Below are 57,671 nucleotides of genomic sequence, written 5' to 3'. Positions count from 1 at the left end.
AGTATTTTATTTATTATATTTGAATCAATGCTTGGCATAGAATATGCTAATCTATTCTTTATTATAGGAGTCTTTGTTTTAATCACAATTATATAGTCGCAAAGTTTTTCTAAATTTATTTTAAAAAGTAAGGCAGCATTGATTATTATTTTTCTAGATTGGTTTTGAATTAGAATTTTTTTTATTTTGTTGAGTATGATTGGATGTGATATGCTTTCAAGCTTTTTTAATTCTTTATTGTCATTAAATACAAGATTTCTTATTAAGAGTTTGTCTATTTCATTTTTAGTATTTAATATCTTTTGACCAAATATTTTAACTATTTCTTCTTTTTTTTCATGTAAAACCAAATGTCCAATTTTGTCTGCATTTATTTCGTAAAATCCATATTTATTGCTAATTATTTTAGAAGCAGTATCTTTGCCAGATGCAATTTTTCCTGTTATTCCAATAATTAATGAATTTCTCCCCATGATTTGCCCGTTTCAATATTTGCTCTTAAAGGTAGATTTAATGTGTAAGCGGTTTCCATCATAATTTTTAATATTTTTTCCACTTCATTTTTCTCTTTAATAGGAGATTCAATGAGCATTTCATCGTGTACCTGCAGTAATATTTTTGATTCCATTTTTTTACTTTTAAATTCATTAAATACTCTGACCATTGCAATTTTCATAATATCAGCGGCACTCCCTTGAATTATGCTATTTATTGCTATTCTTTCGGCTGCAGATCTTTCTAGATAATTATTACTATTAATTTCTTTTATATATCTTCTTCGTTTTAAGATGGTTTCGCTATATCCAGTATTTCTTACGAAGTTTATTTGATTTGTTATAAATTCTTTGATCTTTGGATAAGAGTCAAAGTATGAGTTTATAAATCCCTTTGCTTCTTCTTTTGTAATTCCCAGTTCTTTTGCAAGTCTAAAATCTGACATTCTATAAATTATTCCGAAATTAATAGATTTTGCTATTCTTCTCAAGTCTGGAGTAATTTCTTTTTCCTCTATTTTGAAAAGTTTAGAAGCAGTTTCTGTATGAATGTCTTTATTGTTTTCAAATGCTTTAATCAGGGCTTCATCTTGTGATAAATGAGCAAGTATAGCGAGCTCAATCTGAGAATAATCAGCAGAAATAAAAATATTTCCATTTTCCGGTTTAAATGCTTTTCTTATTTTTCGACCTTTCTCATCTTTTATTGGTATGTTTTGTAAGTTGGGATTTATACTGGTGATTCTACCAGTTGCTGTTTTTGTTTGTATAAAGCTTGTATGTAGTCTGTTTGTTTTATGGTTTATTAGTTCTATCAAATTATCTGTGTAAGTACTCTTCAATTTTGCAATTTGTCTGTGCTTTATTATGTTTTCAATCGATTCATGCTGTCCTATGAGAGATTCAAGCACTTTTATATCAGTTGAATCTTTTTTCATTTTCTCTGGTAATTTTAGATTTAATTTTTCAAATAAAATTTCGTGCATTTGTTTTGGAGAATTTAGATTAAAATTAATTCCTATGCTTTTTATTATTTCGTTTTCGATTAGTTCTAATTCTTGTCCAAGTTCTTTTCCATATTCTTTTAAATATTCTCTATCAAGGTAAATGCCATTTTCTTCCATTTCTATAATTACATTGTTAAAAGGCATTTCTACTTCGTGCATCAACTTATCGAGTCCGTCTTCTTTTAATTTTTTTGTAAATATATTGAATAATCTAAATGTAATATCAGCATCTTCAGATGAATAACTTGTTGCCATTTCTAGAGATATATTTGCGAAGTTATCATTTTTTTGTATCACATCTTCATATTTAATATTTTTATGCATTAAATATTTTTCTGCAAGAAAATCAAGTGATACTTTTGAGTTTGTGTCAATAAGATATGCTGCAATCATTGTATCAAAATAAGGTGGTATAGGGCTAAATCCATTATTTTTTAGTATTTTATAGTCAAATTTATAATTTTGACCGATTATTTTTGGATTTGATTCAAATAGATTGTTAAATTTTTGTATTATATAATGTTTTTCTATGTAAATTTTTCCTTTGGCTTCGATTGGAATATAGTATCCTTCAAATTCTTTGAATGAAATAGAAATTCCAATTAATCTTGCTGTGTAGATGTCAAGCGAAGATGTCTCTGTGTCTATTGATATGTATTTAGCCTTTTTAAGGCTTTCTATTAAATTGTCAAGTTCTTTTTTGGTCGTTATTGAATGATATTTAACATTTTCTGTGTCAATTGTATTTAGGGTATCTAAGTTGTCAGCTATAGGTTCTTGCGTGAATAGGCTTTTTTGGGCTACATTTTCTTCTTCTTGTTTTAAGATATCCTTTTTATAAGTTTTTATTAGAGAAATTGCTGAATGCTTTTCAAATAAAGATATTAGCTCTTTGCTAAAATTTTCTAAGGAGAAGTTTTCAATTTCTGGAATTTTTAAATCTTCCTCAAGACTTACAAGGTCATAGCTTAAAAAAGCATTTTCTTTTTCTTTGATTAAAATTTCTTGATGTTTTTTACTTATTAGTTCTAAATTTGAATAAATACCTTTTAAGGTTTTAAATTCTCTTAATAAATTTGCTGCTCCTTTTGGTCCAATGCCTTTTATTCCAGGTATATTATCAGATCTGTCTCCAACAATGGCTAAATAATCTTTTATTTGAAAGCTATTTATTCCAAATTTTTTTATTACGTACTCGTTGTCCATTTCAACAAAGCTGTTGTTTTCAATTTTAAGTATCTTTATGTGCTCTGACATTGTTTGCAACAAGTCTTTGTCAGGAGAAATAATGTAGGTTAAATAGTTGTTCTTTGCAGCTTTTTTCGCGAAACTAGCTAAAAGATCGTCAGCTTCGTAGCCCTCAATTTCAAAGATTGGTATTTTTGCCTTTAAAAGCCCCTCTTTTATCCATCCGATTTGAGGGATTAAATCATCTGGAGGTGCATCTCTTGTTGCCTTATAGTTTGGATATTTTTGTTTTCTAAAAGTTGGTATTTCTGAGTCAAAGGTAATAATCAAATGTTTAGGATTTTTTTCTTTAATTATGAAAAATAATGTTTTAAAAAAGCCGATAAATGCGTTTACATTTTCTCCTCGTGTGTTTAAAAGTGGATAATTTTTCATTACGTGATAATTTCTAAATATTATGTTTAGTGCGTCAATCAGGTAAAGTTCTCTCATATTTTAATATCTAACATTATAGTTATAGGTAAATTGCTTACTGTAATATGGTTTTGATGTTTTTTAATTTTTGGGATTTTCCTTTTTGTATTTACAATTTGTTGTAAGAGTTTATAACAAATTTGATATTTAATATATATTTCTTCTTTTAGTAGGTTGATTTCTTTAATCAAGTATTCGAAATTATCTAATTTGTGGTTTTTAGAAGATTTTAACCATGCATTTATTGTTTTATAATAGCTTTTGATTGATTCTAAGATTAGATCTTTTTTAGGGTTGGTTACATTTAATATTCTTACTTCTTCTTTTTGCAATTCAACACTTTCTATTGTTAATATTAATTTTAATTCTTTTAATTCTAATAATAAATTGCTAAAATATTTTTTTAAAATTTCATTAGCTGACAATATTGATTCCTAATTTATTGTGAGTAATATTATTTTCTTTTTTCCCTAGCTTTTTCCAAGCAAGGTTTAATATTTGCAATTGTTTTATAACATTGTCAATTTTGTGTATTTCTTTTTTCAAAAGAACATTTTCTAGCTCTTTATTTAGAAATGAGTATATTGAGAGCAAGTTTGTAGAGATATTTCCACCTTGTTCAAAATTTAAAGTTGACATTAATTCAGTAATGATTTCTTGTGCATGAAAGATTTTTTCGTTAGCTTTAATGCCATTTTGCCAATTTCCATCTTGTATAAGTTCTTTGGCAACTTTTAAATCCTGTATCGCTTTGTCATAAAGCATTATTAATATTGATAGGGGGTTTGATGTGTTTATTTGCGTTTGTTTATATATATTTTCTTTTGCTATCAAAATTACCTCTAATCCAAAAGTTTAATTTGTTCTATTATTTGGTCTTTTTTAAAAGGTTTTGTAATATATCCTCTAGCTCCAAGAGATAAAGCTTTTTGTATTAACTCTTGTTTTCCAATAGCTGTAACCATTAATATATTAACTTTTTTAAGCAATTTTTTATTAACTTCATACATTCTCTCAAGAGCTGTAATTCCATCCATTCCCATCATTGTTATATCGAGTGTTATTAAATCAATATTATTTTGTTTTTCAAATTCTTTAACAGCCTGAATCCCATCTTCGGCTTCTAAAAATTCTTTAAATCCCAATTGCTGTAAGATTTTTATTAGGTTTTTTCTCATAAAAAGCGAGTCATCAGCTATTAAAGCTTTTTTGCCTTCTTTCAAACGAGTACTCCTTCATTCATTTTAACATATTAAAATATCTTTAACGACAATTAAAATATAATTCACATTTTCATAATATTGTTTTTTTTGATTGATTTTTTTATTTAAAGATTATTTTAATTTAAACATAAGTAAAATAATACGTGTTTTTTATGTTCTTTTTATAGTTTGTATAATAAGAAATGCGATTTTTGCTTATGACTTTAGATTATTTGATAAAATAATAAAGAATATGTTAAATTTTACCCTATGAGTAGTAAAATACAGCAAGAAATTGCAGATTTGAAGAAGTTGATCAGAAAGTGGGATAAAGAGTACTATGTCGATTCTTTGCCTAGTGTTGAAGATTTTGTATATGATAAGCATATTTTAAGACTTCAAGAGTTAGAAAGTAAGTGCCCTGAATATAAGACTTTAGATTCCCCTACTCTTAAATTTGGAAGTGATCTTTTAAATGACTTTAAAGAGGTTGAACATTCTGTTCCTGTATTAAGTCTTGATAAGGTTTATAATCTTGATTTGCTAAAATCATGGATAGATAAGATTGATTTTAGCAATTCTTTTAATATTTCTGTTGAGCCTAAGATTGATGGATGTTCAATTGTTCTTTATTATAAAGATGGTATTCTTGAAAAAGCTCTTACTAGGGGTAATGGAAAATTTGGCAATGATGTTACTAAAAATATTAGAACCATTAGACACGTTCCTTTATTTCTTGGTGAAAAGGTTGATTTAGTATTAAGAGGTGAGGTTTATATTACTAAAGAAAATTTTTTAAAAATAAATAAATTTTTGGAAAAGCCTTATACTAATTCTAGAAATTTGGCTTCAGGAATACTTAGAAGGGTTGACAGCAGAGAAGTTGCTAATTTCCCTTTAAATATTTTCATTTATGATTTTTTGAATGCTGGATTGGATTTTAAAACCAATAATTTGGCTATTGAAAAACTTAAGAAGTTGGGCTTTAAAGTTAATCCTTTGATTAGGTTTTTTGATCAAAAAAGTTCAATTAAAGAAGTTTTAAATTATATAGCAGATATAACAAAAAAAAGAAATTCTTTTGAGTATGAAATAGATGGTGTTGTTCTTAAGGTTAGTGATTTTGCTTTAAGAGAAAAATTAGGATACACTTTGCATCATCCCAAATGGGCAATGGCTTACAAATTTGAAGCGCTCTCGGGTTTTAGCAAAGTAAATAGTATTGTTGTTCAGGTTGGGCGTAGTGGTAAAATTACTCCGGTTGCTAATATTGACAAAGTTTTTGTTTCAGGGGCTTTTATTACTAACGCAACATTGCATAATCAAGATTATATAACGTCTATTAATTTAAATGTTGGTGATATTGTTAAAGTTTCAAGAAGAGGAGATGTAATTCCTGCTGTTGAAATGGTGATAAATAAATTTTCAACAGGATTTTTCAAGGTTCCTGATAAGTGTCCATCTTGTAAAACGGTTGTAGTAAAAGAAGGAGCACATTTTTTTTGTACAAATAATAATTGTCCCTCAGTAGCAGTTGAGAGAATAAAATATTTTTGTAGTAAAAATTGTATGGATATTGAAGGGTTTTCTGACAAGACCATTTCTTTTCTTTTTGAAAAAAAATTTATTTCTTCAGAAATTGATCTTTATACATTTAATTTTTACAAACTTCTTAAATTTAAAGGGTTTAAAGATAGAAAGATAAATAATTTGATAAATTCAATCGAAGCTAGCAAAAAAAAACCATTTAGCAAATTACTTCTTAGCATAGGAATTAAAGAATTGGGAGAAAATACAATAAGGTTATTATTTCTTAATAATTTAAATTCATTTTCAAAGCTTTTTAGACTTTGTCAAGATAGGGATTTTGCTTTTTTAACATTGTTAAAAATTAAAGGCATAGGAGAAAAAATCGCTTTAAATATTATTGATGCTTTTAACAATTCAATAATGATTAATAAGTTTAAAGTTTTTGAAAATTTGGGATTTAAAATGGAAGAGCGCATTTTGATTGATGATGAAAATAAGTTATTAGTTGGTAAAAAATTTTGTATTACTGGATCTTTTAATGGTTATTCTAGGCCTATTGTTATTGACAAACTAGAAAATAAAGGAGCAATTTTTAAAACTTGTGTGACCAAGGGTTTGGATTTTCTTGTTGTAGGAGAAAAGGCTGGTACAAAGCTTAAAAAAGCTTTGAATTTAAATGTAAAAATTATGTCTTTTGATGACATAAAAAGTTACTTAGATTAAGTTAGATTTAAAAGTTTCAATTTTTATTTAATTATTTTTATTTGTTTAAATTCAGGTTTTAAACTTTTATACATAATTCCGAGTTCGTGGATATTTTTGACTTCTATTAAATTCCTAAAAAATTCTTCTTTATTTTTTAGAGTAGGGTTAATGAAATATTTTTCAAATTTATATTTTGAAATTATTTCATGATTTTTTAAAGCCCCATTTAAATTATTAGTTGGATCTATTTCAATATAGTATGTGTTTTCTTTTTTAAATGCAAATTGGTCCCCTTTTTCTTTAAAATTATAGTTATTAAGGTATATGTCAGGGTAAATTTGAAAATCCGCTGTTTTGATCATAGTTGTTTTTGGGGCGCTTTTAACATTTTCTTCTAGATCTTGGCTTTCATTCTTTTCTGCAGGCTTTAAATATTTCTTTTCTAATTTAACATTTTCTTCCAAGTCGTCATTTTTGTTTGGAATGCTTGGAATGAAAGCTTCTTCATTTAAAGATTTTTGAGAAATTTCTTTTTTTTTAAAATTGTTTAATTCTTTTTGAAGTTTTAAAATAGTTTCCTCATTTTCTTTGATTTTATCTTCTAATTCTTTGAGCTTGTGTTTATCAGTTCTTATTTTTTTTTGATTTTCTTTGTTTATTGCTTCATTTGCGCTAATTTTTTCTTTCAGGCCATTGATTATTTTTCCTATTAAAGACAAGTTTTCTTCAATTTCTTCTAAGTTTTTATTTGAGTCATCTTTTTTTTTGAAGTTTCTTAACTCTCTTTGCAAGTCTAAAATAATATTTTCATTATCATTGATTCTGTCTTCAAGTTCATCAAATTTTTTTTCATTGATAGCGTAATACTTTTCGTTCTCATAAAGTTTTTCTTTTAGGTTATTTATTATTCCTTCATTAGAAGTGTAGTTGTCCTCATTTGTTTCTTCAATTTCGTCATTATATTCATAATTTTCTTCAAAATCATCATCATCACCATCATCATCATCATCATCAATGTTTTCAATATTTATTTTTTCATAATTTTCAGCATCTTTTGGTCTGGATTTCTTGTTAAGGAGCTTTTTTATTTCTACTATTTCGTTTTTTAATTTATTGGTTAAAATTTCATATTTTTTAGCTTTTTTTTCAATTAATTCTATTTTTTTATTTTCATTTGCCGATGCTTTTTGATTTTTGGTTTTTAAAAGCTTTTCTATATTTTTAATTTTATTTTCATAATTTTCAATTACAGATTTTAGATCATTTTCGTCCATTCTTTTTTTAAACAGTTTTTTGTCTCTTATATTTTCTGGCAATTTTAGATCTTTGCCCTTTTTAAGGTCTTTATAAGAAGCTATATTTTTGTTTAAGTGTTTTAAGGCATTTGTTTGATCGTTTTTATTCTCAGTATCTTTAAATTCTTCACTTAAGTCTTCTAGAGGAATTTCAATGCTAGAGTAGTTTATTGTATTATTAGCTGCCCCAAATAATGATATACATAAAAGTATTATAAAATACATAAAGATTCGATTTTTTATTTTATTCATAAGATCCTTGTTTTTATTTAGAAAACATCTATAATTTATAATGTTATCATAGTTTGTACATTTATTAAAAGTGATAAAATGTCACTGAAGGTGATGTTTTATTGACAAGTGGTGCTGATTTCAAATTGGTTTTAAGTGAATTTCTTATTAAGTTGCTTTAAGATTGTTGCGTATATTGTTAAGGTAAGCTATTTTTGAAGTTTTATTTTTCAATCTTTTTTATTTATGTAATAATGGGTTTTTATTAATTTATTTTTTGTTTAGTTGGAGTTTGCAAGTTTGACAAGTGTGGATGCATATGAATTTTGGGCTTTGCCAGTTTGCTGCAATGTTAAGGATTCTTTTATTGAAGACTTTAGCTTTGTAGATGAACATGTAAGTTCAATTTTTAGTATCAGTTATAAAGACAATATAACTTTAAAGTTTAGAGATTTTGTTGATTCCAATGAATTTAATTTAAAGCTTTTTGATAATAAAATAAGTTTTGAAGGTCAAATTCCTTTAGTTTTGTATTCAGATAATTTGGATTATTTGCTAAAAGCAGAAAAAAGTGTTCTTTTTAATCTAAGAATTGGTGATGGGAGCAATAGTTACTCCTCTGGATTTAAAAAGAAAGAATCTGGAACTTGTAATGTTTTGAATGCTTGTTATAAATTTAGTGATTACAATAGTTTTTCAGATGATTTTATTTTAGTTAAAATATTTTTTGATTCTGAAAACTTAATTATTGATGCTAATGTAGATAATATTTCTTTTTTGAAATTTTTTATTAGTGAGAATTTTGGTGTGGATAAAGATAAAATAAAAATCAATTCTCTTAATAATTGTTGGTCTAGTTCTATTTTTCCCATTTCTTTTAATGCAATTTTGCAAGGCATTGTAATTTCAAAAAAAATTAATAAAACGGTTAATGTTGTTTACTATAAAAGGCATTTTGGAATTTTAGATAATTTAAATTTAACTTTTTCAGTTTCTAATTGTTTGTTGGCAAATAATAAGCTCTCAAAGATTGTTTTAGAAATTATTATAAATAGACCTTTAAATTTTTTATATAAGTTTTATTTTAAATTTATTAATAATATTTTTAAAAATTTATTTTTTGATGGGTTTTTGGAAATTTTTTTTGTTGAGAATAAAGGTGATTTCATATTTTTTTATGACAATTTTTTGGCATTTGAGACTTCTGTTTACAATTTTATTTATTCCAATTTTTATAATCTTGCTTTAGTGACGTCTTGTGAACCAATAGGGTATTTGCTTACACAGATTAAAGGCGATTACAGTAGCTTTTTTAAAATTTTTAAAAAATTAGATTTCAAGAATTCTTTGATAAAGAAATCTTCTGTTTTAAGTGTTAACAAGAATTATAATATTTTTGATACTAGTCGTAGGGGAGTTGGTTTTGCTTATTTAAATTCAAACACTTATTTTTTCAGTGGGGAGCAATATGTTGTTGCCTTCTTATATAAGGATGAATTAAATATATTTTTGCCTTACAGCATTATTGACAACAATTTAAGCAACTATTTGAAAAATAGTTTAGCTAAAACATTGGGTTTGGCCTATAACAATGTAAATTTTTTTATAGATGAGAGTATATTAGATTTTACTAATTTTTATAATCTTCTTTTTAAAGATCCTTATTTGATTGAAAAAGCAATTTTATCTATTAAGGATAATTTTTCTTCTTTGATAAGTACAGGCTTTATAAATGAATATCCTGTTATTTTTAAAGAAAAAATAGCTTCTAACTATGTTAATGATTGCATGCTTGGGTGTTCTGTTGAACTTAAATTTGAATTTTATTCTCTTAGCGCTGTTTTTAGTAATGTAAGCTTTTTTGTAGAGCAAGGCAAGTTTGCCAAGCTTAAGTTAAATAATAAAAGAATTCGTACAATATTTGGGTTAGCGGTTGATTATGTGTTTCGCAGTGCTAATGTAAATTGCGATGTTAAAGATTGTTTAAGCTTAGAGTTTATTGAAGATGGTGAGTTTGTTTTTTCTTTTAGAAGTTTTTTTATTGTTTCTGTTTCTGCAATTCGAACTGCTTTGATTCAGATATTTGATTTTAATGCAAGCAGCACGCCTCTTGATTTTGAAGAAATTTTGAATAGTTGGAGTGTAAAAATTGATATTAATTAATTTTAATCTAAATGGAGAGCGTATTTCAAAAAAAATTAGCCTTTCTTTGACTACTAGAAGTCTTTTAGATTCTATATTTTTTGCTAAGAGCAATAGTTTAGAGTACATTGTTAATAACAGATTTTTTTTAATTTTATTGGATTTTAGACTTGTTTATTCTAATTTGGTTCCTGCTTTTATTTTAAATGGTCGTAGTGTAGTTACTCTTGAAGGACTCAAAAAAAAAAGTTTTTATCAGCACATGCAAAAGATTTTATTAGAAGACGATTTTAATTTTTGTAGTAATTGTTTTGAATCTAATGTTTTGTTGTTTTATTACTTTTTAGAAAACAAGATTGTAAGCAAATCAGATATTTTAGGTTATAGAAATTCATTAAAATGTAGTTGCATGGATGTTGATACTTTTTTATCTCTTTATTTGAAAGCTGAAGAATTGTATAGAAAAAATGGCTAATGTTAAAGTTTATTATCCTGAAAATTTTAATATACTATCTAATTTATTTAACAAAAATTTAAACAATTATATCATTTATAATGAGCTAGATTTTAAAAAAAATCCTAATTTGTTTAATAGAGAAACACCCATTAATAATTTTTTTATTGTTGGTAATTTTGAAAAATTTAATAAGGTATCTTTAAGGGGTAATTTTCTTGAGATGGGGCCGTGTGTTACTTACAACGAGATACTTCAGATTGGCAAGAAAAATATTCCAAGCCTGTTTTATGAATTTATTTCAAAATTTAATGATAAAATATATTTAAATAGTATTAACCTTGCAAATGGGTTTTATTATAAAAACACCATTTTTGATATTTATCCTTTATTATTAAGCCTTGATGCGCAAGTTGAGTTTAAAAATGTTTTGACTAAAAAGACTTACGTTTTTAGTGCTTATAATTTAAATCGGGCTGAGTATATTGCAAATCGAAACACTATTCTTGTTACTAAATTTAAATTTCCAATGATGAATCTATGGAACAGAAGCTTTTATCATAAAGTATTTTTCAACACCATGTCTTTTGACATTTTAGAAGAAACGGATGTTATCTTTATATGTATTCTTTCAAACATCAAAAGAGACGTTATAAATGATTTTTTGTTAAAAATATTTTATGATGATAAAATGATTGTCATAAAGGATTTTCAGGTTTTGCTTTTAAACAAGTCTTTGCCGCTTTCATTTTCTGAGATAGAAAATTCTCTTAAAATGTTGGATAAAAATATAAGAGATTCTAAAAATTTTAATATAGGAGAGAGAAATTTAAAGCTAATAAAGAATTTTTACTTAGACATATTAATGAATTTAAATTTTTAATGGTTAGAATAAGTTTAATTACTATCTTTATTATGCTATATTTCTTATGTAAAAGGAATATATAATTTATTTTTATGTATTATAATGTAAAAAGTTAATCAAAAAAATAATATTCATAATGAGGGGTTTCTGTACTTATGGTAAAAAAAGAAGCAATTATTAAGGCTGTAAACGGTTTACATGTTAGGCCTGCGTCAACTTTTGTAAAAAAAGCTAAAGAATATTCTAGTGAGATAACAATAGAGTCTGATGGAAAGTCTGTTAGCGGAAAAAGTTTATTCAGGCTTCAAACTTTGGAATTGTCATCAGGTAAAAAGCTTTTGATATGTGCTGAGGGTGAGGATGAAGAAATCGCTGCTTCAGAGCTTGCAGAGCTTATCGAATCTTTTAAGGAATGAGTTTTAGAAGGATTTAAGTTATGACTTTATCGGGTAAAAGAATATCTAAAGGAATAGGCATTGGAGAAGTTCTTTGTATTAGGAAAAATTTTGATAAAATTATAAGTAGAGAAAAAATCGACTTTTCTCAAGTTGATAGTGAGATATCAAAATTCAATAAAGCTAAGTCAAAAGCAATTGAAGCGCTTAAGGACCTTGAAAGAAAAGCCGTGCTTCAATTTGGAGATGACAAGAAAGGTATTTTTGAAGGTCAAGTGTTGATCGTTGAAGACGATGAATTTTCTGAACTTGTTGTTGAGCTTATTGTAAAGGAAAATTATAGTGCTGCTTATTCTATTTATTTAGCGTTTGAAAATTTGGTTAAAAGTGTGGAAGACTATAAAGATCCTTATTTAAAAGAAAGAGCGTCTGATTATAAGGACATTAGAAATAGATTAATTTCTACCGTTTTAGGTCAAATAACCGATTTTTCTGAGATTAATAAAGATATTATTCTTGTTACCGAAGAATTAACACCATCTGATACTATGCAATTTGACTTAAATTATGTTAAAGGGTTTTTAACTGCAGTTGGAGGAGAAACTTCTCATGCTGCTATTTTGGCAAGAACAATGGGGCTTCCGGCGCTTGTTATGACTTTGTTAGATATTGATGCGTTAAAGGATGGTGATAAAATAGTCATTGATGCAATATCTTCTATTGTTATTAAAAATCCTTCTTCTGATGAACTTGATCTTTATAAAGGTAAGATTTTGCGTCAAGTGGAGATGGAAAAAGAGCTTTTTTCTTTAAAAGATAAAGATGCTGAAACAAAAGATGGCATAAAAGTGTCTTTAAAGGCAAATATTGGAACACCTGTTGATATTGCCTATGTTAATAAATATGGTGTTGAGGGAATAGGTCTTTTTAGAACAGAATTCTTATATATGAAATCTTTACAACCCCCAACAGAAGATGAGCAGTTTGAAACTTATAAGAGAGTTATAGATACAATGGAAAAAAAAGGGGTTGTTACTATTCGCACTCTTGATGTTGGTGGGGATAAGGAAATTCCCTATCTTAATTTTGAAAAAGAAGAGAATCCCTTTTTGGGTTTTAGAGCACTTAGGATGTATAAAGAATATGAGGAATTAATTCAAGCACAGTTTAATGCTATTTTTAGGGCCAGTCATTATGGGAAGATAAGGGTAATGGTGCCCATGCTTACCAGATATGAAGAGATTGAAACGATCGAATATTTTGTGAATAATGCAAAAATCAATTTGAAGTCTAGAAGTTTGCCGTTTGATGAAAATTTGGAAGTAGGTTGTATGATAGAAGTTCCTTCTGCAGCTTTAATTTCTTCTAAACTTGCCAATAAATTGAATTTTTTTAGTATAGGGACTAATGATTTAACCCAATATGTTTTAGCTGTTGATCGTGGTAATCAAAAAATATCAAATTTATATGATAAGTATAATCCTGCTGTGTTGAAATTAATCAAAAAGGTTCTTGATGATGGAGTTAGTTCTGGAATTGATGTGTCTGTTTGTGGCGAGCTTGGGGGGGATGATGCTGGAGCGTTACTTCTTGTAGGTCTTGGATTTAGGTCTTTAAGCATGATTCCTAGTGCTACACTTAGAATCAAATATTTGCTTAAAAAGTATACAATAATGGAATTGGAAGAATTGGCAAATAGGGTTTTAAATAGTGATTCTGAGCAAGAAACTTTAAGTTATTTTGATAAATTTATAGGAGATTAGTTATGGGGTTTTTAGATTTTTTTAAAAAAACCGCTACATTGGATTTGATTGCTCCGATTAGTGGAAAAGTTATGTCAATTGATAAGGTTCCCGATGAAGCGTTTGCTGAAAAAATAGTTGGTGATGGAATTGCAATTCTTCCAACAAGCAATGAGTTGTTAGCGCCTTGTGATGGGAAAATAGGTAAAATTTTTAAAACCAATCATGCCTTTAGCCTTGAAACCAAAGAGGGTGTTGAAATTTTTGTTCACTTTGGGATTAATACTCTTAATTTAAATGGTAAGGGTTTTACAAGAGTTGCTGAGGAAGGCATTGATGTTAAGCAAGGCGAAGTTATTATTAGGCTTGATCTTGAATATTTAAAAGAGCATTCAGAATCCGTTATTACTCCAGTTGTTATTGCAAATTCTGATGAAGTTTCAAGCATAGAATATTCTTTCGGAAAGCTTGAAAATGGGACTGAATATATTTTGTTATCGTCAACTGTTTTGACAGAAGAAATTAGACATAAAATATCTCAAACAAAGTCTGTTACAGCAGGCAAAGATTTAGTGTTGCGAGTTAGAAAATAAAAAGAGAGAGTTTCAAACTCTCTCTTTTATTTTTAATCACAACAAGTCTTTTTCTAGAAATTCGTTTATTATGTTTATGAATTTTCTTGGATTTTTGCTAGGCATTCCTGAAGTTAGCAGAGCTTCCTCAAAAAGGAGAATGCTTATTTTTTCTAATTTTTCAGGCTCTAGATTTTTTAAATTTTGGACTATTTTATTATTAGGGTTTAATTCAAGTATTGGTTTAATTTCTTTTACTTCTTGCCCCATTGAAAGCATGATTTTTTGCATTTGGTAAGTTGGATCATTGCTATCAACTATTATTGCTGAAGGTTCTTTTATCAATGTTGCTGAGAGATTAACTTCTTTTATTTGGTCCTTAAGGATTTCTTTTACCCTTGTAAGGGTATCTTTAAATTCTTCTTCAATTTTTTTGAAATTTTCATCTTTTAATTCATTGCTAGTTTCATTTTTGTTTATTGCTTTTAGTTTTAATCCTTCGTATTCTGGAATTAGATTTAAAATAGCCTCATCAAGTTCATCATCCATGATTAAGATTTCAAATCCTTTTTCTTTATAAGCGGTTACTATTGGGTTTTCTTTTAATATATTTTCTTTGCCGCCTGTTATATAATAAATGCTTTTTTGGCTTTCATTCATTCTTTCTTTGTACTCTTTAAAAGAGACGAATCCATCTACACTTGAAGATTTAAATCTTATTAATGAGATAAGTTTTTCTCTGTTTTCAAAGTCAGAATAAACACCTTCCTTAATGCATCTTCCAAATTCTTTAGAAAACTCTGAAAATTTTTCAGGATTTTTTTTGCTTAGCTTTTCAAGCTCGCTTAGTATTTTTTTTACAGAAGATGATTTTATTTTAGACAAAATTTTATTTTGTTGTAAAATTTCTCTACTTACATTGAGCGGTAAATCTTGGCAGTCTATAATTCCTTTTATGAACCTTAGATAGTTTGGAAGCAGACTACCTTCAGAGTCTGTAATAAAGATTCTGTTTATAAATAGTTTTACTCCAGGTTTAGTGTTTGGGTAATATAAATCATAAGGAGCTTTACTTGGGATATAAAATAAATTAGTATATTCTAAATTTCCTTCAGCTTTTGTATGAATATACATCAATGGATTTTCATAATCAAAGGTTGTATTTTTGTAAAATTCGTTGTATTCTTCTGTTTTAATTTCGCTTTTATTTTTTGTCCAAAGAGCAGTGGTTTCGTTTAATTTTTCTTCTTTTTCTTCTATTCCTTCTTGTTTCCCGTCCTTCATTATAGGTTCGTTGTATTTTATATAAATGGGATAATTTATATGATTTGAATATTTTTTGATAATTTCTTGAATTTTCCATTTATTAGCATATTCAAGGCCTTCTTTATTAAGATAAAGTTTTATTTCTGTGCCCGGATCTTCTTTTTTTGCTTTTTCTATTTCATATCCTGTTTTACCGTCGCTAGACCAAATATAAGCATCGCTTTCTAGTGCTTTTTTTGATGTAACTTCTACTTTTTCTGATACTATGAATGCACTGTAAAATCCGACTCCAAACTGGCCAATTAGATTTGCAGATTTTTTTTCATCTTGTTTTAAATTGTTAATAAATTCTTTGGTTCCTGATTTTGCAATTACACCAAGATGATTGGTTAATTCCTGTTCATTCATTCCGATTCCATTATCCTTGATAAGGATACTTTTATCATCAAATGTTATTTCTATTTTTGGTTCTAGAGCGATGTTTTTGAATTTTTCATTTGTTAAGCTTAAAAACTTGAGCTTATCAATGGCGTCAGAGGCATTTGATATCAATTCTCTTAAAAATATTTCCTTATGGGAGTAAAGAGAATGAATGATTAAATAAAGCAAATCATTTACTTCTGTATCAAATTGTTTTTTCATGTAAATTTTCCTTTTCAATTTAATCTTTACTTTTTTTATGATATAACATAATCTAAAAATAATAAATAAAGCAATTTGTTTAAAATAGGAAGTTAGAATCAAGGAGAATGCAATGGATGTAGGAATTTATGGGCTTGGTGTTATGGGCGGCAATTTAGCTCTCAATATTGCTGATAACGGTTTTAATGTTTCTGTTTACAATAGAGATAGTGAAAAAACTGAAATTTTTGTTAAACAAAATTCTCATAAAAAGATAAATGGCTTTAAAGATATTGAATCTTTTGTTAAAAGTTTAAAAACCCCAAGAAAAATCATTTTAATGGTGACAAGTCTAGCTGTAGAAAAGGTCGTTGAACAAATTTTACCCTTTTTGAATAAATCGGACATAATTATTGATGGTGGAAATTCTCACTATAAGAGTACAATGAGATTGGAAAAAGAATTGTTTGCCAAGGATATTTATTTTGTAGGACTTGGAATTTCTGGAGGAGAGAGAGGAGCAAGATTTGGTCCTGCACTAATGTATGGAGGAAGTAAATCAGCTTATGAAATTCTTGAACCTATTTTAAATAAAATTGCAGCTAGGACTAAAAATAATGATATTTGTTCTGCTTATATTGGAGAGAATGGTTCTGGGCACTATGTTAAAATGATACATAATGGTGTGGAATATGCTGATATGCAGCTTATCAGCGAGGTTTATTTTTTCATGAAAAAAGCTTTTAATTTAGATAATTCAAAAATTTCTGAAGTTTTTGAAAAGTGGAATGAAGGCGATCTTTCAGGGTATTTACTAGAAATAACTTCTAAGATTCTTAGGTATAAAGAAAATAATGAATATTTAGTTGATAAGATTTTAGATATTGCAAATCAAAAAGGTACTGGCGTTTGGACATCTATTGATGCTCTTGAATCTAGCATGCCTATAAATTTAATTATTGAATCTGTTTTTTCAAGATTTATGTCGGGGTTAAAACACGAAAGGATTATTGCTAGTGATTTGCTTAAGATGGATACTGTTTCTTTTGAGTTTGAGCTTAGTGATTGGATTTTAGATCTTTATTATGCTCTTTTGGTTTCAAAAATAGTAGCTTATGCTCAAGGTTTTATGATGCTTAAGACCGCGTCTTTAAATTATAGCTGGGATTTAAATTTAGGTAAAATTTCTTTAGTTTGGAGAGAAGGTTGTATTATTCGCAGCAGTTTTTTAGATAAAATTAAATTAGCTTATGATAAAAATCCCCATCTTATTAATTTGCTTTTTGATGATTATTTTTTAGATTTATTAAAAAATAATCACAAATCTTTGAGAAGAATAGTTTCAAAGGCTAGTGAAATTGGGATCCCTTTGCCAGCATTTTATGCCAGTCTTTCGTTTTTAGATTCTTATTCCACTAATTATTTGCCTTCTAACTTAATTCAAGCGCAAAGAGACTTTTTCGGTGCTCATTCTTTTGAAAGATTAGACTCAAAACGAGGTGAGTTTTTTCATAGTACTTGGCAATAAGCAATAAATTTAATGAATCATTATGCTAATTTAGATGTAGTACTTAGCGAATATTCCCCCAGCAAAGTTTAGTTTTATTCCTGAATAGGTTCTGTGATGTGCAAGGGATCTTATGTTTGAGATTAATTCTATTGAAGGCGCTATTTTTATACCCATTTCTAAATTTTCTGTAATGTCATAAAAAAGAACCAATGGAATTCTTATTCCAAATCCCAATTCTATATTTATTAATTTAGACGTGTGAGACGATAGGCTTAAATTTCCTCCTATTCCAACTCCTAAATTTAAATTTTTTATCAAATATATTGTAAAAATGAAATCAAGTGCTGCTATTGCTAATAAATTGAAATCATAAAATTTTGATTCAAGTTTAAAGCCTGATAAATTTATTCCATTACTACCGCCATAGCCTATTTCAAAGTCAATAAAAGGAAATGACATTATTAAGTTAATAATTGGATTTCCAATACCTCCCCCAAAGCCAATACCTCTATTTAAATATGAATCTTTTGCAAAACTATTTGTAGATATATTTGCAATCATAATCATGATGAATAATATGAAGATTTTTTTCACTATTGTCTCCCAAATATTATCTTGTTATTATAATATTTTATTTCAGAATTTTAAAACAATAAAAACAAGCTCTTGACCGTTTATATTTTGAGTTAAAGTTTTTTGGATTGGTTTTATTTTTTAACAATTGTTCTTTTTTTTAAAAAAAGAACAATTGTTAATTTTTTTTAAAAAAAAAGAATTTTATATTAAGTAAACCAGAATCTTACTCCTAATCCTGCAAACACTTCCCATCTAAATCCAATGCCATTGCTCCAAATATTCATTCCAAGTCCTGGTGCTATTCGTAAAAATATGTCAAATTTTTTTCTAGATACTGCAAGATTTAAAGCCAAAGGTAATCTTGCTCCAATGCTCATTGGTCCAGAGCCCGATTGACTGCCGCCAAATCTTGAAAACCATATTGTTCCATATCCTCCAGCTCCAACTGAAAAATCCAGAAAATTAGCAGCTCCCGGGAATGTATATATGTAGAAAATATAGTCCAATGCTATAAATAGCGTTTTCCAGTCTAAAAACAAATTATTTACTCCGCTGTAAAGACCAATGTCAAGATCAAAGTTTCCCATATTCATTTGGAAAGCAATTGGTAATGGGAGTATAATTCCCACTCCAAATTTCCCTCTTGCAGTTTTTGTTGAATTAGCAAATCCTGAGATTGGGGCTAATAAAATAATAATTAACGTAATAATTATTATATTTCTCATTGTTTTGTTATCTCCTAAGTGTAACATACTAGCTTTTTAAAAAATTTTAGTTCAATATTTTTTTTTATCTAAAAAGTGAAGACTATATCTTAAGAGAGCCTTTTATTCCGATAGAGAAGTTGCCTTTTATTGGAAATATTAAATTTCCGTTAGGTAATTGGCCAATAAAAATTGATGGTGTTGTTTTTATTATAATTTCAATAATGTCGTAATAAGCCTCATATCTTATTCCTAAGGGCAAACCCACTCCTATTTTATAGGTAATCCCAGAAAAATCATTTGTTAAATTTGAGTTTGTAATTTTGCCTATTTCACAAAATAGGCCAGTTCCTAAGAAAAAGATAAAGTTTGAATTTTTAATTCTTAAGTTTAAGAATATATAGTCAAAATATGTTTTAAATAGCAATACTACAGGCGATTTTGGAAAAAATTCCGAGACACTTAGTATTGTTACGCCTATTCCAATATCAAAGTTATTAATGCTGAATTCCATTGCGGTAGGATAAGGTAGAATAAAGCCGAATTTTATTTTAGTTTTTGGTTTTAAGCTGTCTATTTTTGGATTAATTGCACTGTTTTTAGATTTTTCGTTTGTGAAAATATTTTCAACATTATTGAAAAAGAATGTAATCATTATTAATAAACTGATTAGTTTGTTTTTGCTTTGCATGATTAACTTTTTTATTCTAAATTTAAATTAAACTACAACTTTATATTTAAATTATAAAATAGAATTCTTTTAAAATTATGTCTTTTCTTACTTATTAGAAATTAAATTTTATTAGTTTCTAATTTGTATTTATTAATATATGAGATAATATTAATCTTGATATTAGTATTCTATTTGCGATTTAAATTACATTTAAAGGGGTGTTTATAGGTATGGATTCAGATATACAAGACTCTTTAAGTCAGTACCTTTTGTTTAGTTTAGACGAACTTTATGCTATTGAGATTAAATATGTTGTTGAGGTTTTGGAATATACTAAGATATCAAAAATTCCAAGGACCCCTAGTTACATGGCAGGAATAATAAACAATAGGGGTAAAATCGTTCCAATAATTGATATTAGAAAACAATTTGGAATGAGCGATCGTGTTGTTGATGAGGATGATAAAAAGAGAAATAAGGGAGTTAATGTTTCAAATATTATTATATTGACTTTAGTTTACGAGGGAGATGAATTTAATCTTGGAATTTTGGTAGATTATGTTAACGAAGTTCTTGAATTAGATCCATTTAGCATTGATGATGCTCCTAAGATTGGATCAGGGTTTAATTCAAAATTTATTTCAGGAATTGGTAAGAGCAATAATAAATTTATTATTATTTTAGATGTAGAAAATCTATTTGATGTTAGAGAACTTTCCAGATTTAGAAATACAACAATATACGATCCCGAATATCAGCAGCAATAGGAGTTTTTAGTCATGATTTATAGGCCTGAGGGAGAGCTTGTAATAAATAGTATTTTTAAGGTAAAAGAAGATTTGTTGAATATTTTTAAAAAAATGAAAGAAGGGGATACTCTTACCATTGATCTTTCAAATGTTGAGAAAATAGATATTACTTTTATACAAATTTTATATGCATCTAATAAATATGCTAAGAATAGAAATTTATTTGTAAAAATTGAGTATCCATCCGATGAGGTTTTAAGCTCGTTGATATATGGCGGGTTTTTGACAGATATTGAAGATGTTGATAGCTTTGATTTGGGACTTAATTTAGTTGGATTTTAGATTTAAGGAAAGCTTATGGATAGTAGTGATGTGATTGATAAATTTAAGAATTCCTTTAAGGAAGAATCAATAGAAAATGTTTCAGATATTGAACAAGCACTTCTTAATCTTGAGGTAAGTTCAGACCAAGACATTATTAATTCTATTTTTAGAAATCTACATACCATAAAGGGAAGTTCTGGTATGTTTGGTTTTAATTTTACAGCATCGCTTGTCCACGAAATAGAAACAGTTCTTGATGTTGCAAAAGATGGTAGGGCTACTTTTAATCAAGCTGCTATTGATGCTACGTTAATGTCAGTTGATTTTATTAGGGAGCTTATTGAAGGAGATGAAGCAATTTCTGAGATTGATTTTAACAAGCGTAAGCAGTTTTTGATAAATGAAATTAAAAAGGTTTTTGAGCTTTCTAATGTTAAAGGTGATTTCCAAGAAGCCTTAGAAAATGATTTTTCAAAATCTGATAACAGTTCTGCTTTAAAAGAGTTTGTTAGAGTAGATTCAGATAATAAATTTGATGATGAGGCTTTGCGATCTGAATTTAAGAGCTATAAAATTCTTTTTTCTCCTGCTAAGGGTATTTTGTTTCATGGGCACAAGCCTATAAATTTATTGAGCAAGTTGATTAATTTGGGTAGTGGTCATGTTAGAGCCAAAGTAGATAATATTCCCGATTTAGAGCTTATTTCTCCTGATAATGTTTATGTTGATTGGGAGATAAGGTTAGATACAGAAGAGAGCAGAGAGAGTATTGAAGATATTTTTATATTTTTAGATTCTCAATCAAAAATTGATATTCAAGAATTGGATAAATGTTTTGATGCGGATAAAGGCAATAATGTAGAGCTTAAAAATTTTAATTTATTAGGTTTAGACAGAAGTGCTAAAGATCTTGCTAATTCTTCATTTAAAAAATCTGAATTTGTTGAGAAATCTTTTTTTAATGGAGATAAAAATAAATCTAATGTTCAAGATGATACTGTTAGAAGTAAAGTTAATATTGCTAGCATTAAGGTAGATTCTAAAAAGCTTGATCATTTGGTAAATCTTGTTGGAGAACTTGTTACAATACAATCAAAACTTTCAAAAGAGGCTGAAAATAGGAATAGTAATGTTTTAAATTCAATATCAGCAGAATTTTCTTTATTGATTAATGAGCTTAGAGATTATACAACAGGACTTAGAACAGTTCCTATTGAGATTCTATTTGTAAAATTTCAAAGGATAGTAAAAGATTTATCTACTAACCTTGGCAAGTCAATTCTTTACCATGCTTATGGAGGCGATACTGTTCTTGATAAAAGTATTATTGAAAAACTTAATGAGCCTTTGGTTCATTTAATTCGCAATTCAATAGATCATGGAATTGAATCGTCTGAAGAGAGAGAAAGGTTGGGGAAGGATCCTAAAGGAATTATTAAGCTTTCAGCATGTCAATCTGGAGATTCTGTTATTGTTACTATTGAGGACGATGGAAGAGGTCTTGATAGGGGCAAAATACTTGAAAAGGCCATAGAGCGCAATATAATTTCTGACTCAGCTGCCAAAACTTTATCAAATATTGATGTTTATAATTTGATTTTTGAGCCTGGATTTTCAACTGCAAGTTCGGTTACTGATATATCAGGTCGTGGAGTTGGTATGGATGTTGTTAAGAAACAGGTTGAATCCTTAAGGGGAAATGTTGTGCTTGAAAGTGAGCTTGGTAAATATACTAGAACTAAATTAATTTTTCCATTAACCTTGGCTATTATTGAAGGTTGGCTTGTCAGGGTAAAAGATGAACACTTTATTGTTCCTCTTTCTAATGTTGAGTCTTGTTTAGAATCTAATAAGTTAATTTCTCAAATAGATGGGGTTGAGACTAAAAGCAATGTAATGAATTATAGGGGCAGCATGATTAGTTTTATTCGGCTTAGAGAGTTTTTTCAGGTTTCTAGCGAGAAGAGTTTTAGTGAGCAAGTTGTTGTTGTGAACACAAATAGTGGAAAAATGGGCATTGTGGTTGACGAAGTTTTGGGGCAACATCAAACTGTTATAAAAGCTTTGGGTAAAATTTATTCTCGAGTGGAAGGTGTTTCAGGAGCCACTATACTTGGTGATGGAAGTTTGGCTTTAGTTGTTGATATAGATGCAATAACTAAGCTTATAAGATGAAAAAATCTAAAATACAGATTTTTTTGGTTTTAAAGGTAAAAATATTAAAATATAATAATGAAGATATTAGTAATTGATATTCAAGGACTTATAAAGCAGGTTTTTGTTAGGGCTTTTTCTAAAGATAATGATGTTGAAATATTAAATGCTGGCTTTAATTCTTTGAATCTTATTAATGTATTTTTACAAAAGTTTCCAGACTTAGTTATTATTGATGAGAATACTGCAAGATCTAATTTTGGGAATTCTTTAAACAATGTTCTTAATAATATATCCCTTCCAATTGTATTTATTGCACAAAATGAAATGTTTCCAAATTTTGGATGTCTTGAGCAAAGTAAAGAAAAGGTTAAATTAATAATAAATAAGCTTAATTTCAAGCTTACAGTTGATTTATTTCGCAGTAAGTATTTATCTTTAATAAAGCTTGAGTTGAAAAATCTAGGCAAAAATAAATTAATATCTTCATATGAGGTTAAAAGAATTCCTTCACCCGATTTTTCTAGTCATTCTAAGGTAGAATTGAAAAAAGATAGTTTAGATGATTCAAGTATAAGGAAAAGCTATAGAGTTTCTGATGTTATTAATTTTGCTCCCAAAAATGATCCAGATGTTGTTATTAAATATCAAGGTCTTCTCAATAAGCAGAGAACAGGCAAAATTATTGTTGTGGGCTCTTCAACAGGTGGCACAGAAGCGTTAAGGATTTTTTTAAGCTCTTTTAAAAAGGATTCGCCTCCAATTATTATTGTTCAACATATGCCGGGAGGATTTACAAAATCTTTTGCAAAAAACTTAAATAATGAGTTTAATATTGATATTAAAGAAGCCGAAGATGGAGACATTCTTCGTCCAGGTCTTGTAATAATTGCTAATGGAAGTTATCATTTGATTGTAAAATATGGTAGTGGAAATTATTTTGTCAACTTATTAGATGGACCTCTTGTTAGTAGACATAAGCCTTCTGTAAATGTACTTTTTAGGTCTGCTGCAATGTATGCAGGCGCTAATGCTATTGGTGTTATCCTTACAGGTATGGGAGATGATGGTGCTATTTGTATGCTTGAAATGAAAAAAAATGGCGCTTATACTATTGCCCAAGATCAAGAAACATCTGTTGTTTTTGGTATGCCAATGGAAGCTATAAAAATAGGAGCTGTAGACAAAATCCTTCCTTTAAGCAAAATAGCTGATCATGTTCTAAGGAGATCTTAGTAATGGATAACGACAATAATGATTTTTTTGCCAATGATTATTTGGCAACCTTATTTTATAAACTTGAAGCTTTTGATGAGAGTGCAAGGCATATTTATTCGAATTTAAGTAAATCAATTCCTAAATTAATAGAAAAAATTTCTAAAGATTCTAAAGATTTAGCTTTTAGTATTGACTTGATTTCTAATCTTGATCTTGAGAATGATTCTTCTTTGAATAATTTCATAGCTAAGATTATAGGAGCATTAGATGATTTTGTTGCTTACTTTAATTCTTCGACAACTTCTCTTGAATCTCAATTTAGTATAATACGGAGTAAGGTTAAAGATATAGAAATACTTGAAAATGTGATTGAAAAAATGAAAAAAAGCTCTCTTGATATGGAAATAATGTCTATTAATACGTTAACAGTTGCTATGAGAGCTGGTAAGGCTGGGGGAGCTTTTTCTTATATTACTAGTGAAATTAAGGTTTTAACTCAATCTATGATTAAACAGGCAGATCAACTTACCAGCAAGGGGCGTGAAGTTAAAATTGGTCTAGATAGGGCTAAAAATCAAGTGTATGAAAGCAATACGGCTGAAAATAAAATTCTTGAAGAATTTAGAGATAATTTAATGAAAAAAATAGATGATTTTTCAGATGGAATAGGAAGTGTTATTGCTCTTTATGATGATATTTTAAAAGTTTTATTAGAATTTAAGTTTAAACTTGTAAATTCTATTTCTTATCTTCAGTTTCAAGATAGGCTAACTCAATCTTTGCAACATTTAAACATTATGTATTCTAATATTGATGTTTTTAAATTTAAGGATATAAGCGAGATTCAAAAATTAAAAATTTTATCAATTTTTACTGATACGTCAAAAGTTATAGTAAAAGATGTTCTTGAAAAGCTTGAAAAAAATTATACTGTTTTTGAGAAATTTATTGATACTTCTCTTAGTTCTATTCAAACTATTAATGATTTAAGGTCTGATAATTCTTTATACATAGATATTCCTAAAATAATAGAACAATTTTCTAACATTTTGTCTGACCTGCTTAGAAGAATTGATGATGTTGAAAAGAATAATTCCAATTTTTTGAATTTATATTATGAACAGGTTAAGCTTATAAAATCATTAGAGCTAATGTTTTCAAATATTTCAGCTATTTCTACCAGGTTTCAAAATATTAATATAGCGTCAAAGATAGAAGTTGTAAAAAGATCGGAACTTAAAGCTATGGAGGGTAATATTTCAGAAATGTCGAAAATTATCAAAGAAATTGATTCTAATATTACCAAGGGAATAGAATTTTTAGATCAAATAATCTTTTTTCTTGAAAAAGTTGTTAAGGATTATGACAATAGATTTTATCTTGAAAAAAATTATTTTAATAAATTTAAAAAATTATTTATGGAAATTAAAAATGATATTCTCGATATTAAGAACGTAGCTATTGATAATATTTTGTCTTATGAAGTTTTTTCAATTGAGTTTATGGAAATATTTGAAGAAATGAAATTAGAAGTTTACAATGTTAGAAATTTAAAAAATTCTCTTTTGGATATAGATAATTTTTTAAGCAATATGGAAAGCAAAATAAATTTTAATCTTAATTTAGAATTATCTAAAGTTGGAATTCAATCTGTTGAAATTGAAGATAAAGAATTTGTCAATAGGATTGCTAATCGATTTACTTTATTTGTTCATAAAAAGCACTTATTATCTTTAATAGAAGAAGCTAAGGATGTTCATTCCTTTGATGAGGGTAGTGTAATTTTGTTTTAATTTTTATATACTTTTTGGGGGGGTTTTAGGAGAAAATTAGATGAAAAAAAGAATTTTGGTTATTGATGATAATAGGGCAATAAGGCAAAGTGTTGCTTATATTTTAGAACAAAACGGTTTTGGAGTCTCAGAAGCAAAGGATGGTTTAGAAGGGGTTTTAAAATTTAAAGAAGCAGTTGGGCAAGGAGATAAAGATTTTGATCTTGTTATTACAGATATTAACATGCCCAATTTAGATGGCATTGGCGTTATTAAACAGATAAGAGAATTTGGCAGCTTTGTTCCGATACTTGTTCTTACCACTGAATCTGAGCAATCTAAGGTTGATGAGGGCCGTAAAGCGGGTGCTACTGGGTGGCTTGTTAAGCCTTTTAATCCTGAAGCTTTAATGAAAACAATTTCAAAAATTTTTTAAGTTTTTATTTGTAGTTAATTTGTAGACTTTTTAAGTGTTTTATTAAAAATTAAAATTATTTTCAATATGTTCTTTTAGAATAAAGATAATGTATTGAAGGGGATATTTTATCCTTATTATAAGGATGTTAAATTTCAGTAGTATAAATATTTATGAAATTAAATTTTGCTTAAAAGAGCAATCATTATATAGTAATACTTGGTAATTTTGAAGTTTTTAAAAAAGCAATTAGAATACCGGTAGTCGGAGTCGAACCGACACGAAGTTGCCCCCATCAGATTTTGAGTCTGACGCGTCTACCAATTCCGCCATACCGGCATTAACTTTTATTTTACTATAACAGTGCCCAAAAAATCATTATTTTTGTTGAAAACTTTTTCTAAGTTTTCAATATTATTTCCATTTACTATGTAAAGGGTAAGTCCAAGCTTTGAAGAGAGTTTTGTTGCTATTGGATCAAAAGGTAAATTTAAACCTGGATTCCACTTTTGACCCACAATGTTTTGTAATTGTTCCCAATTTAATTTTTTAAAAGCCGTTGCGTTTTTGAATTTTTTTGGATCTTTATCGTAAACTTGATTTACATTTGTTATATTTATAATATCTTTTTTATTAAATTTTTCTGCAAATTTTACGGCAATGTAATCTGTTGAAAATCCCGATTTCCAGCCCGAAGCGATTAGTATTTTCCCTTTAAAAGAAAAGTTTTTTAAAGGATTAGTAACAATTTTATCTTTACAAAGAGGATTCATTACTTTACACAGAAATTCTGCGTTCAACTTTGTTGACATTATTCCAATCTCATCAAGCTCACTAACTTTAAAATTAGGGTTTATTTTTTTGTAGGCGTCTTGGTATTCTCTTGCAACTTTTCCTCCACCAACTATTAAAATGATTTTTCTTTTTTCATTTTCTAGTAACCATTTAAAAACAAAGTTTTTAAAGTTTTTAATGAATTCTATGTTGATTTGATTTGAATTTATTACTCCTCCTCCAAGACTTATTATTTCAAGCATTCAAGCTCCTTATTTAGGTTGATGTTTTTTAAATTTTTTACTTTTAATAATATATCAATTTCTGCTAAACTTTTCATTAAAAATAAGTTTAAAATCATACAAACTTGTTGATTATATATTACAATTTAATTGTTATGCAAAAAATTAAAAGAATTTGTTGTGAAGTGTTTTAGCTTTGTTTTTACTTAGCAGTTTTTATTTTGGAGGATATTGTGCATAAGTATAAAGTTTCTGTTATTATTTGTTTTTTTAATTCGGCTGAAACTCTTGATGCAATGATAAAGGATGCTGTTAATCAGACATTAAAAGATAAAGAAATTATATTAATTAACGATGGTTCTTATGATAATAGCTTAGAAGTAGCAGAAAAATATGCTAATAAGTATAGTTTTATTAAGATTTTTAGTCAAAAAAATATGGGGCTTTCTGCTTCTAGAGACAAAGGTCTTTCTGAGGCCCAAGGGGAATATGTTATTTATTGGGACAGTGATGATTCTGTGGAGAGTACTATGCTTGAAGTTTTGTATAATCGGGCAAAGGCAGATAATTCTGACATTGTTTGTTCCCAATTTTATGTTTATTTTCTTGCAATAAATGTAAAAAGAAAATCCCTTCTTCCTTTTCCTAATTACCCATTAACAGGTAAAGAGGCGTTTAAAAATTTGCTTTTTACTGTTTATGCAACTTTTGGAAAGAAAAATTTTGTTGTTGGAACGCTATGGGATAAATTGATTAGGCGAGAATTAATCTTAAAGAATAATATTCGCCAACAAAATGTAGTATTTGAAGATATAATTTTTGTTATGCAAATTTTTTTAAAAGCCTCTAAGGTTTCTTTTGTAAATAATTATTTTTATACTAATTTCCAAAGAATGGGAAGCATGAGCTCTTCTATTAGTGTTTTGCATAAAGCTAAATTATCTCTTAATACAATAGAAACTTTATTAAAAAGAGAAGGTGTTTTTAACGAATATCAACATTTGTATAAAAGATTTTTCTTGCAATTTTATTATTTTATTTCTTTTAAGCAAATTTATATTATTGGTTGGAATATTTCTGATAAGCTTGTTTATAGGGCTTATAAAGAAAAGCTTATTTCTGTTCTTGATGAGGTTAAATGTTCGTCTGAATTTCAAGATTGTTATGAATATGTAAAAAATTTTGGATTTAACGAAATTCAAATTCTGCCTAGGATTATGTTGAAAATTTGGAATTTTAGCTCAAGACTTTATGTAAATTTTTCTATATTTATTTATAACTTGTTCATAAAAAATTGAATTTATATTTTTGGGTTAATTAATTTTTTCCATATTTTAACCTTTAATTTTAAGGAGTATTTATGGCTATTGAAGCTATTAATGTAAAATTTTCCTATAAGAGAAAAGAAGTTTACTCAGATTTAAATTTAAACATTAAGACCCCCCAAGCTTATTTGCTTCTTGGTAAAAATGGAGTTGGAAAAACAACTTTACTTAAACTTGTAAGCGGACTTTTAGAGCCACTAAAAGGGCAGGTTTTGTTTAACTCTTTAGCAGTTTTTCCAAGAGATCCTTTGAATTTAGTGAATTTATTTTTTATTCCTGAAGAATTTTCACTTCCTGGATTGTCTTTGGCTGAATACAGTAAAGCTTTGTCTAGATTTTATCCAAATTTTAATAAGGCAGAATTTGAAAAATATTTATTAGATTTTAATCTCGATAGTTCTCTTGATCTATCTTCAGCTTCTTTTGGACAAAAGAAAAAAAGTATTATTGCATTTTCTCTAGCTACAAATGTTTCTTACCTGTTATTTGACGAGCCAACAAATAGTCTTGATATTGTTTCAAAAAATACCTTTAGAAATGTGCTTTCTAGTTTAAATGATAGAGTAATTTTTATTACAGGCCACAATGTAAGGGATTTGACAGGAGTTGTAGATTATTTAATTATTGTTGGAGAAAAGTCAATTCTTTTTTCCAATTCAGTATCTTATATTAATAAAAATTATAAGATTAAAACTATCAGTGAACTAAATGGAAATGAATTGTATTATGAAAAAAATAAAGATGGGTTTAAAGCACTTTATTTTGAGAGTAGCAATGGAGCTGAAGTTGTTGATATTGAATTTTTCTTTTTATATGTTACTGAAAGTAAAAAGGAGAGGTAAAAAAAGATGTTTTGCTTAAAAAGATTTTTAAATTTATTTTATTTTGATTTTTTTTATAATAAAAAATTCTATGGTTTGTTAATAGTTAAAATTTTAGGAATGATATTTATATCTTATTTTCTAGTTAGATTTTATTTTAATGTTACACCAATTGATTTTTTAAGATTTTTTGTTCCCAAAATTTTGATTTTAACCTTGATTGTATCGATGTTTGCTATGTGTAATTATTATAAAGTAATTCACGATCCGTTTAGAAATATTCTTTATTTATCTTTGCCTGTTTCAACTTTTGAGCATTATTTTTTCAATTTAATTAAATATTTATTTGCGTTACCTTTGATTTTAATATTTTTTTATTATTTAGGGTTTAATATTTTTTTATTTCTAGATAGTGCATTCTTTTTAAGAGGCGAGAGTGCTGTATTCTTAGAATTAAAATATCTTTCTGATTTTTTCTTTTTTAGTTATTTTAATTTTTTATCTATTTTTCCAATCTTCATGTTTTTTAGAATAACTTTTAAAACGCATCCTTTTGTTAAGCTTTTGATATTTTTTTTAGGGACCATTGTTTTATTGTTTTTTTTCACATCTTTTTTGCATTTGGTTTTTAAATATTCACCATGTTCTTCGGATTTAATTTTTTCTCTTGATAGATTTTTAGGCGACTTTTTTTTTAAAATGGTTTATAGTTCGGTATTTTTTTTATATTTAGCTTCATATTTTAAGATAGCAGAATTTGGAAGTGTTAGAAAAAAAAGCAATTTGTTTGCTATTGTAGGATTTTTAGTTTTTTTGGCAATGTTTAATTATTATTATTTAACTAAAGGCTCATTATATTGCTTTGTTAAGTATGATTAAAATAGTTTAAAAGATTTAAAACAAAGGCTTAGAAATAGCTTTGTAGCTAAATTAATAATTTTTATTTTAATATTTTTGTTTGTTTTAATGTAAGTAAGTATGTGATTTATGTATTCTTCTTAAGCGTAAGCTTAATTGGTTTGGAATTTAAATGTTTAATTTTGGGGTATAGATGAAAAAAAACTTAAAGATTTTAGTAATAACAGGGGGCGTAATCTCTGGAATTGGCAAAGGAGTTACATCGGCAAGTATTGCAAGGCTGTTTAGATATGATTTTAGGGTTACTCCAATTAAATGTGATGGATATTTAAATACTGATCCTGGGACTATTAATCCTGTTGAGCATGGAGAGGTTTTTGTTCTTGATGATGGAGGAGAGGTTGATATGGACTTTGGTCATTATGAGAGGTTTTTAAATCTTAATGCTAAGTCTAGTTGGAACATTACAATGGGCAAAATATACAAAAAAATACTTGAAAATGAGCGAAAGGGTAAATATTTGGGAAGAACAGTTCAGCTTATTCCGCATGTTACTGATGAGATTAAGTCTACAATTTTTCAGATTGCAAGTTCTGAGAATAGCGAGATGTTGATAATTGAAATTGGTGGAACCGTAGGGGATATGGAAAATATTTTATTTATTGAGACAGTAAGGCAAATAAGACATGAGGTTGGAAGTGGTAATATTGCTTTTATTCATTTAACCTATGTACCAAGTCCAGTTGGAATTAATGAGCAAAAATCTAAACCCACTCAACAAAGTGTTAAAACTTTAAATAAAGCAGGCATTTTCCCTGATTTGATTATTGCTAGAAGTTCTCAAGTATTGACAGATCAAATCAGAAAAAAAATAGCAATGTTTTGTAATGTTGAGAGTACTTCTATTATTGATAATATTGATGTTTCTACTATTTATGAAATTCCCATATCTTTTTACAAACAAGGTGTGCATGAGATTTTAAGTTCTAAGTTGAATATTAAGGTTGACCCAAAAATAGAAGAGCTTTCAAGGCTTGTAGGGATTATAAAATCTAATTTTTTTGTGCCTAAAAAAATTATTAATATTGCTATTTGTGGTAAGTATGCTGAACTTGATGATTCTTATGCGTCAATTAGAGAGTCTTTGGTTCATGTTGCAGCTAATTTGGATTTACTTATTAAAAGCACTCTCATTGATTCTAATGATTTAAATGAAAGCTGTTTGAAGGATTTTGACGGTATTATTGTTCCCGGCGGCTTTGGAGGTAAAGGATATGAGGGCAAGATTATTGCTATTAAATATGCTCGCGAGAATAATATTCCCTTTCTTGGAATTTGTCTTGGTTTGCAGCTTGCTGTAATAGAATTTGCTCGTAATGTTTGTGGGATACTTGATGCTGATACGGAGGAAAATCTAATAAAAGATAAACCTTTAAAAAATCCTGTTATTCATTTACTTCCCGAACAAAAGGAAATTAAGGATAAGGGTGCTACGATGAGGCTTGGAGGATATCCTGTGATTCTTAAAAAAAATACAATAGCTTTTAAGCTCTATGGTCAAGACAGGATAATCGAAAGATTTAGACATAGGTATGAAGTTAATAATGATTATATAGATTTATTTGAAAAAAATGGACTTATAGTGTCTGGATTTTCAAGTGATTTTAAAATAGCAAAATTAATAGAAATTCCTAAAAATAAATTTTTTGTAGCCTGCCAATTTCATCCAGAACTTATTACAAGAATAGAAAATCCAGCCAAGCTTTTTTTAGGGCTAATTAAAGCTTGTATTTGAGGACCTATTTATTTACTTAGTGGGTAGGTAGGTTTTCAAAATTAATGTTTGTAGTATTCTCAAATTGCAATATTTTATAGCTTAAAAATAATTTAGAGAATATGGTTAGCAATATTATTATTAAAAGGTCGAAAAAAGCATTAGCTATTGTCAAATTAAACGGTCTTTTTTTATAGATTATATCTTTTATTACATTAGGTAAGCTAAATGCAAGCCAAGTTATGCTAGATATTAGTATTGCAGATAATACATTATAATTTAAGCTTGTTAGGCCTTCAAGAGAGTTGTTAGTTAGGGTTATTAAATTGTTAAATAAATTGATAAGAGCGTTGATTAAAAAACTTTGTAATAGGTAATTAAAAGCTAAAACAACGATAACAATTATTTTGTATTGTTTGTTTTGAGTATTTAATGTGTTGACATTGCCAATTATTTTTTTTAATAATATTTTGCGATACATTATTTCTAATAATATATTAAATAAAGTCATGCTGACTATTAATATTAGATTAATATTTGAGAACATAAATTTGATTAACATAATTTTCCCCTTCATTTTAGGCAATGATTTAATTATAATTAGTATATAATAAAGTATTTTGATTTATTTAGTACTATTCTGTTTATTATTTTTTTATAATAGTTTTAATTTTTGGCAATTTTTATTAGGAGGATTGAATGAAAGAAGAAGACATTAGAAAAACAATTTTAATGAAAAGACTAGTTAAATATTTTTTCGATGAGCTTAAGTATAGAATGAAGATTCCTTGTCTTAGGGTAAACAATAAAGAGATGAGCACCAAGTACATACTTCTCAATCTTTTTAGGAAAATTGCAAATCTTCCTTTTAATAAGCAATATGAGATAGAAGAACAGTTTGCTCTTGAAGTTGGCGAGAGAGTTGTGCTTACGGATGCTGTTTTGATTAAAAGAATTGATCATGAAAGATGCGTTATTATTGGGATTGTTGAGGCAAAAACGGATCAAGTTGATCTTGATTATGAATTTAATAGATTTTTTCTTCAAGACAAAAAAACCAATGTTCTTTTTTGGCAACCCAAAAAAGTTATTCTTAAGCAAGATGATAAATTATTTACAACAGAATCAGACGATATTTTTAATTTTGACAATGATTTTAACTTGCCAAAAGTTAAGGCTAAATTAGAAGAGTTTATAAATATTTTTTTATGTTTTTTTTCTTACAGAGATGCTCTTTTTGAGTATAATGAAGCTAGCGGGCGTTACTCTTGGATAAAAAGAAGTAAATAAAATTTAATATTAGCTGTAAATTTAATTAAATAAGGAGAATAATTTGTATATTTAAATGATTTTATGGTTTAAGGTGAAAGCTTAAATTTATGTCAAAGTGTTAATTTTTATTATTTTTTACCATTAAAATGTAAAAATATTTTTTGTTTATTGATGTATTTGATTTGATATTAAAGTTAGAATAATGTGTCAAATTAAGTACTTGTGGCTCTATTCAAAAAAAAAAAAATATGGTAGAATCCCTTTATGAAAAAATTTTCGTTTTTTAAAAAAAAGAAAGAAAAAGTTTTTGATTCAAGCCTTTTAAATACTGTAGGCAATGACAAAAAGGATTTGAGTACGTATGAATATAAAGCTCCTGTTAAGGAAATGTTAAAGGGATTTTATCATACCAAAGCTTCTATTGCTGCTTTAAAAATAGGATTTGAGTCATTACAAAGAATTTTGTTTTCTGGGGTAGAAGATTTTGACCATATATTTTCCGTTCTTGTTAAGATTACAAATAATGCTCGTGATCAGATAAGCGTTATTTTTAGTGATATTAGTAAAAATAGCAAGGAAAAGCTAAATCAAATATCTTCTGTTATTGTTGGAATTCAGGGAAGCTTGGAGACAATAAGTAGTTTTTTAGGCGCTACCAATATGATTTCTCTTAATGCAAAGCTTGAGGCTGCAAGAGCTAAAGAATATGGTAAAGGATTTTCTGTTGTTGCAGATGAGATTAAGCGACTTTCTGATCAGGCAAAAGGTGTTATGAATATGATTTCTGTAAAGGAAATTGAGGAGGTTTCTAAAGATTTAATTTCTCATAACCTTATGGATTTGCAGATTGATATTGATAAGTTCTTTGCTGAGATTCTTGAACAACTTAATTATCTTGAGAGTATATTTAAGCGCTTTTCAAAAAGTCAGGAGGAATTTTCTTCTTTATTTGAAAGTCTTGAGAGCATAGATGCTAATATGGCTTATTATTCAAAGAATTGTGATTCTTTGATTGGTTCTGATACTTTTGTACTTTCTAATGATGAATTTTTAAAAGAGCTAGAATTTATTCTTTCAGAACAATTTTCTTGGATTAATAGTTTGAGATTAATTGTTGAAGGACAAAGGGCATTATTCATTCAAACAGATGCTTCCAAGCATGGATTTGGATTGTTTTATAAAGGATTGTCTCCCAAGAATGATGCTATTAAGCAGTTGTGGGAAGAAGTATATATTCCTTATTTAAATATTAATAAGTTTGCAGCTGAAATTTTAATTATATTTAGGGTAGAAAATCGTAATGATAGTGGCTTAAGGCAAGCTAAAGATTTTTTGTCTCAAGCTGAGAGTTTATCCGAAGAAATTGTCAGAAAACTTGAGCACATTAAAAAAATGGTAATTGAATTGGATAATCAAGGAATTAGTATTTTCTCTTAATCATTTTGATAAGAGTTGTTGCAATAATTTAAATTAGAGATTTAAAATTATTATGGCTTTTTTAATTTTTATTTATTTGACTAGGGTTTGTTAAAAATCAAGTTTTATTTTGATAAAATAATTTTAGGTATGAGTTTTAGGGCTAAGTTTATTCATCTTCATGTTCATTCAGATTATTCTCTTTTGGATGGAGCTGCAAAAATATCAGATATTATATCAAAAGCAAAAAAATGCAATATGTCACATATTGCATTAACAGATCATGGTAATCTTTTTGGAGCTATTAAATTCTATAAAGAAGCTAAAAAAGCGGGGATTAAGCCAATAATTGGCATTGAAGCTTATATGGCAAAAACTTCTAAGTTTTTAAAAAAACATGATGATCTTGGAAAAATGTCTTACCATTTAATTTTGCTTGCCAAGAATGAGCTGGGTTATAAAAACTTATTAAAGTTAACAAGTATTTCTTATCTTGAAGGGTTTTATTATCGTCCAAGGATAGATAAAGAGGATCTTGAAAAATATTCAGAAGGTTTAATTTGTACTTCAGCTTGCATTGGGGGACTCATCCCAAGACTTATTTTGGCCAATAGATTTGAAGATGCTAAGAACGAAATTCTTTGGTTTAAAAAAGTTTTTGGCAATGATTTTTATCTTGAGCTTCAAAGGCATGGCATTAAAGATCAAGACATTGTAAATGAACGGTTAGTTGAATATTCTAAGGAGCTTGGAGTTCCTTTAACAGTAGCTAATGATTCTCATTATGTTAATAGAGAAGATGCATCTGCTCAAGATATCATTGTTTGTATTGGGACTGGTGCTAAAAAAAGCGATGAGAATAGACTGAAAATGGAGACAAATGAATTTTATATTAAATCTCAAGAGGAGATGTGTGAACTTTTTAATGATTTGCCCGAAGCTTTAGAAAATACTGTAAGGATTGCAGAAAAGTGTGATGATTTTAAAATAACTTTTCCAGGCCCTATTTTACCTGATTATCAAATTCCCATTGAATTTAATACTCTTGGTGAATATTTAGAATATCTCACTCTTGAGGGGTTAAAATTTAGATATAAAACTTTGACAAGCAAAATAAAAGATAGAGCCTTTTATGAATTGAGCGTGATAATTAGGATGGGTTTTGAAGGCTATTTTTTGATTGTTTGGGATTTTATTAAATTTGCTCATGATCATGATATTCCTGTTGGAGCTGGGCGTGGCTCTGGTGCGGGTTCAATTGTAGCCTATGCTCTTAGGATTACCGATATTGATCCTTTAAAGTATAATTTGCTTTTTGAGAGATTTTTAAATCCCGAGCGCATTTCTATGCCAGATTTTGATATTGATTTTTGTTTTGAAGGCAGAGATGAGATTATAAAATATGTTACCAATAAATATGGAGAAGATAAGGTAGCTCAAATAATTACTTTTGGAACCTTAAAGGCTAAGGCTGTGGTTAAAGACGTAGCTAGAGTTTTAGACATTCCATTTGCTGAATCGAATGAACTTACTAAGTTTATTCCTGATGGTCCTAAAGTTTCTTTAAAAGAGGTTTTAGACGACAATTCCTTAAAAGAGTATTTTACTAGCAAACCTGTTTATAAAGAATTAATGAATGCTGCATTAGTTCTTGAAGGAATGAATAGACATGCTTCAACTCATGCTGCAGGAATTGTAATTTCTAAAACCCCTTTAACCGATTATGTACCTCTTTATAAGGATTATAAGCAAGGTTCTATTTCTACTCAATATACAATGGATTTACTTGAAGAATGTGGGCTTGTTAAGATGGATTTTCTTGGCTTGAAAACATTAACTTTAATAAAAAATGCAGAAAATCTTATTAGAAGTGTAAATCCAGATTTTAAAATAAAAAATATTCCAGATAATGATGTTAAGACTTTTAAGATGTTAGGAGAAGGGAGAAGCGCATCTGTTTTTCAGTTTGAATCTGAGGGAATGCAGCAAATTCTAAAAGACGCAAAGCCCGATAATATTGAAGATTTGATAGCCTTAAATGCTCTTTATAGGCCAGGCCCTATGCAATTTATTCCTCAATTTATTGCTGCCAAAAAAGGTGTTAAGAGGATTAAGTATCCCCACCCAGATTTAAAGGAGGTTTTAAGACCAACTTATGGAGTTATTGTTTATCAAGAACAAGTAATGGAAGTTGCAAAAATAATTGGGGGTTTTTCTCTTGGTAAGGCTGATATTTTAAGACGTGCTATGGGTAAAAAGAAAGAAGATGAGATGAATGAAATGAAGGTTGACTTTTTAAGAGGCGCTATTGAGAAAGGGTATGACAAAGAAATTGCTAGTGAAATTTTTGAACTTTTAAAGCCTTTTTCTGGGTATGGATTTAATAAATCACATGCGGCAGCGTATTCTTTAATAGCGTATCAAACTGCTTATCTTAAGGCTAATTACCCTGAGTATTTTATGGCTGCTAACTTGACAAATGAAATTAATAATAACGATAAGCTGTCTTATTACATTGAAGAGTCAAAAGCTATGGGTATAAACGTTCTTAAGCCTGATATAAATCGATCATTTAGAGAATTTCGTGTAACTGACTCTGGAATTTCTTATGGGCTTAATGGGATTAAAAATCTTGGAGGAATCGTTGTTGATTTAATAATTGATGAGAGAGAGAAAAACGGCAAATATAGTTCTTTTGAGGATTTTATCAGACGTGTAGATGATAAAGTAATTAATAAGAAATTTTTAGAATCTGCAATAAAATCTGGACTTTTTGATAGTTTGAATCAAAATAGAAAAACTTTATTTGAAAATCTTGATCGTTTGATTGAAGTTGTTTCAGAAGATAAAAATAATAAAAGGCTTGGTCAAAATAGTTTGTTTGATGTTCTTAAAAGTCAAGAGTCAATTCCGCAAAGTTTTAATTATCAGGTTTTGAAAGAATATTCTTATTCTGAGCTTTTAGGATTTGAAAAAGAGCTTTTAGGATTTTATGTATCAGGGCATCCCCTTGATCCTTATAAGAAGGCGATTAATAATTTTTCCAGTTTAAATGTTTTAAAAGATCTTGCTGCTAAAAAAGATAGCATTGTTCAATTTTCTGGCATTTTAAATTCAGTAAAAATTATTCAAACTAAAAGAAATAATTCAAGAATGGCTTTTGGTGTTATTGAAGATTTTAAAGGCGCAATAGATATTGTAGTTTTTACAGAAAGCTATGAAAGATATAAGAATTTTTTACTTGAAGGTAATGTTATTGGGGTTATAGGTAGACTTACGTTTAATAGAGACAAATTTTCAATTGTAGTTGAAAAAGTTGTAAATATTGAGAGACTCTCAGAAGATAAAGTAAATAATATTCATATTAAATTTTTAAGTAATAAATTAAATGATTTGCAATTACTTAATTCTTTAAAGGAAAGTATAAGTAATTTTGAGGACAATTCTGGATTTTCAAATGTTTATTTTTATTTAAGGGAAAATGGTAAGGATTTAAAATTAAAAATGAATTCAATTTTAAATTTTGGGCCAGATGAAGACAAGCTTGATAAGTTAAGAAGGTGTGTGATAGTTGAAGATGTTTGGGTTGATTAGGAGGTGCTGTGTTAGTTGTTTTAATAGAAACTTTAATAGTATTTTTGCAGATTTATAGGATTTTAATTTTAATTAGGATCATTCTTAGCTGGCTTGTGTCTTCAGGAATTAATACTAATGTGTTTTTCCGATTTATACATGTTGTCACAGAGCCATTTTTATCTTTTTTCAGAAGAATTCCTTTTTTTACATTGGGCATGTTTGATTTTTCTCCAATTGCAGCTTTAATAACTCTAACTATTTTTGAAAGAATGTTGGCTTATGGAAATTATAAGCTTTCTACATTTATTATTTTATTTATTGTTGAAGTTTGGGGGATATTTAGAAGTATTTTTATTGCTATAGTTTTCTTTTTATTATTGAGGTTGTTATTATTGCTTTTAAATTTGTTCCAAGGTTCAGATTTTTTAAAAACAGTTGATTCGTTTTTACTTCCTTTATCTACTAGGATAAGTGGTGTAATTACTGACAAACATATGTCTTATACTGCACGTTTGATTGTTGGGAGTGCTTTAATAATAGCACTTATAATTATTATTGAACAAGTTGTATTTGCTATTAGAGTTTTAGGAACATATTTGCCTTTTTAGGAGATTAAAATGTTTTTACATGAGTTTGAATATGAGCTTAAAGGTATAGATGGTCTTGGTGAGAAAGGGGTTGAAAGGTTAAAAAATTTGCAAATTTTAAATGTTAAAGATCTTATTGAATTTTTTCCTGTAAAATATGAGGATCGTCAAAATATACAAACTTTTCCGGATTTTTCTAAGGTGAAAAGTTGTGATATGATGACGGTGTTCACTGTTGTCGGGCATAAAAAATTTGGGGATAGTTCTAAAAAAAATTTAAAGTTAACGGCTAAAAGTGTAAATGATGAGCCTTTCGAAATTTTACTTTTCAATAGGGCTTTTTTAGAAAATGTTTTTAAAATAGATAAAAAATTCTATATTTATTCCAAATTTACTTATAACGATTATAGTGGTTTATGGAGTTGCTCTAATTTTGATAGTGAAGTTTTTAGTGATAATCCTGAAAGGTTTAAAAAAATTCTTCCGGTTTATTCTTTGACAGAAGGATTAACATCAAAGAAGATTTCATTATATGTAAGAGAAGCCCTTGAATATTTTTTTAAGTTTGGCCAAACAGATATTCCTAAATTTTTAATAGAAAAGTATTCTTTGTTATCGCTAAGCGAGGCTTTAAAAGAGATTCACTTTCCAAGTTCATTAGAAATGCTTGAAAAGGCAAAAAAAACTTTAATTTACAGAGAAATTTTCTTGCTCCAGTTTTTTTCAAGGTATAGATCTTCTAAGGTTCTTTTCCGAGAAAAAAAACATTTATCAAGAGATTTGCTTGAAAGAGTTATCTCAAGCCTACCTTTTGAACTTACAGAAGGTCAAAGAATTTCTATTGATGAAATATTCTCAGATCTTAACTCTTCTAAGCCAATGAATAGGTTGCTTCAAGGTGATGTTGGAAGTGGAAAAACCCTTGTTGCCTTGCTTTCGGGGATTCCTTTAATTGAAGCTGGATATCAGGTAGCATTTATGGCTCCTACTGATCTTTTGGCTCGTCAACATTATGATAATTTATCCAACATATTGTCCTCTTTTAACATTTCAGTGACTCTTTTGACTGGTAGTTTGAAAAAGAGGGATAAGGAGCAAGCGTTAGAAAGTATTAAAAGCGGAGCTTCTGGTTTAATAGTTGGAACACATGCTATTTTTTATGAAAGCACAGAATTTAAAAGATTAGCATATGTTATTATTGACGAGCAGCATAAATTTGGAGTTGTTCAAAGGGAAGAGCTTAAAAACAAAGGAGAAGGGGTAGATATGCTTTTAATGTCTGCAACACCTATTCCTAGAAGCTTTGCGTTAACTCTTTTTGGGGATCTTGAAATTTCATTTATTAAGACCTTACCTAAGGGGCGTTTACCTATTACTACTTATTTAGCAAAGCATGGCAATGAAGATAAAGTTTATGAGTTTTTAAGAAAAGAACTTGCAAAGGGTCATCAGGTTTATTTTGTTTATCCATTAATTTCATCTTCGGAAAAATTTGAATTAAAAGACGTTAATAATATGTGTTTAAAATTAAAAGAAGTGTTTGGCGAATATGTTGTTGACATGCTTCATTCTAAGTTGCCATCTGATTTGAAAGAAGAAATTATGAAAAATTTTTATTCTAAAAAAGTAGATATTTTGGTGGCTACTAGTGTTATTGAGGTTGGAATTGATTGTCCAAATGCAACTTGTATGGTGGTAGAGCATGCTGAGCGTTTTGGACTTTCTACTTTACACCAAATCAGAGGCCGTGTTGGTAGAAGTAATTTACAATCTTTCTTCTTTTTGCTTTATAAAGAGCCTTTGACAAGTGCTGGAAAATTTCGATTGAAAACCATAAAAGAAAATTTAGATGGATTTAAAATAGCAGAGGAAGATTTAAGGTTAAGAGGGCCTGGTAATTTATTTGGGCTTGAGCAAGCAGGATATTTAAAATTAAAAATAGCTAATTTTGTTGATGATAGAGATGTTATAGTCTTGATTCGAGAAGAACTCGACTTATTTTTTGATGATAATTCTGCTTACGATAATCTTGATATTGATCTGCTAGATAATCTTTTTTGTTCTTATTTGAATGCTGGAAGGAGTATTTAGTTTGCGTATTTTTCAATTAGATTAATAAGATTTGTTTTGTTATGATTCCAGAATTCAAGAAGCTTATATTGTAAATTATTAAAATATTTTTTCTGAATAAGGCATGGCTTAGGTCCTATGTATAAGTAGTGCCAAGGCTCTGCTTTATATCCAGTTTCTATTTCGTGTCCTTTTGGGTATGAAAGAGAAAATCCATATTTTAGAGAATTTTCGTAAAGCCATTTTCCTTCTTTTGTGTTTAGTAAATTATCATCTAAATTTATAAAATCTATTGCTGTTCCCATATGATGTTGAGAATGGCCTGGAATTGCTGATTGAGTTTCTGCGACTTTTTTCCCATAAGTTTTTACATTATAATCAAATAAAAATTTTTGGTATTCTTGTGTTCTGTAAGCGGATTTGATTTTAATTTCAATACCAATTTTTTTTGCATCTTTTATTAGTTGAATTAAATCTTTGATTAAGATTTGTCTTACCCGAAGAGTTTTTGCTCCAATATTCTTAAGATCTTTAAAATCATTAACATTTACCAGATCAAGTACTTTATAATTTTCAGGAATTGGTATTTTTTTATTTATTAGAGTTAAGAGGTTGTTTTTTTCTGCATCTACTAAAGGCTTTATTTCTTTTAAGAACTGAATAGGATTTTTTTCAATAAAATTTTTGTACTGTTCATTTATTGTTTTGGTAATCTTTAGTAGTATTTTTAAATCTTTTTTTGAAATATTATTGGCTAGTAAAGATAGGTTAATAAATAGAAATAATAAAACATTAATTGATTTCATATTATTTAATTATAATATATTTTAGTATAATAAATAGTTAATTCTAATTACATATATATATATATCTTCTAGATTAGGTTAAATTTAGTTAAAAGTAATAAATAAAGGGGAGTATGTATAGGGAATATGATCAAAAAGTTTAAAAATTATGATCAAATAATAAAAGAGTTATTTATTATAGCTATTCCTACAGCTTTTGAATCGCTTTTATTTCAAATGGTAACTTTTTTTGATAATTTTATGATCTCCTATTTAGGTTCTTTTCATGTTACAGGAGTTTCTTTGGCAAATAGAGTAACTTTTCTTTTTTTTATTATTGTGTTTGGACTTGGTACAGCTTTAAGCGCTTACGTGTCTCAGGCAATTGCAAAAAAGAAGTTTCTTCAAATAAGACAATCTTTTGCTTACATGTTATCAATTGGAACTATAATAGGAATAATTTTTTTTATATTTTCATTTTTTTTCCCAAAAAACATTATCAAACTATTTACAACCAATCAGAATTCTTTAGATTTTGGATCAGAGTATTTAAAAATTATTTCGTGGTCTTATGTGTTAATGGCATATTCTTTTTTATCGGCTATGGGGTTTAAGAGCGCTAAAGAAGTAAAAATACCTTTATATGTTACTTCTATTGTTGTTTTAATAAATATTGTTTTTAATTATATTTTTATTTTTGGATTTGGCATGGGAATAAAAGGTGCCGCATATGCTACTATGCTTGCTAGAATTATTGAGTTTGTTTTTTATTTTTCATATAGTTTGGTAAGTAATAATTCATATTATCGGATTAAGTTTAGCGATTTTTTTGCTTCAAAGATAGTTGCTAGAGCCAATTTAAAACTGATTATACCTGTTTTATCTCATGAAATTTTTTGGGTCTTGAGTATAACTATTTTACATGCATTTTATGCTCGTGTTGGTAGTATTGAATACGCTTCATTTGCTGTTGCATCAAATCTTTTTGACATTTGTTTTGTATTGCTTCATGGTATGGGACTTGCAACAGGCGTTGTTATTGGGCATTTAATGATTTACGATAAGGAACATGTTAGGTCGGTTGGATTTTTTTTATCTTTTTTAGGATTTCTTTTAGGCATTTTTGTAGTTATTTTGCTTATTGGGATATCGGGCTTTGCACCTTATATTTTTAGTAATTTAAATTCTCCCAAACTTGTTAGTGTGTTTATTTATGTTTTTGCAAGTAGTGTAGTTTTTAAAGCTTTTACGACGCAAGTTCTTGTTGGAGTTTTTAGGGCCAGTGGCATACCAAATGTTTGTTTTTTTATTGAATCAGGGGTAATTGTTTTTTATACGCTTCCAATTGCTTATTTATTAGTGTTTTATACAAATTTAAGTTTGCCAATAGTGGTTTTTATTGTAAATGGGGAAGAGTTCATTAAAAATATATTTATCATAATTGAATTTTTTCACGATGATTGGATACGAGAGATTGATTATGAAGAGCTTGCTTGAGTGTAAGGGAGTATGATATATTTAATCTTAATAAAAATTTAGTGGTCTTAGTGATTCTAAAATTTATGCTGATTTAAAAGCAACTTCTTTTTTTTATTTTAGTACTTTGTTGTTTATTTTTGCAAAAATCTTGATTTTTTATTTGGAGAAATTTATGTATTCATTAAGTGCATCAAAAAAAGATAGAATTTATAAAGATCTTTTAAGAATTGCAATTCCCACCGCTATTGAGTTTTTTTTATTTAATTTTATTTCTCTTACAGATAATGCTATGGTTGCATATCTTGGTGACTATCCTGTTGCAGGAGTTTCTCTTGCAAATAAATTTTTTGAATTGTTTGTTACTATTGGGTTTGCTATGGCAGGAGCTTACAATATAATTGCTACAAGGCAATACAATCAAGGTGATTTTAAAAGTTTTAGAAATACATTTTTTATTAGTATATTAACTATTATTTTATTTTCTTTCCCGTTCATATTGATTTCCAGAGTGAATCCTTTTTTTTTACTTAGATTGATTTCTAATGATGTACAGGCAGTTTATTATGGGGCGATTTATTTAAACATAGCTATTTTTTCTTTTGTATTTGCAATCATAAAAGGACTTGTTGCTAATGCTCTTAAAGTTGTTGAAATTGTTAAATTTCAAGTTTACATTTCTATTTTTTCAGTGCTTTTAAATCTAATATTAAATTATATTTTTATTTTTGTTTTTCATATGGGGGTGGTTGGAGCTGCTATTGCAACAACAGTTATTCGTATCTTAGAGCTTATTATTTATCTTATTTATACAGTGTTTAACAAGAATTCAATTTTATACCTTAAGCTTAATGATTTAAATATTAATGTTAAGTCGTTTGTTCAGTTAATTAAATTTTTTATTCCAATCCTTTTGAATGATTTTATTTGGTTTTTTGGCTATCTCGTATTGACGTCAATTTTTATAGGAATTGATACTCATAGATATGCTGCTTACAGCATATCTTTTTCTGTTTATTTTATTATCTTTAATATAATTAATTCCTTTTGTATTTCTTTGAATATTATGATGGGCTATGAAATGCATAATAGTAAAAAAGAAGTCATGAAAGTTGCAATCTATTTAGGTAAAATTGGCTTTAAGCTTGCTTTTTTAACATCTTTTGCATTGTTTGTGTTTTCATTTTTTGCTCCTTATATTTTTTATACATTAAAATATTCGCACCTTACAGGAATTATTTTAAGGTATTCTTCTGTTTCTGCCTTTTTTATGGCCCTTGCTTTTCAATATCTTTTTGGATTTTTTCGTGCAGGAGCATCTCCAAGTTTTGGGGCTATTATGGAAGGTTCTGTAACGTTTATTTATACTATTCCTATTGCTTTTGTTTTAGCAAATTATACAAATTTGCCTTTTGAAATTATTGTTTTTATTCCAGCTCTTGAGGATGCAATCAAACTTGCCATTTCACTTCCTTATTTTTATAGTGAAAGGTGGATTAAATCTGTTAAAACAAGTTGGTAGGTTTGATATAATCTTATTGTGCGTTTGGACGAAATTAAAAATTTAAATTTTTTAGTCATGGGTTTAGGTCTTAATGGAGGAGGAGTAGCTCTTTCTAGATTTTTATTAAAGCATGGAGCAAAGTTAGTAATTACTGATCTTAAAAGTGAGGCAGAATTAGCTTTAAGTATTGATTCTTTAAGGGATTTTGATGATCAAATTAGGTATGTTTTAGGTAAACATGATGTAAACGATTTTAAAAAAGCTGATATTGTTGTGAAAAATCCCAGTGTGAGGCCCAATAATAAATATTTAAAGCTTGCAAAACGAGTTGAAACAGATATTAGTTTATTTTTAATATTTAATAAGAACCCTATAATTGCAGTAACAGGCACTAAAGGTAAATCAACTCTTGTTTCGCTTTTGTATCAGGCTTTGAAAAAAAAATATCCAAGGGTAAAGCTTGGAGGAAATATTGGTGTATCTCCTTTAAGTTTTTTTGATCAACTTGATGGAAAATCTCCTTTGATTTTAGAGCTTTCTTCTTGGCAGTTACAATCTTTAGAGAATTTTAATCCTATTCTTAGCATTATTACAAATGTTTACAATGATCACCAAAATTATTATTCAAATTTTGATGATTATATTATAGATAAGTCAAAAATTTTTGTAAATCAAACCTCAGGAATTGTGATTATTCAGGATAAGGCTTATTACAAATATTTTTCAAAATTTGAATCAAAAGCCAAAGTTATTTTATTTTCCGAATTTAATCCTTGTAATCTTGATCAAGATATTTTTTATTCTAATAAAGGTGAAGTATATTTTAATGACAACTTGATTGGAAGTTTTTTTGAGTCACAAGTTGTTTTTATGATCCCCAAGCTTATTGCTTTTTTTGTTGCGTATTATTTAAATATAGACCTTAATCATGTGTTTCAGATTTTAAAGAATTTTAAAGGCATTGAGCATAGATTAGAGTTTGTTAAATTGGTTCGAAATGTAATGTTTTATAATGATACAGCTTCAACTATTCCTGATTCGACGGTTTTATCTGTTAAAAGTTTGAAAACAAATGATAATTGTATTAACTTAATTGTTGGGGGAACTGATAAAAATCTTGATTTTTCAAGTTTTAGTAAGATTATAAATCTTGTAAAAGCTTGGATCTTGATAAAAGGTAGTGCAACTGTAAAAATTATTAATGTTTTAGAAAAAAGTAGCATACAATATTTTGTATTTGATTCTTTAAGAGGTGCCGTAAATTATGCTCTTGAAATTTCAAGTTCAGGTGACATTGTTTTATTTTCCCCTGCTAGTGCTTCTTTTGAGCTTTTTAATAATGAGTTTGATAGGGGTTTGCAATTCAAAAAATTAGTTGATATGCTTGGTTAAATTTTTTTCCTTATTACTTTGTAATAAAAGTATCTAAGTTTTTCAAGATTTGTATAAATCTTATAAATAAAATTTTTGTAAATAAAATCATAACAGCCAATTCTGTGAATAATGTTTCCTCCAAATCCTGTTTTAAAGCCAAAAAGACCAGATAAGGGATGGTTTTTATTTGCAATTGGGGGGATTCCTAATAAATCATATTCTTTTATTTCTAAGTTTTTTAAAATTTGTATTGCTTTAAATTGCACTGCGTAATTGGGCATTAAATTTCTATAGTCTTTGCTAGAAGCCCCATAAAGATAGACTGCTTTTTCTTTGTAAATTCCTATTATTATTCCAGAGATAATTATGTTATTGTAAAATGCAATTATCAATTTTATTTGAGCATTTTTGTCTTGTTTGAATATTTTAATGAGGTTTTGTATATATTCTTCTGAGTGGATAGCAAATTTATCTCTTTTGCTAGTTTCTTTGTAGAGTTTGTAAAATGCATTTAAATGTTCAAATTTATCATCTATTATTATATTCAGATTTTTTTTTGTGCTGAGCTTTATGTTGTATCTTGTTTTTTTTTTCATATTAAGCAAAATATTCTCAAGAGAATTATTTAAGTTTAATATTGTTGTGTTTGAAGGTTGTATGTCATCAAATGATTTTTTTAGATATTTAATTTTAATTTTTAGTGGAGAGTATGTGTCATTTAGTGTTCTTTGATAGTAATACATTAAATCAAATCTTAAAAAAATTGTATTTTTATGTAAGTAGGGTTTTATTTTTATGCTAAATTCTTTAATATTTTTGCTGATTTTGTCAATATTAATGTTCTTAAGAGTTTTGTTTGAGAATTCTGGATGGGGAATGTATGCTAAGTAAAAATTTTTAAACAGTCTTCTTTGCATTACAACAATTTTACCAAGAACATCACTTTTAAATGCCAAGGCTTTCCAATTGCTGTTTTTTGTTGTTTTTATTAATGCCCACAGTTCGCTTTGAAGATAATTTTCTTCTATTTCTTTTGTTTCTATTTTTTTAATAATCATTAATAACTCTTAGCAAACTATTCCGTTTGGGATATCTTTAGACAATATTTTATTCTTAGAATGTTCTAATATTAAATTTATTCCGTTTATTTTAAGCTCTCCGTTTTCTGTTATTATATTAGCTTTTGAAAATTTATTTATGTCAATTTTAGGTGGGCAGGTAAGATCTTTATTTTGATCGTTTTCAAGTATTATTCTCTCTCCAGCAATAGGATTTTTAATTGAATCTTCTACAATTATAATTTTAAAATTTTTATTTTTGTCCTCAGCAGCTATTAGCATACCTTCAGATTTTATTCCTCTAAACTTTGCAGGCTTTAAATTATCTACTATTATTATATGTTTTCCTAAAAGCTCTTCTTCTGTATAATATCCTTCAAGGCTGCTTACTATTTGCTTGTCCTTATTAGTTCCGTCATCTAATTTTAATATGAATAAGTTTTTAGCTTCGGGATTTCTTTCTATTTTATTTATTTTCACAACTCTTAAGAGCACTTTTTCTCTAAATAAGTTTTCTGGTTGTTCTTTTTCTTTCATGTTTTTCTCTCCTGAATATTTTAGCCTTAAATCGTTGATTTTTTTTTGTTCTAGTTTATTGAATAATATTTCTACAAATTCAATTTTTTTAATTCCCGATTTAGTTCCAAGAATTTTGGTAGAAAATTGATAACTATTGCCAAAGAATTGTTGTATCTTTTTACTTGTTTCGGGAATGAATGGCATCATTAAAATAGATAAGTCTCTGATTAGGTATATTAAGTTTAAGATTAGCTCTTTTATTTCTTGTGGAGAGCTTTCTTTTCTTTTCCACGGTTCGTTGTCTTGAAATATTTTGTTGCCGAAGGATGAAATTTTAAGTATTTCTTTAAGTGCGGATTTTAGTTCTGTATTTTTAAAAAGATTTAGTATTTTATTATATTTTGGTGTTATTTGTTCCCAAAATTTATGTTGAATTTCTATTGTTTCTATTACATCTCCAAAGAATTTTTTTTGAAATGTTAATACTCTGTTAACAAGGTTTGAAAAATTATCAATAAGCTCTGTATTTACTCTTTCCATAAGATCTTGCCAAATAAATTGAAAATCAGATTTTTCAGGCCTGTTGTAATAAATATAGAATCGCCAAACATCAGAAGGAATTCCTGTAGTAATAACATCGTTTCCAAAAATTCCTGTTCCTTCTGATTTTGAAAATTTAAGATTTTCGTAATTTAAGTACTCGCTTGATGAGAGCTGGTTTAATGTTGTCCAATTTTCTTTACTTCCAATTTTTATGCAAGGGAACATAATCGTATGAAACAATATGTTGTCTTTTCCAATAAATTGCACAAGGTTTACTTGCTTATTGTTTTTCCACCAAGATTCCCAATTTTTGACAATGTTTTTGGTAATTGAAATATATCCTATTGGGGCATCAAACCAGACATAAAATACTTTATTTTCATAACCTTTTTTAGGTACAGGAATTCCCCATTTTAGGTCTCTTGTAATTGCTCTTTCTTTAAGACCATCTCTTAAAAAAGCATTTGTCATTTTGAGGGCATTGGTATTCCAATTCTTACTAGTAGTCGGATTTTTTATCCATTTTTCAAGTTTTGTTTTTATTTTGGGAAGATCAATATAAAGATGATTGGTTTTTTTTAAAATAGGTTTGTTTTTACAAATTATGCATTTTGGATTTATTAGGTCTGTTGGATTTAAAAGCTTAGAACAGTTGTCGCACTGATCTCCTTTGGCCATGCTTTGGCACTCTGGGCATTCTCCTATTACATATCTATCAGCTAAAAATATTAAATCTTTGTTGCAAAAAAATTGTTCAGTTTCTCGCTCTTTTATATAACCATTTTTTTCTAATTTTAGGAAAAAATTTTGTACAGTTTCTTGATGGTGTTTATTAGTTGTTCGACCGAAGATATCAAATTCAATATTGAACCATTTGTAAATTGATTTATGTATTTCATAATATTTATTGCAAAGCTCTAAAGGGGTAGTCTTCTCGATTAAGGCTTTGGTTTCTGTGGCCGTTCCATATTCATCTGTTCCGCAGATATAAAGAGTTTCAATTCCCGACATTTTTGAATATCTTGCAAAAGCATCAGCTGATAATACCTGCACTAAATTTCCAAGATGAGGAATATTGTTAACATAGGGTAGAGCAGCTGTAATCAGATTCATTTTTTTCATTCTGTTTCCCCTTTTTGTTTAAGATATTAATATTGTAATACGGATAGGATAATTTTTTTCAATACTGTTACAAAAATTCTTTTGAAGGTGGCGCAGTTTTGAAAGAATTTTTGTAAAATACTAATATAACTATTTTTTATTGTAAGGGGTGTATATTTGTGAACAATTTTTTAATTAAACTTTTGCTTTTTTTGTTAGTTTTTTCAAACAGTTATGTTGTTTTTTCTAAAAACAGCAATGTTTTAATAATAACTGCTATGGACTCTGAGGTTGAGCAGATAAATAAGCTTATGTCTAATAAAGAAGAAATAGTGCTTAAGGAGTATGGTCTTAATAAAAAGATTTTAAAGGGTAAGTTGTCTAATCGCAATGTTATTACTATTGTTTGTGGGGTTGGAAAGGTTAATGCGGGTGTGTGGACCAGCTATATTTTGTCAAAATACAACATAAGTCATGTAATTAATTCTGGAGTTGCTGGTGGTGTTGTTAGTGATAAATACAAAGATATTAAAGTGGGAGATGTGGTAGTGTCTTCAGAGGTTGCATATCATGATGTTGATTTGACTAAATTTGGACACAAAGTAGGACAGCTTATGGGATTGCCGCAAAAATTTAGTGCCAATAAGAATTTGGTTGATAAAGCTACAAAGGCTGTTAAATCCAAGGTTGTAAGTTCTAATTCATATTCGGGATTAATACTGTCAGGAGATCAGTTTATTGATCCAGCTTATATTAACAAAATTATAGGAAACTTTAAAGATGTAATAGCTGTTGAGATGGAAGGTGCAGCAGTAGGGCATGTTTCTCATATGTTTAATGTACCTTTTATAGTTATTAGGTCCATATCTGATATTGTAAATAAAGAAGGAAATGAACTTGAATATAGTAAATTTCTTAAATTAGCTGCTTTTAATTCAGCTAAAGTTGTACAAGAAATTTTAAGGATTCTTTAAGAAATATTTAATTATATAATGTATAAATGCATAAAAAAGTTTTTTTATGCATTTATACATTTATGTTGTAACATTTTTATAAAGTGTTTTGTTTAAAAGATTATGTTTTTAAGAAGGCAAGAATATTTTCAAAAGAGAATAAGCTTAAGGCCAGTATAGTTTTTCCTGAAAGTAGTGATTCTAGGGTTTTAAAAGCAGCTGTTGTTGTTTTGCAAAAAAATCTTGCGAATTCAATTATTTTGATAGGTAAAAAAGATCCTGTTATTAATTCTTTAAAAGAATTTTCTAGTTGTAATAATATTTTAGAAAGAATAGAAATTGTTGATCCTAGTTCTTTTCCAGACATTGGAATGTATTTGGATGAATATTGGAGTTTGTTAAAGTCAAAAGGAGCTACTAAGCAAAGTTTAAAGACTCAAGTTTTAGATGAAATTACTTTTGCTATGCTTATGGTAAGATTTGGCTATGTTAAGTCTTGTGTTTGTGGTGCTATTTCGACTTCCGCTAAGGTTTTGTCTAATGCTTTGAGAATAATTCCCAAGTTGGATGGTGTTAAGATTATATCATCTTTTATGATTATGGATACTTTGAATGTTGCTCGCAATGTTGATTTTTGTTTTGGACATAATGGAATTTTATTTTTTGCAGATTGTTCTGTAGTAGTCAATCCTAATTATTTAGAGCTTGCAGAAATTGCATTACAAAGTGCCAAATCTTTTCAAGATATTTTAAATGCAAAGCCCAAGGTTGCTCTTTTAAGTTTTTCAACAAAAGGATCTTCTAATGCTAGAGAAACTGAAAAAATAAAGAATGCTTTAAATATTGTGAAGAATAAAAAGGCCGATTTACTTATTGATGGGGAGCTTCAACTTGATTCAGCTATAATTAAAAATGTTGCAGAGAAAAAATGCAGAGAATCTTTGGTAGCAGGTTCTGCTAATGTTTTAATATTTCCTAATTTAGATGCTGGGAATATTGGATATAAATTAGTAGAGAGATTTGCTTTTGCTAAAGCCTACGGTCCTTTTTTACAAGGCTTTTCTAAGCCCATTAGTGATCTTTCAAGGGGTTGTTCTGTTGATGAGATTGTATTTGCAAGTGCTTTAATGATAAGCAGTTAAAGTGTTGGAAATTTGTATAAATTCTTCAACAGAAATGTTCTCAGGTCTTTTGTCTAAATATTCTTTTAAAAAATTTTCTCTTAGAATAGCTTTATTTGTGATGAAATTAATAATAGTGTTTTTTAGTTTCTTTCTTCTGCTTGAGAATACAGTTCTAATTAATTTGTTGAATTCTTTAAAGTCTTTTATGTTGTGTTTTTTAGGAATTAATTTTAGTGTTGTAGACTTAACTTTAGGTGCAGGATAAAAATTGTTTTCTCCTATATCTATTATTTTAATTACGGTGAAGTGTGATTGTACTAAGACTGTAAATGAAGAATAGTTTTTGCTATTTATTTTTGCAGTTATTCTGTCGGCCAATTCTTTTTGTACTGTGAATACCATTTCTTTTAAAAAATTTTCTTCAATTAATTTAGATATTACTTTTGATGCAATATTGTATGGTAAATTTGAAAATATTTTATCAATGTTTTTATTTTCGTTTGGGTATTTTTTTAAAAAATCCCCTTTTATCAATTTAAAGTTTTTTAATTTTCCAAATTTTTCATTTAATATTTCTGAATATTTTAAATCGATTTCAAATGCGGTTAAAAGATTGGTTTTTTTTAATAAAATATCAGTCATTGCTCCAAGGCCTGGACCAATTTCCCAGATTTTTTCATTTTCTTTTATATCCAAGCTTTCTATTATTTTTTGCCTTATGTTTTCGTTAATTAGATAATTTTGTCCCCAAAGTTTTCTTGGAGCTATTTTTTTTTCTTTTAATGTTTGTTTTATGCTAGTTATACTGTTATAGTTGATGTTCATAGATAAAAGAGATAGTAACATATTATTCTTTATATTGGCAGCTTATTTTTAAATTATTTTGAATTTTTTTTAGTTTCGTTATTATAAATAATGTAAGTTACAAGGAGAATGCTTGATATTAAAAATATAGGTATTTGGTGGTGCTTGATTATAAAGAATTTGCTAAAAAATATTGCTACAATTTTTATTGTTTGGAATATGTATGCATTTATAAGATCAAAGAGAAAAAATAAATTCAAGCTTGAAAAATAAGTTATTAAGCTTAATATTGTTATTGCTAAGAAAATTAATGTTAATGGAATAATTATTAAGTTTGATAATATTGATATTGGTGCTATATCAAAATTGTTAACATAAATTACTGGTGAAGTGAATATTTGAATAAAAAACGTTGTAAGCATTGATGATGTTAGTCTGTTAAGCTCGTATCTGTTTTTTAGATAAACCGATGCTGATATTCCTATTGTTGCAAGATAGGAGAGTTGAAATCCTATTGAATTTAGTGTTTCAGGGAATATAATGGCATTTATTATAAAACTAATAGATATACAGCTTATTAAATTAATCTTGCCGTAAATTAGTTTATATATTATAAGAGATTCTGTCATTAGAAATGATCTTAGCGTTGAGGGTGTAAATCCAGTTAATATTAAATAATTTAATAAAATTATGCTTAGTATTAAGTATTTTAATTTTTCATTTGTGATTATTAAAAGTAAATAGTAGCTTATTAAACTCATTAGATAAAAATGTAATCCGGATACTACCAAAATATGGGCAATCCCCGCATTTTGAAATAATGTTTTTTCATATTTTGTTATTTCTGACTTGATATTCAAAATTATTGTTTTTGAAAAATGAGAATAACTAGGATTTAATGCTATAAAAAAATTATTTAAAGTGTTTGTATATTTTTCTCTAAGTTCGGCAAAAAGGGATCTTTTAATAAGTTGTATTTTTTGGTTTTCAATTTTAATAATATCCCCTATTTTGTAAATATTTTTAATATTTTTGAAGTTGAATTTGTGTTTATTTGCGGTATTGTCAATTGCTTCGATAATGGTTTTTGAATCTTTTTTTAAATTTTCAATGTTTGTTATTTGATAAGTATTTTTTTTCAATGTTTTAAAATTTAATCTAGCTTGAAAGCTTAATAGTAATATTGTGCAAAAAATAAAACTAAGCGCCAAGTGTTTGTTATTTTTTATAATAAAAAATAATGCAAGTATTGTGTTAAAATAAATTAAATTGAGTTTTAAATAGTATTGAATTGATAAGTTAAGTGAAATGAGGACAAATATTAAAATCATTTACAATATTCTCATTTTTTATTTAGAAATAATTATATTTTGAATTTTAATTTTTTTTAATTAATCAATCAATAATCATTTATTGACAATTAATAATTATTTAATTACAATACTTTATGCAATTGTTAAAAAATAAATATTCATTCAAGCGGGCCTTGCTTGATCTTTTTTTGGTCTATGTAGTTATTTATCTTGCATCTCCTTTTGAAAATGTCAATTCGGAATTTTGGAATGTTAATGAAAACCATTATTATCTTTGGATTTCAAGATCTTTTTTAATTGTTTTTATAATTTATTTTTTTAAACTTACCAGTTCTTATGGCGATTTTAGAATAGAGTTTTTTATTCCTAAATTTAAATTTATTTTTATTTGGGAATCCATTTTAATTTTTATTAAAACAATATTAATTGCGATGATATTCATTTTTTTAATAGCTTTTTTAGTTGAATATCTGTTGCCAGAATCGGTATTTGCCTATTATTTGCAAAACAATGTTGAATTTAATTGGAAAATTAGCAGTATAAAAGCATTGTTTTTAATGATTTTTACCTCTTTTTTTACAGGAGCTTTTGAAGAGTTGTTTTATAGGGCTTTTGTTATTACTAAGTTTGCACAAATGGGATTTCCTTCTTTAGTTACCGTTTTTCTTAGTAGCATATTTTTTGCTTATGGACATTTATATTATGGAATTTTAGGATTTTTGGTTACATTTATATTAGGGATATTTTTTGCTTTTATTTATTTAAGGTATAAAAATGTATATTATATAATTTTTATACATAGTTTTTATAATATTATTGTTAGTAGTCTGTTGCTTGTTTTAAGTTGATTTTAAATTGATTTCAGGGGGATTTATGAGGGATACTGTGCCCAAGCGCTTTAAAGAGGTAGTTGCCCTTTATAGTGAGCTTGATATTTTTATGTATAAGGAAGGAGAGTCTAAAAGTTTTAAGAAGCAAATATATGCTGATTTTTGGAATGAGGTAAAAAGAATAGCTTCTGGGCTTTTGCATTATGGCATTAAAAGAGGAGAAAAGGTTGTAATTATTTCTGATTCTAGAAGGGAGTGGATAATAATTGATGTTGCTACTTTGGGATTAGGCTGTGTTGATGTTCCAAGGGGAAATGATTCTTCTGAGGACGAATTAGCTTATATTATTAACCATTCTGAATCTACTTTTATTTTTGTTGAAAACAATAAACAGCTCCAAAAAGTTTTATCCAAAAAACATGATCTTAGATTGGCGAGGTGCATTGTTGTTATTGATGATGATAAATCTTATGAAGAAAGAATGGGGAATATTACTATATTTTCTTATAAAAAATTGCTAGAACTTGGAGCTGAGTATTTAAGAGCTAATCCAAAATCCTTTGATATGGAGATTGAAAAAGGTTCTTCAAAAGATATTGCAACTATAATATATACTTCTGGCACAACAGGTATGCCAAAGGGAGTAATGTTAAGACATGAATCTTTTATTTTTCAATTAGACAGACTTTATGATTATCTTCCAACACTTAAGCCTGGCAAGATAATGATTTCTATTCTTCCTCTTTGGCATTCTTTTGAGAGGGCTTGTGAATATATAGTTGCTTTAAAGGGTATAGCAATTGCATATTCAAAACCCATAGGTCCTGTTTTGTTAAAAGATTTTTTACTTTTAAATCCCCAAATGATTATTTCTGTACCTAGGATTTGGGAAGGAATAAGAATAGGTATTATTAAAAAGGTGTCAGAATCTTTGATTAAGAAGCTTATGTTTGGGGGGTTTTTAAGAATTGGAATTGTTTATGCAAAGCTTAAGGAGAAAATTTTAGGTTTTTCGCCTGTTTATAAAAAACCCAATTTATTTATTTCGCTTTTTTCAAAAATATTTTTGTTTGTTGGAATTGTTTTAATTTTACCTATTAAATTATTAGGTGATATTTTGGTATTTAAAAAAATAAAAAAAGCTCTTGGACAAAATTTTGAATTTGGAGTTTCTGGTGGTGGGGCGTTGGTTGATTATGTTGATTATTTTTTCAAGGCTGTGGGAATTAAAGTTCTTGAAGGTTATGGTCTTACTGAAACGGGCCCTATTTTGAGTGTTAGGCGTCTTAAGGGTCCTGTAGCAAGAACTGTAGGGCCTATTTTGCCAGATGTTGAATACAAAGTAGTTGGAGTTGATGGAAAAGTTTTGTCTTATGGAGAAAAAGGTGAGCTTTGGGTAAGGTCACCGCAAATAATGAGTGGGTATTTTAAGGATAAGGCTAAGACGAGTGAAGTTTTAACAGAAGATGGTTGGTTCAACACTGGAGATTTAGTTAGATTGACAATTAATAATGAAATTTCAATTGTTGGTAGAAGTAAAGATACAATTGTTCTCAGAGGGGGAGAAAATATTGAGCCCGAGCCTCTTGAGAGAGTTTTGGGCAAATCTTTATTTATTGAAAATATTATGATTGTCGGTCAAGACCAAAAATTTTTAGGAGCTATTATTGTGCCTAATTTTGATAATCTTGAAAAGTGGGCAAATTCTAGTGGAGTGTCTTTTTCTTCTAGAGGCGATTTATTGGCTAATGAAGATGTTAATAAGCTTTATTCTAAGCACATCTCAGATACTATTAATACCAAATTAGGTTTTAAAAGTTTTGAAAAAATAGTAGGTTTTGTTTTACTCCAGGATTCTTTTTCAATTGGGGAAGAGCTTACCAATACTCTTAAGTTAAAAAGATATTATATATCTCAAAAGTACGAAGATAAAATAAGATCAATTTTTAGTAAAAGTGACCTAGATTTAAACGGATATTAGACAAGAAAATTTTATAGCATTTTCTTGTCTACATTTTTAACATATAAGGAATATTGAGTAGGTACATGCAATTTTTTATTGTTTGTAATATAGCTTTTAAAAATTCGATTCTTGCGGCTGTTAAATCAATATTGTTTATGTCTATTACTCTAACTTCTTGATAGTATGCGCTAAAATGCTTTGCAAGTGAGTATGAATAGCTGGTGAGTATTGAAGGGTTTAAATCTTTTGCTGCCTTGATTATATTTTCTTCTAATTCTGATATTATTTTAATAATATCCCATTCTTTTTCATGTTCTAAAAGTTCGAAATTAATTTTTTTAATTATAGGAATAGAAAGTGTATTGTATTTTTCAAGAATACTATTAATTCTTGCTCCAACGTATTGGATATATGGTCCAGAATTTCCTGTAAAAGATAGACTTTCTTTTTTGTTAAATACAATATCTTTATGTATCGCTGATTTTAGTAAATAATAGTGAATTGCTCCTAGTGCAATATCCAAAGCATTTTTTTTAGCATTCTCTTTATTCTCAATTTTTTGTGTAATTTCAGGTAATATTGATTCCATTAGGTCTAAGATTAAATTATCCCCGTCAATTACATTGCCTTCTCTTGATTTCATTTTGCCATCAACAAGATTGACCATTCCGTGTGACAAATGAAAAAGTTTTTTGTTTTTAGAAATTCCCAATTTTTCTGATACAAAAAATAAATTTTTAAAGTGTTGAATTTGTTCACTTCCAACCACATAAATCATTTCTTCAAAATTAAATTCTTTTATTCTAACTGCTATATTTCCTAAATCTTGAGTAAGATAGATAGATGTTCCGTTTGATCTTATGAGTACTTTTTGTTTTACTTTAGTGTCTGTTTTTTCATCCGAATCTAAGGGCAAATCAATGCATATTGCGCCATCTTCTCGTTTGTAACAAAATCCTTTTTCAAGTCCTTCTAACACGACATTTTTCCCAATTTCAAAAATTTCACTTTCAAGGTAAATTTTATCAAATGAGGTGTTTGTAATTTTGTATGTTTCTTTTATTCCCTCAATTGCCCAGTTATTTAATTTTTTCCAAAGTTCAATTGTGCTTGCATCTTTTTGTTCCCATTTTAAAAGTAGATCCTGAATTTCTTCTTCGGCATTTTCATTTTCTTGTGCATATTTGTTGTATTGAACATAAAAATCGCCAATGAAATGATCTCCTTTTTTAAAAGCTTTTTCGGGAGTAATTTCATTTCCAAATTTTTTGTATGCAAGCATTGATTTGCAGATATGAACCCCACGGTCGTTTATTAAGTTTAATTTTATA

48 protein-coding genes and 1 tRNA gene (2 of these 49 only partly in view) are annotated in these 57,671 nt (G+C 27.8%); 30 read left to right on the top strand and 19 right to left on the bottom strand.

All coding sequences use genetic code 11. The features are described 5' to 3' along the window. The 5 genes in view from coaE to HNP63_RS01520 are tightly spaced (at most 8 nt apart) and all read right to left on the bottom strand, a layout consistent with a single transcriptional unit that may run on beyond the window. A protein-coding gene (gene coaE / locus HNP63_RS01540) for a dephospho-CoA kinase (protein ID WP_048830626.1) crosses the window boundary here: on the bottom strand, positions 1–473 show its 5' portion. The gene continues 145 nt to the left of window position 1, outside the view; 473 of the gene's 618 nt are visible here — the first part of the coding sequence; the start codon lies at positions 471–473; its stop codon lies beyond the left edge, outside the window. Next, positions 455–3,181, bottom strand: coding sequence for a DNA polymerase I (polA, locus tag HNP63_RS01535; protein WP_183227054.1), 2,727 nt, complete (start codon positions 3,179–3,181; stop codon positions 455–457). Before polA ends, coaE begins: the two co-directional genes overlap by 19 nt. Continuing rightward, a complete protein-coding gene (locus HNP63_RS01530; RefSeq protein WP_004789528.1) occupies positions 3,178–3,588 on the bottom strand; it encodes a hypothetical protein in 411 nt (136 codons plus the stop codon). The genes polA and HNP63_RS01530 overlap by 4 nt, the downstream gene beginning before the upstream one ends. After that, a complete protein-coding gene (gene fliS, locus HNP63_RS01525; RefSeq protein ID WP_004789426.1) occupies positions 3,578–3,997 on the bottom strand; it encodes a flagellar export chaperone FliS in 420 nt (139 codons plus the stop codon). The genes HNP63_RS01530 and fliS overlap by 11 nt, the downstream gene beginning before the upstream one ends. An 8-nt stretch (positions 3,998–4,005) precedes the next feature. Then, complete coding sequence (locus HNP63_RS01520; protein ID WP_004789501.1) at positions 4,006–4,386, bottom strand: response regulator; 381 nt, start codon at positions 4,384–4,386, stop codon at positions 4,006–4,008. Between the two features lie 249 nt (positions 4,387–4,635). On the opposite strand from HNP63_RS01520, the gene ligA reads away from it, so the two are divergent. Continuing rightward, a complete protein-coding gene (gene ligA / locus HNP63_RS01515; RefSeq protein WP_183227052.1) occupies positions 4,636–6,618 on the top strand; it encodes an NAD-dependent DNA ligase LigA in 1,983 nt (660 codons plus the stop codon). Positions 6,619–6,641: 23 nt separating this feature from the next. On the opposite strand, the gene HNP63_RS01510 is transcribed toward ligA, so the two are convergent. After that, the gene (locus HNP63_RS01510) at positions 6,642–8,147 is read right to left on the bottom strand and encodes a ring-infected erythrocyte surface antigen domain-containing protein (RefSeq protein WP_183227050.1); all 1,506 of its coding nucleotides are present in this window, start codon (positions 8,145–8,147) and stop codon (positions 6,642–6,644) included. A gap of 279 nt (positions 8,148–8,426) precedes the next feature. Here HNP63_RS01510 and HNP63_RS01505 point away from each other — a divergent pair, with 279 nt between their 5' ends. From HNP63_RS01505 to crr, 6 genes are all read left to right on the top strand, one after another. Further along, a complete protein-coding gene (locus HNP63_RS01505) occupies positions 8,427–10,289 on the top strand; it encodes a hypothetical protein (RefSeq protein ID WP_004789746.1) in 1,863 nt (620 codons plus the stop codon). After that, entirely contained in the window at positions 10,276–10,743 is a 468-nt protein-coding gene (locus HNP63_RS01500) for a hypothetical protein (RefSeq protein ID WP_004789472.1), read from the top strand. The genes HNP63_RS01505 and HNP63_RS01500 overlap by 14 nt, the downstream gene beginning before the upstream one ends. Continuing rightward, positions 10,736–11,605 carry an FAD binding domain-containing protein gene (locus tag HNP63_RS01495; protein ID WP_004790072.1) on the top strand — a complete coding sequence of 290 codons (870 nt, stop codon included), beginning with the start codon at positions 10,736–10,738 and terminating at the stop codon, positions 11,603–11,605. Before HNP63_RS01500 ends, HNP63_RS01495 begins: the two co-directional genes overlap by 8 nt. Positions 11,606–11,742: 137 nt before the next feature. Further along, a complete protein-coding gene (locus HNP63_RS01490; protein WP_002557145.1) occupies positions 11,743–12,003 on the top strand; it encodes an HPr family phosphocarrier protein in 261 nt (86 codons plus the stop codon). Between the two features lie 20 nt (positions 12,004–12,023). Beyond that, positions 12,024–13,745, top strand: coding sequence for a phosphoenolpyruvate--protein phosphotransferase (gene ptsP, locus HNP63_RS01485; RefSeq protein WP_004789756.1), 1,722 nt, complete (start codon positions 12,024–12,026; stop codon positions 13,743–13,745). A gap of 2 nt (positions 13,746–13,747) precedes the next feature. Continuing rightward, on the top strand, positions 13,748–14,317 hold the full coding sequence (gene crr, locus HNP63_RS01480) for a PTS glucose transporter subunit IIA (RefSeq protein WP_048830631.1): 570 nt from the start codon (positions 13,748–13,750) through the stop codon (positions 14,315–14,317). Positions 14,318–14,353: 36 nt separating this feature from the next. Here the strand turns inward: crr and htpG are convergent, their stop codons facing one another. Next, complete coding sequence (gene htpG / locus HNP63_RS01475; protein WP_183227048.1) at positions 14,354–16,204, bottom strand: molecular chaperone HtpG; 1,851 nt, start codon at positions 16,202–16,204, stop codon at positions 14,354–14,356. Positions 16,205–16,316: 112 nt separating this feature from the next. On the opposite strand from htpG, the gene gnd reads away from it, so the two are divergent. Further along, positions 16,317–17,711: a decarboxylating NADP(+)-dependent phosphogluconate dehydrogenase gene (gnd, locus tag HNP63_RS01470; protein ID WP_183227046.1), complete on the top strand. Its 1,395-nt coding sequence runs from the start codon at positions 16,317–16,319 to the stop codon at positions 17,709–17,711. Between the two features lie 30 nt (positions 17,712–17,741). On the opposite strand, the gene HNP63_RS01465 is transcribed toward gnd, so the two are convergent. The 3 genes from HNP63_RS01465 to HNP63_RS01455 form a co-directional block, all read right to left on the bottom strand. Next, the gene (locus HNP63_RS01465; RefSeq protein ID WP_011601091.1) at positions 17,742–18,287 is read right to left on the bottom strand and encodes a DUF3996 domain-containing protein; all 546 of its coding nucleotides are present in this window, start codon (positions 18,285–18,287) and stop codon (positions 17,742–17,744) included. A 188-nt stretch (positions 18,288–18,475) separates the two neighbouring features. After that, a complete protein-coding gene (locus HNP63_RS01460) occupies positions 18,476–18,994 on the bottom strand; it encodes a DUF3996 domain-containing protein (RefSeq protein WP_011601093.1) in 519 nt (172 codons plus the stop codon). A gap of 82 nt (positions 18,995–19,076) precedes the next feature. Then, positions 19,077–19,664, bottom strand: a complete 588-nt coding sequence (locus tag HNP63_RS01455; RefSeq protein WP_011601094.1) for a BAPKO_0422 family outer member beta-barrel protein — start codon at positions 19,662–19,664, stop codon at positions 19,077–19,079. 206 nt (positions 19,665–19,870) lie between these two features. Here HNP63_RS01455 and HNP63_RS01450 point away from each other — a divergent pair, with 206 nt between their 5' ends. From HNP63_RS01450 to HNP63_RS01425, 6 genes are read left to right on the top strand one after another with little or no spacing between them, the layout of a single operon-like run. Next, complete coding sequence (locus HNP63_RS01450) at positions 19,871–20,413, top strand: chemotaxis protein CheW (RefSeq protein WP_110482907.1); 543 nt, start codon at positions 19,871–19,873, stop codon at positions 20,411–20,413. Positions 20,414–20,425: 12 nt separating this feature from the next. Next, complete coding sequence (locus HNP63_RS01445) at positions 20,426–20,737, top strand: STAS domain-containing protein (RefSeq protein WP_004789559.1); 312 nt, start codon at positions 20,426–20,428, stop codon at positions 20,735–20,737. Positions 20,738–20,752: 15 nt separating this feature from the next. Further along, the gene (locus HNP63_RS01440) at positions 20,753–22,894 is read left to right on the top strand and encodes a chemotaxis protein CheA (RefSeq protein WP_183227044.1); all 2,142 of its coding nucleotides are present in this window, start codon (positions 20,753–20,755) and stop codon (positions 22,892–22,894) included. Between the two features lie 57 nt (positions 22,895–22,951). Continuing rightward, entirely contained in the window at positions 22,952–24,109 is a 1,158-nt protein-coding gene (locus HNP63_RS01435; RefSeq protein WP_015055650.1) for a CheB methylesterase domain-containing protein, read from the top strand. 2 nt (positions 24,110–24,111) lie between these two features. Further along, positions 24,112–25,884, top strand: coding sequence for a BB0569 family chemotaxis protein (locus tag HNP63_RS01430; protein ID WP_004789616.1), 1,773 nt, complete (start codon positions 24,112–24,114; stop codon positions 25,882–25,884). Positions 25,885–25,924: 40 nt separating this feature from the next. After that, the gene (locus HNP63_RS01425; RefSeq protein WP_002557158.1) at positions 25,925–26,299 is read left to right on the top strand and encodes a response regulator; all 375 of its coding nucleotides are present in this window, start codon (positions 25,925–25,927) and stop codon (positions 26,297–26,299) included. A 234-nt stretch (positions 26,300–26,533) separates the two neighbouring features. Here the strand turns inward: HNP63_RS01425 and HNP63_RS01420 are convergent. Further along, a tRNA-Leu gene (locus HNP63_RS01420) sits at positions 26,534–26,617 on the bottom strand. An 8-nt stretch (positions 26,618–26,625) separates the two neighbouring features. Beyond that, the gene (gene pyrH, locus HNP63_RS01415; RefSeq protein ID WP_004789915.1) at positions 26,626–27,315 is read right to left on the bottom strand and encodes a UMP kinase; all 690 of its coding nucleotides are present in this window, start codon (positions 27,313–27,315) and stop codon (positions 26,626–26,628) included. Positions 27,316–27,515: 200 nt separating this feature from the next. Here pyrH and HNP63_RS01410 point away from each other — a divergent pair, with 200 nt between their 5' ends. The 4 genes from HNP63_RS01410 to pyrG all read left to right on the top strand — a co-directional run bounded on the left by HNP63_RS01410 (position 27,516) and on the right by pyrG (position 32,093). After that, positions 27,516–28,592: a glycosyltransferase family 2 protein gene (locus tag HNP63_RS01410; RefSeq protein WP_004789610.1), complete on the top strand. Its 1,077-nt coding sequence runs from the start codon at positions 27,516–27,518 to the stop codon at positions 28,590–28,592. Between the two features lie 62 nt (positions 28,593–28,654). After that, positions 28,655–29,461, top strand: coding sequence for an ATP-binding cassette domain-containing protein (locus HNP63_RS01405; protein WP_183227042.1), 807 nt, complete (start codon positions 28,655–28,657; stop codon positions 29,459–29,461). Between the two features lie 6 nt (positions 29,462–29,467). After that, positions 29,468–30,319: a hypothetical protein gene (locus HNP63_RS01400; protein ID WP_183227040.1), complete on the top strand. Its 852-nt coding sequence runs from the start codon at positions 29,468–29,470 to the stop codon at positions 30,317–30,319. Between the two features lie 172 nt (positions 30,320–30,491). Further along, a complete protein-coding gene (pyrG, locus tag HNP63_RS01395) occupies positions 30,492–32,093 on the top strand; it encodes a glutamine hydrolyzing CTP synthase (protein ID WP_004789684.1) in 1,602 nt (533 codons plus the stop codon). Between the two features lie 16 nt (positions 32,094–32,109). On the opposite strand, the gene HNP63_RS01390 is transcribed toward pyrG, so the two are convergent. After that, positions 32,110–32,634: a DUF1761 family protein gene (locus HNP63_RS01390; protein WP_183227038.1), complete on the bottom strand. Its 525-nt coding sequence runs from the start codon at positions 32,632–32,634 to the stop codon at positions 32,110–32,112. A gap of 137 nt (positions 32,635–32,771) precedes the next feature. Between HNP63_RS01390 and HNP63_RS01385 the strand changes: the two genes are divergently transcribed. The 5 genes from HNP63_RS01385 (at position 32,772) to recG (ending at position 41,014) form a co-directional block, all read left to right on the top strand. Beyond that, on the top strand, positions 32,772–33,362 hold the full coding sequence (locus HNP63_RS01385) for a hypothetical protein (RefSeq protein WP_004789491.1): 591 nt from the start codon (positions 32,772–32,774) through the stop codon (positions 33,360–33,362). Between the two features lie 246 nt (positions 33,363–33,608). After that, positions 33,609–34,781, top strand: coding sequence for a methyl-accepting chemotaxis protein (locus HNP63_RS01380; RefSeq protein ID WP_004789509.1), 1,173 nt, complete (start codon positions 33,609–33,611; stop codon positions 34,779–34,781). A gap of 87 nt (positions 34,782–34,868) precedes the next feature. Next, positions 34,869–38,354, top strand: coding sequence for a DNA polymerase III subunit alpha (gene dnaE, locus HNP63_RS01375; protein ID WP_183227037.1), 3,486 nt, complete (start codon positions 34,869–34,871; stop codon positions 38,352–38,354). An 8-nt stretch (positions 38,355–38,362) separates the two neighbouring features. Continuing rightward, positions 38,363–38,944 carry a YggT family protein gene (locus HNP63_RS01370; protein WP_183227035.1) on the top strand — a complete coding sequence of 194 codons (582 nt, stop codon included), beginning with the start codon at positions 38,363–38,365 and terminating at the stop codon, positions 38,942–38,944. A gap of 9 nt (positions 38,945–38,953) precedes the next feature. Next, positions 38,954–41,014 carry an ATP-dependent DNA helicase RecG gene (recG, locus tag HNP63_RS01365; protein ID WP_015055657.1) on the top strand — a complete coding sequence of 687 codons (2,061 nt, stop codon included), beginning with the start codon at positions 38,954–38,956 and terminating at the stop codon, positions 41,012–41,014. On the opposite strand, the gene HNP63_RS01360 is transcribed toward recG, so the two are convergent. Continuing rightward, on the bottom strand, positions 41,011–41,799 hold the full coding sequence (locus HNP63_RS01360; RefSeq protein WP_183227034.1) for a M15 family metallopeptidase: 789 nt from the start codon (positions 41,797–41,799) through the stop codon (positions 41,011–41,013). The genes recG and HNP63_RS01360 overlap by 4 nt on opposite strands. 126 nt (positions 41,800–41,925) lie before the next feature. Here HNP63_RS01360 and HNP63_RS01355 point away from each other — a divergent pair, with 126 nt between their 5' ends. The 3 genes from HNP63_RS01355 (at position 41,926) to murD (ending at position 46,150) form a co-directional block, all read left to right on the top strand. Next, complete coding sequence (locus tag HNP63_RS01355) at positions 41,926–43,275, top strand: MATE family efflux transporter (protein ID WP_004789767.1); 1,350 nt, start codon at positions 41,926–41,928, stop codon at positions 43,273–43,275. Between the two features lie 154 nt (positions 43,276–43,429). Then, the gene (locus HNP63_RS01350; RefSeq protein WP_011601103.1) at positions 43,430–44,776 is read left to right on the top strand and encodes an MATE family efflux transporter; all 1,347 of its coding nucleotides are present in this window, start codon (positions 43,430–43,432) and stop codon (positions 44,774–44,776) included. Between the two features lie 18 nt (positions 44,777–44,794). Continuing rightward, positions 44,795–46,150 (top strand): UDP-N-acetylmuramoyl-L-alanine--D-glutamate ligase, encoded by a 1,356-nt coding sequence (gene murD / locus HNP63_RS01345; RefSeq protein WP_048830642.1) that lies wholly within the window; start codon positions 44,795–44,797, stop codon positions 46,148–46,150. Here the strand turns inward: murD and HNP63_RS01340 are convergent. Further along, entirely contained in the window at positions 46,147–47,190 is a 1,044-nt protein-coding gene (locus HNP63_RS01340; protein ID WP_011601105.1) for a lipid II:glycine glycyltransferase FemX, read from the bottom strand. The two genes, murD and HNP63_RS01340, sit on opposite strands and share 4 nt — an antisense overlap. Before the next feature lie 9 nt (positions 47,191–47,199). After that, positions 47,200–49,374: a methionine--tRNA ligase gene (gene metG, locus HNP63_RS01335; RefSeq protein WP_004789630.1), complete on the bottom strand. Its 2,175-nt coding sequence runs from the start codon at positions 49,372–49,374 to the stop codon at positions 47,200–47,202. Between the two features lie 158 nt (positions 49,375–49,532). Between metG and HNP63_RS01330 the strand changes: the two genes are divergently transcribed. Both HNP63_RS01330 and pta read left to right on the top strand, forming a co-directional pair. Next, positions 49,533–50,327: a 5'-methylthioadenosine/adenosylhomocysteine nucleosidase gene (locus HNP63_RS01330; protein WP_044052243.1), complete on the top strand. Its 795-nt coding sequence runs from the start codon at positions 49,533–49,535 to the stop codon at positions 50,325–50,327. 83 nt (positions 50,328–50,410) lie between these two features. Further along, positions 50,411–51,448 carry a phosphate acetyltransferase gene (pta, locus tag HNP63_RS01325; RefSeq protein WP_011601106.1) on the top strand — a complete coding sequence of 346 codons (1,038 nt, stop codon included), beginning with the start codon at positions 50,411–50,413 and terminating at the stop codon, positions 51,446–51,448. Here the strand turns inward: pta and rsmA are convergent. Together rsmA and HNP63_RS01315 are read right to left on the bottom strand one after the other, a co-directional pair. Continuing rightward, positions 51,431–52,276 carry a 16S rRNA (adenine(1518)-N(6)/adenine(1519)-N(6))-dimethyltransferase RsmA gene (rsmA, locus tag HNP63_RS01320; protein WP_183227031.1) on the bottom strand — a complete coding sequence of 282 codons (846 nt, stop codon included), beginning with the start codon at positions 52,274–52,276 and terminating at the stop codon, positions 51,431–51,433. The two genes, pta and rsmA, sit on opposite strands and share 18 nt — an antisense overlap. Positions 52,277–52,308: 32 nt before the next feature. Beyond that, positions 52,309–53,565: a ComEC/Rec2 family competence protein gene (locus HNP63_RS01315; RefSeq protein WP_183227029.1), complete on the bottom strand. Its 1,257-nt coding sequence runs from the start codon at positions 53,563–53,565 to the stop codon at positions 52,309–52,311. 116 nt (positions 53,566–53,681) lie between these two features. On the opposite strand from HNP63_RS01315, the gene HNP63_RS01310 reads away from it, so the two are divergent. Continuing rightward, positions 53,682–54,395 (top strand): CPBP family intramembrane glutamic endopeptidase, encoded by a 714-nt coding sequence (locus HNP63_RS01310; protein ID WP_015055668.1) that lies wholly within the window; start codon positions 53,682–53,684, stop codon positions 54,393–54,395. 25 nt (positions 54,396–54,420) lie between these two features. Then, positions 54,421–56,358, top strand: coding sequence for an AMP-binding protein (locus HNP63_RS01305; RefSeq protein WP_044051990.1), 1,938 nt, complete (start codon positions 54,421–54,423; stop codon positions 56,356–56,358). A gap of 28 nt (positions 56,359–56,386) precedes the next feature. Here HNP63_RS01305 and argS read toward each other — a convergent pair whose 3' ends face one another. Continuing rightward, positions 56,387–57,671: the 3' portion of an arginine--tRNA ligase gene (argS, locus tag HNP63_RS01300; RefSeq protein WP_004789483.1), read on the bottom strand. It continues 473 nt past the right edge of the window; 1,285 of the gene's 1,758 nt are visible here — the last part of the coding sequence; the start codon falls outside the window, past its right edge; its stop codon occupies positions 56,387–56,389.

The sequence above is a fragment of the Borreliella afzelii genome (assembly GCF_014202295.1).
Classification (GTDB): domain Bacteria; phylum Spirochaetota; class Spirochaetia; order Borreliales; family Borreliaceae; genus Borreliella; species Borreliella afzelii.
The sequence above is the reverse complement of the archived record's forward strand: the minus strand, read 5'-3'. Positions and strand labels throughout refer to the sequence as shown.

Bases quoted from the DNA above. Each gene is read 5' to 3' on its own strand.
- polA (WP_183227054.1), bottom strand. From the start codon at position 3,181: ATGAGAGAACTTTACCTGATTGACGCACTAAACATAATATTTAGAAAT.
- ligA (WP_183227052.1), top strand. From the start codon at position 4,636: ATGAGTAGTAAAATACAGCAAGAAATTGCAGATTTGAAGAAGTTGATC.
- HNP63_RS01510 (WP_183227050.1), bottom strand. From the start codon at position 8,147: ATGAATAAAATAAAAAATCGAATCTTTATGTATTTTATAATACTTTTA.
- HNP63_RS01495 (WP_004790072.1), top strand. From the start codon at position 10,736: ATGGCTAATGTTAAAGTTTATTATCCTGAAAATTTTAATATACTATCT.
- HNP63_RS01490 (WP_002557145.1), top strand. From the start codon at position 11,743: ATGGTAAAAAAAGAAGCAATTATTAAGGCTGTAAACGGTTTACATGTT.
- ptsP (WP_004789756.1), top strand. From the start codon at position 12,024: ATGACTTTATCGGGTAAAAGAATATCTAAAGGAATAGGCATTGGAGAA.
- crr (WP_048830631.1), top strand. From the start codon at position 13,748: ATGGGGTTTTTAGATTTTTTTAAAAAAACCGCTACATTGGATTTGATT.
- htpG (WP_183227048.1), bottom strand. From the start codon at position 16,204: ATGAAAAAACAATTTGATACAGAAGTAAATGATTTGCTTTATTTAATC.
- gnd (WP_183227046.1), top strand. From the start codon at position 16,317: ATGGATGTAGGAATTTATGGGCTTGGTGTTATGGGCGGCAATTTAGCT.
- HNP63_RS01460 (WP_011601093.1), bottom strand. From the start codon at position 18,994: ATGAGAAATATAATAATTATTACGTTAATTATTATTTTATTAGCCCCA.
- HNP63_RS01455 (WP_011601094.1), bottom strand. From the start codon at position 19,664: ATGCAAAGCAAAAACAAACTAATCAGTTTATTAATAATGATTACATTC.
- HNP63_RS01445 (WP_004789559.1), top strand. From the start codon at position 20,426: ATGATTTATAGGCCTGAGGGAGAGCTTGTAATAAATAGTATTTTTAAG.
- HNP63_RS01440 (WP_183227044.1), top strand. From the start codon at position 20,753: ATGGATAGTAGTGATGTGATTGATAAATTTAAGAATTCCTTTAAGGAA.
- HNP63_RS01435 (WP_015055650.1), top strand. From the start codon at position 22,952: ATGAAGATATTAGTAATTGATATTCAAGGACTTATAAAGCAGGTTTTT.
- HNP63_RS01430 (WP_004789616.1), top strand. From the start codon at position 24,112: ATGGATAACGACAATAATGATTTTTTTGCCAATGATTATTTGGCAACC.
- HNP63_RS01425 (WP_002557158.1), top strand. From the start codon at position 25,925: ATGAAAAAAAGAATTTTGGTTATTGATGATAATAGGGCAATAAGGCAA.
- pyrH (WP_004789915.1), bottom strand. From the start codon at position 27,315: ATGCTTGAAATAATAAGTCTTGGAGGAGGAGTAATAAATTCAAATCAA.
- HNP63_RS01405 (WP_183227042.1), top strand. From the start codon at position 28,655: ATGGCTATTGAAGCTATTAATGTAAAATTTTCCTATAAGAGAAAAGAA.
- HNP63_RS01400 (WP_183227040.1), top strand. From the start codon at position 29,468: ATGTTTTGCTTAAAAAGATTTTTAAATTTATTTTATTTTGATTTTTTT.
- pyrG (WP_004789684.1), top strand. From the start codon at position 30,492: ATGAAAAAAAACTTAAAGATTTTAGTAATAACAGGGGGCGTAATCTCT.
- HNP63_RS01390 (WP_183227038.1), bottom strand. From the start codon at position 32,634: ATGTTAATCAAATTTATGTTCTCAAATATTAATCTAATATTAATAGTC.
- HNP63_RS01385 (WP_004789491.1), top strand. From the start codon at position 32,772: ATGAAAGAAGAAGACATTAGAAAAACAATTTTAATGAAAAGACTAGTT.
- HNP63_RS01380 (WP_004789509.1), top strand. From the start codon at position 33,609: ATGAAAAAATTTTCGTTTTTTAAAAAAAAGAAAGAAAAAGTTTTTGAT.
- recG (WP_015055657.1), top strand. From the start codon at position 38,954: ATGTTTTTACATGAGTTTGAATATGAGCTTAAAGGTATAGATGGTCTT.
- HNP63_RS01360 (WP_183227034.1), bottom strand. From the start codon at position 41,799: ATGAAATCAATTAATGTTTTATTATTTCTATTTATTAACCTATCTTTA.
- HNP63_RS01355 (WP_004789767.1), top strand. From the start codon at position 41,926: ATGATCAAAAAGTTTAAAAATTATGATCAAATAATAAAAGAGTTATTT.
- HNP63_RS01350 (WP_011601103.1), top strand. From the start codon at position 43,430: ATGTATTCATTAAGTGCATCAAAAAAAGATAGAATTTATAAAGATCTT.
- HNP63_RS01340 (WP_011601105.1), bottom strand. From the start codon at position 47,190: ATGATTATTAAAAAAATAGAAACAAAAGAAATAGAAGAAAATTATCTT.
- metG (WP_004789630.1), bottom strand. From the start codon at position 49,374: ATGAAAAAAATGAATCTGATTACAGCTGCTCTACCCTATGTTAACAAT.
- rsmA (WP_183227031.1), bottom strand. From the start codon at position 52,276: ATGTTACTATCTCTTTTATCTATGAACATCAACTATAACAGTATAACT.
- HNP63_RS01315 (WP_183227029.1), bottom strand. From the start codon at position 53,565: ATGATTTTAATATTTGTCCTCATTTCACTTAACTTATCAATTCAATAC.
- HNP63_RS01310 (WP_015055668.1), top strand. From the start codon at position 53,682: ATGCAATTGTTAAAAAATAAATATTCATTCAAGCGGGCCTTGCTTGAT.
- HNP63_RS01305 (WP_044051990.1), top strand. From the start codon at position 54,421: ATGAGGGATACTGTGCCCAAGCGCTTTAAAGAGGTAGTTGCCCTTTAT.